We start from the raw sequence: 57,671 nt of genomic DNA on the forward strand, positions 1-57,671 counted from the left end.
GCCAAGTGTATGCAGTGGATATAGTGCCGCAAGACTTGATCACCACGATCACAGTACCTGATGACCTCAATGGTGATGGAATTTTGAACTTGTTAGAGGTTGGAGTTGATGGTGTATTCGAAGCCCAAGTTGGTTTAGGTGTAGATGCCGTTGCAGGCACAGTGGTGAATGTGAATGGTACGGATTACACCGTCACGACAACCGACTTGGCAAATGGTTTCATCACAGCAACGATTGATGCATCGACGGCAGACCCGATCACAGGTGAGATAGTGCTCCATGCAGAAGCGGTGGATAGCGAAGGCAATGTGGACATGGCTGATGCAGATGTCACTCTAACCGTATTGAATACCAGTACTATAACGGCATTTGATAATACTGATACTGCTATATTAGCGCCTGAACCATTGTTGATTGCTGATGATGCTCCATTAGGTAGTGAAACTTATTTAGCTTTGGTTTCACTTGCTGGACTTGACCTACAGTTAGGTTCAGAATCTATTGGTTTCTCTGTTGCTGCTGATCAAGAAGGTACAGCAACATTTACATATAGTGCATTACTCGGTGCAGATGTTTTATCTGACTATTCATTGGTACTACAAAAACTAGATCCAATATCTGGTCAGTGGACTTCTGTTTACGGTGGTGGTGAAGCTGATATTCTAGATTTAACACTGCTAGGTGGAACTCCGAGTGTAGTTATTGACGGATTGGAAGAAGGCACATACCGTGCGTTCATGACATACAATGGATTAGCAGGTATTGGTTTACTTGGTACTTTAACCGGAACCATGGATGTATATGACACTACCCAAATTGGCGGTTTCTATACAGAAAATGCAGATGGTAATGTCATTCTTGATATGAACACAAGTGGTGAGACTGATATTGTAACTGGAACGACAGTTGTTTCTGCAGTTAATGGACAAGCTGTAACAGGTGTAGATACAGTTATAGTTGGTACATACGGTACATTGACTATTGATCCAGATGGTACTTATACATATACACCTAATGCAGATGCTGCAGGTATAGGTCAAGAAGATGTATTTATTTATACATTATATGATCCAGCTACAGGGGATGCTGCTGAAGCAACATTAACAATTGATTTAAGCTCTGTGAAAGCAATTGATAACCTTGCCGTTGCAGAGATTAACCCAGAACCGTTACTTGTTGCCGATGATGTAGCCCTTGGAGATGCTTCTTACCTAGCTACGGTTTCTGTAGCAGGTTTAGATCTGCAATTACTGTCTGAAGATGCGATACAGTTTACTGTTGATCCAAACCGTGAAGGTACAGCAACGTTTACATTTGATGCATTATTAACAGCGAGTGTACTAAGTGATTATGCGATTGTTGTTCAGAAATTTGATGAAACAACTGGTCAATGGGTATCTGTCGGTGGTGATAATCCTGATGCTTCATTGATTAGTTTATCTCTCATAGGAGGTACTCCTACAGCTGTACTTGAGGGATTAGATTCTGGTAATTACCGTGCTTTTATTTCTTATGAAGGTTTGTTAGGTGCTGGTCTAGGTGGAACATTAACTGGAACAATGGATGTTTATAATCCATTTATCATCGACGGATATTCTGTTCAGGCGATATCTGGTAACGTTATCAATGATACTGGTATCAATGGTGGTATCGATGCTGCAAGCAGTAATGCCATTATATCAATGGTTAATGGTTCCGTTATTGACCCAGCTGGTACTACGATTGTTGGTACATACGGAACTTTAGTCATAGATCAGGATGGTAACTATACATATACACCGAATGCCGATGGTTTGAATCTTGGTCAAGTTGATCAATTTACCTATACATTGCTTGATCCTGTAACTGGTGACACTTCAGATGCAATTCTGTATGTCCACTTAGATAGTGAAAGTGTGGATATGACTTGGAATGATGCAGATCCATCACAACCAGCAATTATTACAAGTCCGCTTCCTGTAGATGCAATGGATAACGTTGATTCGGCCTCTATTGATCTTGTATATCCAGTAACTCAAGAAGTACTAGATAATGCGATTAGCTATAGTTGGCTGTTAGGTGTTGGTGGTTTGGTAATTGGTGCAAATGAAGGAACAGCAACTTTCACTGTTGATCCAGGTAATTTGACTGACGCTATCATTTCCGTAGATTTTGGTTCACTTGCAACTGTAATTGATGGTTTACATGTAGTTCTTACTCGCCTAAATCCAGATGGTACAAGTATTGTAGTTGCTGATAGTAGTGACACTGGTGTAATAGATTTACTTGGAATCTTTGGTTCTTCAGTTGAATTCCAAGTCAGTAATCTTGGTGCAGGAACGTATGAGTTGTTCATGGAAAGTGACACACTTCTTACCGCACTTGGTAGTGTAACTGCTGATATTACCTTGAATCACGGCGATATTACTCAAGCACCAACATTAGTTGCTGATACAGTCAATGGTAATGTTCTAACTGATGACGATTCAGCCGCTTATGGTACTGGTTACACACCTGACTACATCACGAGTACATCTGTTGTCACTTTTGTTGAATCTGAGAATGGAAATACAGCGACAGTTGCAGCAGGTACTCCAACAGTAATTAATGGGGCTTATGGCACATTAACTTTAAATTCGGATGGTAGTTATAGTTATCAAGCAACAGCTGATACCACAAATATTGGTAAAGTTGATAGCTTCACTTATACGGTAACTGATCCTGTGACTGGCCGAACAGATACTGCAACGTTACATGTTCAAATTGGTTCACCGGATGTTGAAATCACATGGAATACTACCGATCCATCATTAGATGCGGTTATCCCAGCACCTGTTGCAAATGCAGATACTGCAGATTCATTAGTCGATGTGCAAAATGTAGTGGATAATAATTATTTCAATGCTAACGGAACGACACTCGGTATTTTAGGTACTACCCAAACTTATACCAGCGGAACATTTAGCATTAACGATAGTATGGCTCAGTCTGGTTCGTTGACAGCAAATGCATTAGGTCTAGGTAACGCTAACGTGACCTTAGCACTGCAAATTCAAACAGGCCCAACAACATGGACAACAGTTGCTTCTGATTTACATTCAGGCATTGTTCTTGCAATAGGTGAAATCGCATCAATTGATTTATCGACACTTGATCTTGCAGCAGGTATTTATCGTGTCGTCACAACTGTTCAAACACCATTGATTGGTGGTGTGGTAATGAGCGTTGGTACAAATGCTGATGTGAACATCACTTATGTAGATCAATACACCGCGACTAGTCCAACAGCGGATTGGATCCATGGCAATATCTTGGAAGGTGATACATTAGGCGGTGTTGCAGATACAACAACTGGAACACAGCTTTATGTCATGAATCCTGTAACAGGTCAGTATGAGTTAGCCGCTGGTCAATCTATAGACACAGCAGAAGGTACGTTGTATCTATATAACGATGGTTCTTATTACTATCAACGTGACATGGTGGTTTCATCAGCAACAGATGTGATTGATTATAAATTAGTATCGTTTGATGGAACTGAGGTGACCTCAACGCTTACGATCTCTTTAGGACAGCACTTCAACTTGAGTTCTGCTGATGACATCGTAACCAGTACTGCTGGAAATGACATCATTGAAAGTGCTGCTGGAGGATCTGATACTCTCATCTTCAACGTCTTAAACAATGCTGATGATGCAGGAGGTAATGGTCACGATACATGGAATGACTTCCATGTGGGTGATACAGCAACTGATCCAAATGCTGATGTGATTGATATTTCTAATCTCTTAGTGGGTTATGCTGGAGATGGAAGCGCAGCATCATTAGCTGGATATGTGAGTGTAAGTTCTGATGGAACATCAACCACAATCAGTATTGATCGTGATGGTGCTGGTGGAACACATGACAGCGTGACATTACTTACCATTGATGTTGATACGACATTAAATGATCTCATCAATAATAACCAACTTAATCTGTTCTAATTATTGATATGAAAAAAAGAGAACCTTCGGGTTCTCTTTTTTGTTGGATTTCATTGATAAAGAATTATGCTATCTTGTCTAAAATATTTATAAATTCTAGAAACTTAAAATATGACAACAACTTTGATTTCAGGAATTGATCAGTTAAAAAGTCAATTACTCGATTACCTAGAAAAAGTACAACTCTATACGCAAGTAGAGAAAACAGTCTTGTTTTTTTCATATGGAGAAAGAGAGGAACGTTGCAAGGTTTGGAATTCAGCGTATTCGAGTTTTTCTACTGCCAAAGCACAATTATTTAGTTTTTTAGATCAGCAATATGAAGCACAACAGTCTTTACCTGAATTTTTAAAATTTGACTTTGTTTTCAACGTTCAAAAAGAGCAATGGGATGATGTTAAGCAAACAGTGAGAAACCAATTTCACAATAATCACTATAGAAAAGGCATTAGTTTCGATGAAAATTTTGAATGTTGTTTCTTAGAGCAAGAACTTTATGGCCGAGCAATCATTCGAGGGTTAAGCTATGACAAACCTAACTTTTTTGATGAAGCTAATCTCAACACCAGTATTTTACGAAAATACGATGATTCAAAAAAGCAGATCAATCTTAAAGAATTGCAACAGGTATGGACGTTTGATACCTATGCTATGTTCTATGAAAACAATCAATTGATTCAGTTGCAAAGCCAGTTCACCGAAAATGGTGTTCGATACTTGCTGGAATCGAAGAAGCAACATTTTATAAAAATGATTAAGCAAAATGCAGCATTCATCACTTCACAGATTCAAGAAGATGGCAGATTTATTTATGGATGTTTTCCTGCCTATGATCGAAGTATTCGAAATTACAATACGATTCGGCATTGCACCACGAACTACGCTCTAATCGAAACCTTAATGATCGATAATCATGAAGGGCATTTAAAGAAAATAAGGTCAGCAATTGATTATGCCTTGGCTCATTTTTATTTCGAGCAAGAACCTCAGCTTGCTTATATGTTAGATGCAAGTGAACCAGAAAAATTAGATGAAATTAAGTTAGGCGCAAATGCCGCTGCAATCTTAATGCTCACTAAATATCAAGAGCTTACAGGAGATAATCAATATCTGGATTATGCTAAAAAGTTAGCCAATGGAATTTTATCAATGGTAAATTCAGAAGGTGAAACGACTCATGTACTGCATTATCCAAATATGGAATTAAAGCAAAAGTTTCGCATTGTTTATTATGACGGTGAAGCTGCTTTGGCCTTATTGCGGCTGTATCAACTAAAACCAGAAGAAAAATTATTAAGTACAGTAAAGCTCATGTTTGAACGTTTTATTTCTGAAAGATATGAGCGCTATCATGATCATTGGCTTAGTTACTGTACCAATGAACTAACGAAAATTTGCCCAGAGGAAAAGTATTTTCTCTTTGGTATGAAAAACTACCTGAGACATATGATTTTTATTCGCAATCGAAAGACCAGTTATGCCACCTTATTAGAGTTAATGATGGCTGCGTATCAAATGATTGAAAGAATGAAGAAGCTTGGTTTAGCAGAACTATTTAAGCAATCACATTTTGATGATTTGAAAAAGCTTATCGAGTTTCGGACTGAGTTCCAACGGACAGGTTTCTTTTACCCTGAAGTTGCAATGTATATGGCGCGGCCAGATAAAATTTTACATGCATTCTATGTGAGACATGATCGTTTTCGCGTTCGAATAGATGATCAGGAACATAATTTGTCTGGATATATTGCTTATGTTCAGCATTTTGAAAATGAATAAATTGAGGTTTAAATAAATGGATTTATCTCAAGAAATTAAAATAATAACGCAGATTAAATCTGAAGACTTTCAGCATTCGATTTGGCAAACATCGCTTTCGGTGGATTGTAATAACTGGATCGTTTTGTACCTTGCGATGCAAATGATTCAAGCTGAAAAATTAAAATTGGATCAAAGGATTGAGCTAGAGGGAAGTCGCCAAAACAACCTTTTTGGAAGTTCAAAAAAACAAGCTTATACTGTTTTGGAGCTATTACAGTACATCGCATTTGCCCAACCACCAGAACTAGCTTTGCAATTATTGAGTCAGTTATTAGGTGGTCGTGAGCAGACACAGATCGCATTACAGCATGAATTAAAAAAATTTAAACTTGATACTCAAGTTCAAACCATTAGAGAACTTTATCAACTGGCAGAAGCAATTTTTTTAATGCCAATTGAGATCATTCAACAAGTCTTTCAGAAGCAGCTAAGCTTCAAAGGCAATACGCTGACACCGATCAGCTCGATATTAACGTGCTCTCAACTAGATGCCGTGTTGTATTTGGAATATGCGAATAAACAGATTTATTTTTCCTATCGAGCAGAAAATCAAACCATTGGTATCTTTTGTTTATTTGATTCAATTCAACGCATTGATCACATTATTCCTTATTATCATTATTTTACAGAGGGATTGATTCCATTAAAGTCGATCCAAGCAAAAAGTGAATGGATCAATATCATCGGTGATACTTACTTTGGTGAGTTTTACACTGAGATTCGAAAATGCAAAGGAAATGATGACGCATTACAACGCTATGGTTATCAACATTCATTTGAAAAGATAAAAGCCTTTTTTAATGAAAATGATCTGAATATTGCGAATTTTGAGGCGGTATTTAACTCTGAAAAAGATTCTCCTCTGCAAGACAAGAAAGCATTCATATTGGGTGCCGAAGCGAAAGAAACGATCCAAGAATTTAAAAGAGTGCATATCAATACAGTTTGCCTCGGAAATAATCATTTAAAGGATTATGGCGCTGCTAGTTTACGATACACCTTACAGCAGTATGATGAGGCGAATATCCATTACATTGGTGCTGGATTAGATCAACAAGAAGCACATCAGTTTTTTGAGATTCGAAACGCACAAAAAACCTTTGCGATTTTTAATGGTTATTGGCATCGGGACATTGCATATCAAGATTATGATTTTTATGCATTAGGGGAGAGTGCTGGAGTCGCTTGTCTAAATACGATTTTATTTGAACAGATTATCCATTATAAAACACGTCATCCTACCCATAAGGTCATCTTAATTTGTCATTGGGGGGTTGATTTCAAAACAACTCATCCAGAGCAAGAAAGTCTTGCTAAATTATTTACACAAATCGGTGTTGATCTGATCATTGGACATGGCGCGCATACGATTCAGCCGATTCAATATATTTATGATAAACCAGTAGTTTTTGGGATAGGAAATGGGGTGTTTAATAGCAATGGTGAATATAAAAAGCATCAGGCTTTACCTTATGGCATGATTGCTCGGATTAATCTTGATGAAGAAACTGTGCAACTGTATCCAATTTTTACAGACAATTTAGAAACTTTTTGGCAGCCATATCCTGTGAATGAAAAACAATTTAAGCAGGCAAGTGACTATCTAACGCAACATTTGGATCAAAGTCATTATCAATTTAAAAAGAATGCATTAGGTTCATTTGTTGAATTGAAAATCTAAGGGTATTTGGCATAATTTTGCAAAATAGTATTTAATTGTTCTGAGGTAAAACCTAAGTTACGTAGACCTCCGCTACCTAATTTACAGTCGTAGCTTGTCATAATATTGGTTGGTGTGCTTTTCTTTGCTCTCGGTGCGCAAACATGTCCTAAGCCAAAAGCATGTCCCATTTCATGGATACTTGCGGCTTGTGTTTGATAGTTGAGTCGTTCCCAATCGATCAAGATAAAAGGTTGTCCCTGATTTCTAAACCCCCAACTGGTAATATCGTTGTACTTGAGTTTTTGATTGTATGCGTCATAAATAATAAAAAACACTTCTTTGCTTTTACGTCTTGGGAAACAGCTTTTAACAGCGCCAGGAATGTTGTCGGGAATGAGGGCAGTGGGTTGATTCAAACGATTTGCCAATTCACATTTTCGTTTGCTGAAGTCTTGATAAGAGTAGTAATGATTGATTCTAAACTTAAAGATTTTTTGATTATCTTCATCAAGGAAGTAGCGGTTTAAAATCTCTAACTCTTTGTACATTTGCAAACGTGTATCAAATACTTTTGCTTCAGGACGATTGGTCGTGTAGACAAAGCTTACATAGACGACGGGAAGATGGCTTGCTGCGTCAATTTTGTATTTATATGGTGTAATTTTCACCGGTGGTTTTCTGGTGGTACATGAAGCTGTAAAGGTCAGACATAAGGCTGTAAGCAATATCAGTTTTGATCGCATTTTTATGTTCCTCTGTCCATCAATTTTTAATTGTTCTTTAGGAAATTCGTTCTGATTTTCAATATGCTAACAGATTTTTTGAGAGGAAATTGTGAAAGATAGTAATGAGTTGCATCGACAGATTTTAGAAGTTATTGCTTTAATTCCCTATGGGAAAGTAGCAACTTATGGACAGATTGCAAAGTTAGCGGGTATTCCTAAGCATGCGCGATTGGTTGGCTATGTTCTCAAGCATTTGGATAAAGAGAGTAGTATTCCTTGGCATCGTGTTATTAATTCACAAGGAAAAATAAGTGTGATGCGTATAAATGAAAAAGGAGGGAATATTCAACAACAATTATTGGCCGATGAGGGGATTTATCTTTTAAATAATAAAATTAATTTAAAGGTTTTTAGTTGGATTCCATAAAGCTAAAAATAAATAGACTGATTTGTATAAAAGGATATTGCCGTTATTTTATTTTTTAATTACAATAATTATACATAAAGAATACATATGTATATTTGGTAATTAAATGAAAAAATTAGCTGTTATTTGTGGGATCGCTGCGCTTAGTTTATCTGGATGTGCGAGCATTATGTCTGGTAGAACTCAGACAATGACATTTGAGAGTACGCCAGAACTCAGTAATATTACGATTTTAAATAAAGCAGGTAAAAAAGTTCATGTAGGACAAGCACCTGTGACTGTAAGTTTGAAAAGAAGCTCAGGTTTCTTTGTACCTGAAAAATATACTGTAATCTTTGAAAAAGAAGGCTACGAAACTAAAACTGTGAATGTTTCAGCACACGTAAATGGTTGGTATGTTGGAAATATTGTTTTTGGTGGCTTACTTGGTCTTTTGATTATTGACCCTGCAACAGGTGCAATGTATAGCTTGAGTACAAAAGATACGAATGTCGTATTAAATGATCTTAAGAAAGAAAACCTTCAAGCAAATACGCAGTCATTAACTATCGTTTCTACGACTGAATTACCACAAGATGTATTAGAAAAGGCAAAACCAATTCAATTAGCATCTGAATAAATATAAAAAGCCAGTATCAAGATTACTCTTATACTGGCTTTGATTTTAAATTAATAAGATTCGATGGTTAAATCTTCATAAATATAATTAACGCACGATTAAAACAGGAATATGACTTTCTCCTAATACTTTTTGGGCAACGCTACCTAATATAAATTTTTTAATTCCTGTACGACCATGTGATCCCATAATAATAAGATCAGAGCCTAAGTTCTGTGCTGCACCGATAATTTCTTCGTGTATTGAAAAGCCTTCAAGTATTTGTGTTCCAACGGTTAAGCCAAGCTCTTCAAACTTTTTCTCTGCTTTATCTAAGTTTTCTTGTACATAACTGCGTACGCGTTCGATCAGTTCATTACTTTGACCAAGCTTAAGATAGGCATCAGCTAGGTAAGGGTCTAAGGTCATCACTTCAACGACTGTGATTTCACTATTCAGTGCTTTTGCGAGTTGTGCAGCTTCTTGAATCACGTTTACTGCAATTTCTGAATCATCTATGGCAACGAGGATTTTTTGATAAGTCATGGTGATTGCTCCTTATTATTGCTGTCTAATTGCTTGTGAGTTTTTTGTTTAAAATACTGTCTATTGTTTTATATTAAACTGATTATGAGATGAATAAAACCTAGTAAATTTATAGGGATACTCTTTTAAATTGGATGTTACATAGTAAGCTTAGAATGATATTATTAGTTCATTTGATATATTATGATGCATGTATAAGTTAGATTGATATTTATAAAATTTGGGAGTGCTAAATGATCAAGAAGATGTTGAACGTAGTTTTCCTAGAACATGATTTTGAAAATGAAATAGATAACGTAATTTATACCTTAATTGTTAATGATTATTATTATGATAGTGAGAAAATATGTTTTAGAAATAGTTTATCAAAAAATATTCTACAAGAAATGAAGGATTTAAAACTCTTAATTCACAATAAAAAATTGGATTACTTGGGGATTTTAATAACTTGTAATCAAGAAGGAAAAGATCAGAGTATTGGGGATTACCTATATTTACCTTTTGATTTTTTTTATAAAGAAAATGATCTTATAATTTATAATAATAAAGAAGAATTAGAACAAGCTTATAGCGATCAAGAATATTCTGATTTTGATTGTTTTTTTAAAAGACAAGAGTTGATTTATAAATATTTAAATCATGAATGTGGTGAAAAATATTGGTTCAGTTTGAATTCATTTGAGAAAACATGTTGGCTACATATTGCTCTCTTTCTTGCTAGGTTAGAAAATGATGCGTCTGAAAAAGTCAAAGAAATTACTTTGGATGGCTCCTATATAACCTCTGAATTGGATTTGTATTGCTATATTGGTGAAGAAGTGTGTGGTGTGCTAGGTTATATGGGAGCTAACTTTTCTGCATTAAGAGATTGTTTAGATGGAAGTACAAGTAGACCTGTTCAGCCTCCTTTAAAAATTGTATGGAAAAATTTTGAATATTCAAAACATAATTTTGTAGGGCAGTATTGTGAAATTCAGGATATGGTTAACTTTATTTCAGAATCTGCTGTATTAGAATTATACTAAGTAGCTATTTTTTATCAATTTTTATAAACTGAAAAAGTTGATTAATATCATCAGCCTGCAACTGTTCACGCATTTTTAAAATCTGCTTTTCATCAAAGTCATAGAGTTTGATCGAGAGCAATTTTTCAATATCAGATTCGGAGAAACGGTATTTGATAATTTTGGCAGGAACTCCGCCGACAACAGCATAAGGCGGCACATCTTGAGTGACCACAGCACCTGTGGCGACCACAGCGCCTTCACCTAATTTAACCCCTTGCATGATCATTGCTCGACTGCCAATCCAACAACCATCAGCAATCACAGTATCACCAGCGGGTAGAAAGCTGCGTGTATCAAAAGGGAAGGTCGAAATCCAATCTGGGCGATGGAGTTGATTGCCACCCATCATAATCACGCATTCAGCACCAAAACAAACAAAGTTACCGATATGGAGTTGATCGATTGGCTTCTCAGGCAAAGATGGTTTGTCATGTAAATAACGGACAACACAACGTTCAAAACCCTGATCCCAATAGGCTGAGTAATAAGAATAATTACCTTTAATATGGATATTCGGATTTTTCACTGTTTTGGAAATAAATTCGAACTCACACCAATGTTTAACAGGAGAGTTGATCAAAGATGAGTCCATTGAATTTCCACAGTGTATCTTGAGAAGAAAAACCCCTCAGAAGAGGGGTTGATGATTTGGAATTAGAGATATTCCACACTTACGATTTCGTATTCAACTTCACCTTGTGGTGTTTGAATTTTCGCTTCGTCGCCTTCACTCTTACCTAAAAGACCACGTGCAATTGGAGAGTTCACTGAGATTTTATTGATTTTAAAATCTGCTTCGTCATCACCTACGATTTTGTAAGTTTTGCGTTCTTCAGTATCAAGGTTTTCAATAGTAACTGTTACCCCGAACACAACACGACCATTTTGCTCAAGGTCTTTTACATCGATCACTTGGCATGCGCCGAGCTTACCTTCGATATCTTGGATGCGGCCTTCACAGAAACCTTGTTGCTCACGAGCAGCATGATATTCAGCATTTTCTTTGAGGTCACCGTGTTCACGTGCCTCAGCAATTGCCTGCGTGATACGAGGGCGATCCACTGTTTTTAGCTGTTGTAATTCTTTCTCTAAGGCAACCTTGCCTTCGGGAGTCATAGGATAACGTTGCATTTTAGTCCCCTCTAAATTGGTTGGGAAAATACAGGATTAAAAAAAAGAAAAAGCCCGCCACCGATAAGGTGACGGGACTTATCGGTAGAGAATTAACCTACAGTTTGTAAATCTTGCAAGCGGTATACATCCATTGGCAATTTCACAGCAAATGCTTGGCAAACTGCTTCAGCACCGTTGATTGTCGTTGTGTAATACACTTTACCTTGGAGGGCAGCACGACGAATCATCGCTGAATCATACTGAGCTTGTTTGCCTTCAGTTGTGTTGACAATAAGATGAATTTCACCATTTTTCAAGCGGTCTACAATATGAGGGCGACCTTCAGTGACTTTATTCACTGCTTCGCACTCTAAACCAGCTGCTTGAAGTACTTGGTAAGTACCATTAGTTGCAACAAGTTTGAAGCCATAAGCAATTAACTTTTGAGCAATGTCAGTAATGTATTTCTTATCTGATTCACGAACAGACAAGAATGCATGTTTAACTTCGCCTTCAGTTGGTAAGCCAGGCAAACGTTCATTTGACCCCAACACTGCTTTATAGAATGCTTCACCAAATGTATGACCAACACCCATTACTTCACCTGTCGATTTCATCTCAGGGCCAAGCATTGGGTCAACACCAGGGAATTTAGCGAATGGGAACACCGCTTCTTTCACTGCAAAACGTGTTGGGATAATTTCTTTAGTGAAACCTTGAGATTCAAGTGATTGACCCGCCATACAACGAGCTGCAACTTTTGCTAAAGATTCACCAATACATTTAGACACGAATGGAACCGTACGTGATGCACGTGGGTTTACTTCGAGTACGTAAATGTCGTTACCTTTTACAGCAAACTGAACGTTCATTAAACCAACAACGCCAAGTTCTTTAGCCATTGCTACCGTTTGACGACGCATTTCATCCTGAACTTCTTGTGAAAGAGAGTAAGGAGGAATCGAACATGCCGAGTCACCAGAGTGAATACCTGCTTGTTCAATGTGTTGCATGATACCGCCGATCACAACGTCTTTACCGTCAGATACGCAGTCTACGTCAACTTCAGTCGCATCATCTAGGAAACGGTCAAGTAGGACAGGTGCCTCATTAGATGCTTGTACTGCTTCACGAAGGTAGCGTTTAAGCTCTTCTTCGTTATACACGATTTCCATTGCACGGCCACCTAATACATAAGATGGACGAACAACCAGTGGATAGCCCACTTTCGCTGCTTCTGAAATACCTTCTTCAGCAGATTTTACGATGCTGTTGTTTGGTTGACGAAGCTGTAAACGTTGAATCATCTGTTGGAAACGTTCACGGTCTTCAGCACGGTCAATCGCATCTGGTGATGTACCAATGATTGGCGTACCAGCTTCTTCTAAAGCACGTGCCAATTTCAATGGAGTCTGACCACCATACTGTACGATTACGCCCTTAGGCTTCTCAGTACGTACGATTTCCAGTACATCTTCCAGAGTTACAGGTTCGAAGTATAAGCGATCAGATGTGTCATAATCGGTAGAAACTGTTTCAGGGTTACAGTTCACCATAATAGTTTCGTAACCGTCATCACGCATTGCAAGCGCAGCGTGTACACAGCAGTAATCAAACTCAATACCTTGACCAATACGGTTAGGACCACCACCAATCACCATGATCTTGTCACGATTAGATGGATTTGCTTCACATTCTTCATCGTAAGTTGAATACATATATGCTGTACCTGATTCAAATTCAGCAGCACATGTATCAACACGTTTGTAAACAGGATATACACCCAAGTTCCAACGTTGTTTACGGAATTGCTTTTGTGAAATACCCATTAAGTTCGCAATGCGAAGGTCCGATAAACCTTTACGTTTGAATGAACGGATATTGTCAGCATTCAAGTCACCAAAACCTAAAGCTTTTACTTGAGCTTCAGTTTTAATGATGTCTTCGATTTGAATTAAGAACCAACGGTCAATTTTTGTTGCTTCAAATACGTCATCTAAAGAGAAACCGTGGCGGAATGCATCAGCAACGTACCAAATACGCTCTGGGCCAGGCACTTTAAGTTCTTTTAAGATGATGTCTTTGGCATTGGCTGTACCTGCTTCAACTTTTTCATCAAAGCCACATACACCAACTTCAAGACCACGAAGTGCTTTTTGTACAGATTCTTGGAAGTTACGACCAATCGCCATTACTTCACCCACAGATTTCATCTGAGTGGTTAATACTGGCTCAGCTTGTGGGAACTTTTCGAAGTTGAAACGTGGAATCTTCGTTACAACATAGTCAATCGATGGTTCGAAAGATGCTGGTGTTACGCCGCCAGTGATGTCATTTTTCAATTCATCAAGGGTGTAACCGACTGCAAGTTTCGCCGCGATTTTTGCGATTGGGAAACCTGTTGCTTTAGATGCAAGCGCAGATGAACGTGATACACGTGGGTTCATCTCAATCACGACCATGCGACCGTCTTTCGGGTTAATGCCGAACTGAACGTTTGAACCACCTGTTTCAACACCGATTTCACGAAGAACAGCAACAGATGCATTACGCATCAATTGATATTCTTTGTCTGTCAATGTTTGCGCAGGAGCTACAGTGATTGAGTCACCTGTGTGAACGCCCATTGGGTCAAAGTTTTCGATCGCACATACGATGATACAGTTGTCGTTTTTATCACGAACAACTTCCATTTCGTATTCTTTCCAACCAATCAATGATTCATCGATCAATAATTGGTGAGTAGGAGAGAGGTCAAAACCACGTTCACAGATTTCAAGGAATTCTTCGCGGTTATAAGCAATACCACCACCAGAACCACCCATTGTAAATGATGGACGAATGATGACAGGGAAACCGAAACCAGCTTGGATAGCTAAAGCTTCTTCCATTGTTTCAGCGATAGCAGCTTTTGGACATTCCAAACCGATTTTGCGCATTGCGATATCGAAAAGTTTACGGTCTTCCGCTTTTTCGATTGCATCTTTACTCGCGCCGATCAATTCAACATTGTATTTTTCTAAAATACCGTGCTCATCTAATGCAAGCGCACAGTTCAATGCAGTTTGACCACCCATAGTAGGAAGGACTGCATCTGGACGCTCTTTTTCGATGATTTGAGCAACAGTCTGCCAAGTGATTGGCTCGATATAAGTTGCATCCGCCATTGAAGGGTCAGTCATGATGGTCGCTGGGTTAGAGTTTACCAAAATAACGCGGTAACCCTCTTCACGAAGCGCTTTACATGCTTGCGCACCTGAATAGTCAAACTCACACGCCTGACCAATGACAATCGGACCAGCACCAATAATTAAGATGCTTTTAATATCCGTACGTTTAGGCATTATTCGCTCCTTAATTACTTCTTAGCTGCTTCGATAAGTTCGATGAAATGATCGAACAGTGGGGCACAGTCATGTGGACCAGGGCTTGCTTCAGGGTGACCTTGGAAGCTGAATGCTGGTTTGTCAGTGCGATGAATACCTTGGTTTGTACCATCAAACAGTGAGCGATGTGTCACTTTTAAGTTTGCAGGTAAAGTACTCTCATCGACAGCAAAGCCATGGTTTTGAGAAGTAATCATCACTGTACCATTCTCAAGGTTTTGTACAGGATGGTTAGCGCCGTGGTGACCATGATTCATTTTCATCGTCTTCGCACCAGAAGCAAGTGCTAGGATTTGATGACCTAAACAAATACCGAATACAGGTAAGTTTGTTGTATCAACCAGTGTTTTAACTGCTTCAATTGCATAGTCACATGCTGCTGGATCACCAGGGCCATTTGACAAGAACACGCCGTCTGGATTTAAAGCTAAAACTTTTTCAATTGGTGTTTGTGCAGGAACAACTGTTAATTTACAACCGCGGTCTGCAAGCATACGTAAGATGTTGGTTTTGACACCATAATCGTATGCAACCACATGATATTTTAATTCTGGTTGAGTGAAGCCATTCCCTAAAGTCCATGAACCTTCAGTCCATTCAAAGCCTTCAGGATCACAACATTCTTTCGCAAGATCTAAACCAGTTAAACCACCGAATTCACGTGCTTTCGCAATTGCTTCTTCTTCTGTGATATTTTCACCAGCAAGGATGCAACCATTTTGTGCACCTTTGTCGCGTAAAATACGAGTCAACTTACGTGTGTCGATGTCAGCGATAGCAACAACATTGTGTTGCTCTAAATATTCGCTTAATGATTGTTCAGAACGGAAGTTGCTATGTAATAAAGGAAGATCACGAATAATCAAACCATTCGCCCATACTTTATGGATGCGACCTGATTCAACGTCTTCGCTATTACAGCCTGTATTTCCAATATGAGGATAAGTCAACGTCACAATTTGTTGCGCATAACTAGGGTCAGTCAAGATTTCTTGATAACCAGTCATTGCAGTATTAAAAACGACTTCACCAGTCGTACATCCCGATGCACCGATAGACGTTCCTTTAAAGACCGTTCCATCTGCGAGGGCTAAAATGGCGGGGGTGCTCAAACCAAAGCTCCTGAACTAAAACCACAAAAATAAGGCTGTAAAAAAGCGAGAAGACATAAAAAAAGGCAGGCTGTCTATAAAAAACATGCCCCTCCTTCCAGTCTGCTCGCTTGTAACTTAACAGCGCATTATACGCATGAGAACGTGAAAAGTCTATGTGTTTTATTTATAAAATCAGGAATTGGTCGAATTCTCTTAAAAGCTTAAGTACAAATCTGTCTATTGCCAAATAACTCATTCTTTTATCGGTATCGTGAGATATTATGCAAATTGTCTAACAATTTTTTATTGGTCCAGCTAGAAAGAGCTTTATCTTATATTAAGCCAAAAAATCAACAATCAATAATGAGGGGAACCAACATGGCTGAGAATCAAAACGCTGTAGCTGCAACTGAAGAAGTGAAAGAAGCTGTTGTTGAAAAAACAACAAAGGCTAAAGAAACTGTTGCTGCGAAAACAGCTGAAGTGAAAGAAGTTGTCGCTGAAAAGACTGCTGAGGTGAAAGAAGCGGTTGCAGAAAAGACAGCAAAAGCAAAAGAAGCTGTTGCTGAGAAAACTGCTAAGGCAAAAGAAGTGATTGCTGAAACTCAAGAACAAGCAAAGGAAGTGATCACAGAAACTCAAGAGCAGGTAAAAGAAGCACTTGCTGAAACTCAAGAGAAAATTGAGGCGGAAGCTAAAGAGTTAAATCAAAATATTCAAGGTCAACTTACTCAAATCAAGCAAGACCTGTTAGAGCGTATTGAAGTGATTAAAACTCAACTTAATTCTTCACAAGGTAACTTGGTTGAATTAACCAATGCATTAAAGACTGAGTTAAATGCTTTAATCGAAGATTTAACTAAAGTAAGTAAAGAACTAAAAGATGACATCAGCCAAATCTCTGTGAAACATAAAGATACTTTGGTTGGCAGCTTTAAACGTACTAAAGAGCAAGCGGTTGAAGCTTGGAATAAAGTTCGCGCGAGCTAATTCACACTTTAGTAGTCAGTTAAAAAAAGCGAGAAATTCTTTTCTCGCTTTTTTCATTTTTAGAATTGGTGTAGCCAATCGCGCTTATTATGAAAATCAGCTTGAGGACTGCTATGTTGCATTGCAAAATAATGCATACCTTGTGTGGTATTCAATACAGCAATTAAACCAAGATAGAGATCAGCCCACTTTAATTGGTGCAGTCGCATAAATTGAGATAAATCTAAACTTACATTCAACCCATAATGGGTACGTTGTAAATGATTTAATTCAATGTCATATGCTGCGAGGGGCGGCATCTCTTCTGGAAAACGATATTCTTCAAATTGATAAACTTGCCAAGCTTGAGATGGGGAAAGATTAATTTCACGATAAAAATCTTGATCTTTCACACCAATAAAAATTTCAAAGCAAGTTTGTTCCCATAAATAGTCTTGGCGTGGATGTGCTGCAACTTGTTCTGGGTAAATTAAAAACTGATTGGGATCTCGTACCCAAAAGCCAATATTTAACGTGGCTGGGGTCTCTTGCTCAATTGCTCCAACGACAGTAATGGCACTGAAGCGATCGAAAGCGGAAAGTTCATAACTTGCCATTGATCTTACTTATTGCTTAAATGAGCAAAGCGAACTAAGTTAGAAAGATGTTGGTTTTGTTTTGCAGCTTTTTTATAAAGCAAAACAATTTTACCGATTTTCTGTACAGATTCTGCGCCAGTTGCTTCAACAATCGCATCAATGACAGCGGCGCGAGCATCACGATCTTCACCAGCAATTTTCACCTTGATTAATTCGTGATCATTAAGTGCACGATTTGTCTCTTCAATGACGCTTTCTGTAAGACCTTGGCTGCCAATCATTACAACTGGGTTAAGTGCATGACCAATTTGACGTAAACGTTTACGTTCATGGATAGATAAAGCCGCCATTAAAAATACCTGATTGGAAAAACGACTTAGTATAACTTGCATCCCGAATCTTAGATAGATTTAGCATGCCAGCATGTAGAATAAATTGTGTGAAAACACACTTGGAATCATCAATTATACTTATCGGAAAAAATCTGTAAAACTTCGTGTGAATGAAGTACATCCGTACTGTAATGAGAGTAATTTTCACGTACAATGACTTATCAGAAGTTTTTTTAATTTAGTGAGTTATGGCGACACGCATTACCAATCAAAAATTGTCTAAAAGCAGTCGTGCATGGATGAGAGAGCACTTAGATGACCCGTTTGTGAAAAAGGCACAAAAGGAGGGCTATCGTGCTCGGGCAGCGTATAAGCTACTCGAAATCCAAGAAAAATATAGAATGATCAAACCTGGTATGACGGTGGTTGACTTAGGTGCAGCACCAGGAAGTTGGTCTCAAATCGCTGGTAAATTAGTCGGTGCAAATGGCTTAGTCATTGCCTCTGATATTTTAGCAATGGATGCACTTCCAGATGTGACCTTTTTACAAGGTGACTTCCGAGAAGAAGAAGTTTTTGAAAAATTGTTAAATATTTTAAATGGGCGCCAAGTAGACATTGTAATTTCTGATATGGCCCCCAATACATCAGGTAATAGGGCTGTTGATCAACCTCGTCAAATTTACTTATGTGAATTGGCTTTGGATTTTGCTCAGAAAGTATTAGGACCAAACGGACAGTTTGTGGTTAAAGTGTTCCAAGGTTCTGGTTTTGATGAGTTCAGAAAACAAGTGGTCGATAGTTTTGATGTATTAAAAACAGCCAAACCTGCGGCTTCACGTGCGCGATCAAAAGAGGTTTTTTTGATTGGGCAAGGTCGTAAAAAGGCATTGCAATAAAAAGTGTACTTGCCAAGTTGTTAAAAATTGTGCATTTTGTACCTTTTAAGTTTTTTGCAACGCAAATTCATTGCTGTTTTTGTGAAGGTCAGCCAAGATTAGGTATGATCAAATTAGATTGATATGGGAATAAAGCCTTGAGCGATTACTTCAAGAATGCCGTATTGTGGCTCATCATACTCGGTGTTCTGATTTTGATTTTTAGCAACGTCAGTGACCGCAATAAACCTGCAGCGATGAAATACTCAGATTTCGTGGCAGCGGTGAATGCTGGGCAGATTAAACAAGTCACAATCGACGGTTTAAATATTAGTGGTGAAAAATCCAATGGTTCTTCTTTCGAAACGGTTCGTCCACAAGTAGAAGACACTGAATTGCTACCAAGCTTGAATAAACAAAATGTAGTGGTTGAGGGTACAGCGCCGCAACGTCAAGGCATTTTGATGCAACTTCTCATTGCGAGCTTCCCAGTCTTACTTATTATCCTATTATTCATGTTCTTCATGCGTAATATGGGTGGTGGTGCTGGCGGCAAAAATGGCCCTATGAGTTTTGGTAAATCAAAAGCAAAAATGTTATCTGAAGATCAAATTAAGTTAACGTTTAGTGATGTTGCTGGTTGTGATGAAGCAAAACAAGAAGTGGTTGAAATCGTTGATTTCTTAAAAGACCCTGCCAAATTTAAACGTCTTGGTGCGACCATTCCCCGTGGTGTATTGATGGTTGGTCCTCCAGGTACAGGTAAAACATTATTAGCAAAAGCAATTGCTGGTGAAGCTAAAGTACCTTTCTTTAGTATCTCTGGTTCTGACTTTGTCGAAATGTTCGTTGGTGTGGGTGCATCGCGTGTTCGTGATATGTTTGAACAAGCGAAACGCCACGCGCCTTGTATCATCTTTATTGATGAGATCGATGCTGTTGGTCGTCATCGTGGTTCAGGTACAGGTGGTGGTCATGATGAGCGTGAGCAAACCTTAAACCAAATGCTTGTTGAGATGGATGGTTTTGAAGGCAATGAAGGCGTTATCGTGATTGCTGCGACGAACCGCGTAGATGTTCTTGATAAAGCATTACTTCGTCCAGGTCGTTTTGACCGTCAAGTGATGGTTGGTTTACCTGATATTCGTGGTCGTGAGCAGATTTTAAATGTTCACCTGAAGAAGCTTCCGTCTGTAACTGGTGTTGATGTTAAAGTCCTTGCCCGTGGTACACCTGGTTTTTCTGGTGCACAACTAGCAAACTTGGTGAACGAAGCTGCATTGTTTGCTGCTCGCCGTAATAAAAACACGGTTGATATGCATGACTTTGAAGATGCTAAAGACAAAATCTACATGGGTCCAGAACGTAAGTCGATGGTCATCCGTGAAGAAGAACGTCGTGCGACGGCTTACCATGAAGCGGGACATGCGATTGTTGCTGAAATTTTACCGGGTACAGACCCTGTGCATAAAGTTACTATTATGCCACGTGGTTGGGCGCTTGGTGTGACATGGCAGCTTCCAGAACAAGATCAAACGAGCCACTATAAAGATAAGATGTTGAATGAACTTTCAATCTTGTTTGGTGGTCGTATTGCTGAAGAAGTTTTCATTAATCAAATGTCGACTGGCGCATCGAATGACTTTGAACGTGCAACGAAAATGGCGCGTGCAATGGTTACGAAATACGGTATGTCAGATAAACTTGGCGTAATGGTCTATGAAGATGAAAACCAAAATGGTTTCTTCGGTAATGTTGGTAGCCGTACGATTTCGGAAGCAACGCAACAAAAAGTTGATGAAGAAGTTCGTCGTATATTAGATGAACAATATAAGGTTGCGCGTGATATCTTGGAAAATAATAAAGATATCGCACATGCAATGGTAAAAGCCTTGATGGAATGGGAAACGATTGATCGTGACCAAATCCGAGACATCATGGAAGGTCGTGAACCACAACCACCGAAAGTGTATGTTGCTGAGAACCCTGTGGCTGAATTTGAACCGCCTAAAGATGGTCCATCTACACCACCACCATTGCCAGCAATGGGCTAATATTCGTTGTAATAAAAAGAGCGGCTTCGGTCGCTCTTTTTTTGTTTGGATTTTAGACTAAGTTGAAAATAAATCAGTCATGACAGGCATTATCTGTTGTTAAAATACCATCATTAAAGTGTGGAGAGTTTTGATGCAGTTGATGCCATTACCACAACGACAATTACAGGGTGGTCGTTTTACATTAGATTTATCGCAACCTCATGTTATGGGAATCTTGAATGTAACGCCTGATTCATTTAGTGATGGCGGGCAGCATCATCAAAAAGACCAAGCTGTTAAACATGCTTTGCAGATGATGGCTGATGGTGCAACTATTATTGATATTGGTGGAGAGTCAACACGTCCTAATGCATCAGCTGTTGAAGTTGAAGAAGAGATACGCCGTGTCATTCCTGTCGTAGAAGCACTTTCAAAATACGATGTGGTGATGTCAATTGATACCAGTCAACCAGAGGTTATCCGTGCGGCTGTTGATGCTGGTGCGCATATTTGGAATGATGTACGGGCATTAACTCGACCACTGGCTTTAGAAACAGCAGCTGACTTGAATATTCCTGTCGTGCTGATGCACATGCGTGGTGAACCCACTAATATGAATCAGTTGGATCAATATCAAGATGTGACTGAAGATGTGATTCAAGAGTTACAACAACGTCTTGATCAAGCGCTTGCAGTAGGTATTAAAGTTGAAAATATTATCCTTGATCCTGGTTTTGGCTTTGCTAAAAATGCACAGCAAAATTTTCAATTGCTGAATGAATTTTGGAAGCTTAATCGAATGGGTTACCCTATTTTATCGGGTTTGTCTCGTAAGCGATTTATTGGTGAGGCGCTAAATGGTATCCCTGCTCAGGAACGTGCTGTGGGGAGTGTGATGGGACATATATTGAGTATTCAGCAAGGTGCAAGCATTGTAAGAGCACATGATGTTAAAGCGACTGTTGATGCAATAAAAGTTTGGCAAGCGATGCTTGTTGCTAAATAAAATTAAAGAGAAATGATGTAGATAAAGATACATACGGACACGGTGTATCTTTATTTTTTTGCTTACAATGCTCTCAATATGACTATTTATTTGAAAATACAAAACAAAATTAGGGGAAATAAGAGATGCAAAAATCAACAAAAGTATTTGGGTTAACGCTCCTGAGTTATATGGTTGTGGCATGTAGTAACCCAGCTAAATATAGTGGGATTGCTACTGAGCTTGCGCCGGCACCAGTATCAACTGCAAATTTTGGAGCAGATCGCTCCCGTAAATTAATCGCTCCAACAGCTTATGTTGCTGTAATGCCAAGTATTGAGCGACCGCGATTAGAACAGAATACTGAGAAGTACCAGAAGAATGAGGTCAATCCAGTTCATCGAGTTGCTGATGATGCAATATCTACTTTCAGCATTGATGTTGATACGGGGAGTTATACCAATACTCGCCGTTATTTGAATGATAGGAGGTTACCGCCAGTTGATGCGATTCGTGCTGAAGAAATGATTAATTATTTTGATTATCAATATCCGCAACCAAATAGCGTACATCCTTTTTCTGTAACCACTGAAACAGTTGATTCGCCGTGGAAAGAGCGTGCTAAGTTGATCAAAATTGGGATTCAAGCCAAAGATTTAAGCACGAAACAATTACCACCTGCTAATTTAGTTTTTCTTGTCGATGTTTCAGGCAGTATGAGTGCTGAAGATAAGTTGCCATTGGTTAAACAAACCTTAAGAATATTGACTGAACAATTACGCCCACAGGACAAAGTGACGATTATCACTTATGCGAGTGGGGAAAAATTAGTGCTTGAGCCGACATCAGGTGAGCAAAAAGACAAGATTTTACGTGTGATTAATCAGTTGCAAGCTGGTGGTGCAACGGCTGGTGAGCAGGCGATTCAACTGGCATATAAAGAAGCAGAGAAAGCGTTTGTTAAAAATGGGATTAATCGAATTTTGTTAGCGACTGATGGTGACTTTAATGTAGGTATTACTGATTTTAATACCTTAAAAGGCATGGTCGCGGAGAAGCGAAAAAGTGGTATTTCATTGACAACGCTCGGCTATGGCACGGGTAATTACAATGAAGAGCTAATGGAACAAATCGCTGATGCTGGTGATGGTAATTACAGCTATATCGATAACAAAAATGAAGCGAAAAAAGTGGTACAACGTCAGCTGTCTTCTACGCTGGCAACGGTTGCCCAAGATGTCAAAATACAAGTAGAGTTTAATCCAGCAACTGTCAAAGAATATCGTTTAGTTGGCTATGAAAATCGTATGCTGAAGCAAGAAGACTTCAACAATGATAAAGTTGATGCTGGTGATATCGGCGCTGGGCATAATGTCACTGCGATCTATGAAATTATTCCTGTCGGTCAGCAAGGCTGGCTAAATGACTCACGTTATCAAGCACCTATAAAATCGGATACTGCTAAGAAATCTGAATATGCTTTCGTGAATTTACGTTATAAATTGCCAAATCAAGAAAAAAGTATTTTATTGAGTCAAGCGGTTAATGTGAAAAGTAAAACACTCGCCCAAGCCAATAATGACACCCGTTTTGCAATCGCCGTTGCATCATACGCTCAGCAATTAAAAGGTGGTCAGTACAATGGTGCGATGGGCTGGGATCAGATTATTCAGTTAGCCCAACAATCAGCAAAACCTGATCCTTATCAAATGCGTGAAGAGTTTATTGATCTTGCAAAAATTGCTAAGAGTCTCAGTGCCAAACAAAACTAATATTTTGGTCATACAACATGGTCGATTCCTTTTGAGACCGACCATAAATGATTTTTAATTTAATAACCGTGAAATGATATTTGATATGGAAACACCGTTGATTAAATCCAGTAAGTTAAGTGAATTAAATAACTGCAATGTTTGGTTGAAAATGGAGTCTTCACAATCAACGGGTTCATTTAAACAACGAAGCATTGGAAATGCTTGCCAAAAATATGTTGAACAGGGGGCTATAAAATTCATTAGTTCATCTGGTGGCAATGCTGGTATTTCAGTTGCTTACATGGGAAAAGTTTTAAATATTCCTGTAACGGTTGTTGTGCCTAAAACCACATCTCAAAGAGCGATTGACTTGATGTTGAGTGAGGGTGCTGAGGTTATTGTTCATGGTGATTCATGGGTAGATGCCAATGAACTTGCGCTTTCTTTTGTAAATGATCATGCAGTTTATATCCATCCTTTTGATCATCAGTATCTTTGGGATGGTGTTGCTGAAATTGTTGATGAGGTGATTGCTGAAGGCATTCGTCCTACAGCCGTTGTGTTGTCCGTTGGTGGTGGCAGTCTAATTTCTGGTATTTCACAAGGCTTGCAAAAGCATCATCTGGATATTCCAATTTACGCCATAGAAACAGTCGGAACAGCTTCATTGAACACATCCATTCAACTGGGTGAGCATGTCACACTAGATCAAGTTACAGGTATTGCAACGACACTCGCTGCAAAAAAAGTGTGTGAACAAGCTTTTCGTGTTTCTCAAAATAATGATGTGCGTGGACTTACAGTTTCAGATGGGGAAACTGTACGCGCTTGCCTAAAGTTTTTAGATGACCATCGGACACTGGTTGAACCAGCATGCGGTGCTACTTTATCAGTGCTTTATGATCAGAAAATAGCGTTCACTGAAACAGATGATGTACTGGTGATTGTTTGTGGGGGTGCTTCAATTACTTTTGATCAATTATCAAAATATACTGTTGAATTATCAGTTTAATTTTTGATTTATTTTATAAATTCATCTATCCATTTGAGCGAAAGATGTATCCATTTCATATACGATAATAAAGGTGGTCGGAAACTATCGCTTTTTTTATGCCTAAATATCGTGATTTGTACGAGATTGTGATATAAGCATGGCGTTTTATTGACATATTATTTGTTATGTTTGAAAGTTTACTTCTCCCAATGTTTGACGATGAATATTATCCCGATATTCTGGTTGCTGAAGTCAAACAACATATTCACCAGTTTTCAAAAAAAGTGAGTCGCGCTGATTTATCTGAATCAGAAATCTATCGTTTTGCCCATCAGACGATGATTGAAATCAATGAGATGAAACCACAATTTGAAGACTTAGATTCAAGCTTAGATGATACTGCTGCTGACTATATTGCTGAGGCAATGATGATGGTTGTGCAGGATTCAGGTTATCTAGAAATTGAAATGGAAGAGTTGATTGCAAATCGAGAGTGGTAAATGTCACTCTCGATTTTTTAATATAATAATTACTATGGGCTTTCTAATTTCCAAAGCTTAGGCATTATAATTTTTCCAGAAATCCATGCCTTAATTTTAGGCTGTTGAATGCTTTGATAATAAATACTTTCAGTATTGATTAACAGACCTAGAGTATCTCCTTGATTAAGCTGTCCATTGACGCTCGGCAATTCAATTTCTTGTTCTGTTGTCGTACCTAATACGATTTGATCATAAGCCTGTTTTTTTGAGGAATTAAATGGTGCTGTTTGTTCATTTAAAATGTCATATTTTCCAGATGCTTTTGATTTGATAGCAACCGAAATGAACAATGTCGGCGTACTTTGATCTGTAGTTTGCACATTTAATTTGAGTTGAGGTGAGCCAGTAAGTTGAGATGATTCAGTCGCAGTATGAATTGGAATAAACACGGCTTGAGTTGTAGTGGGTTCAATCCACGTTTTGGTTAAAGTGTATTGCTTTGTTGCAGCTAAATCAGCGAGATGTTGAATGGGGCTATCATCTACACATAGTTCAGGAAGAGTTGTATTTGTATTTTGATCTTTCAGCTTTTGATTGAACCAATCCAGCACGGTTTTTTGTAGATCGTATTTTTGCTTATTGCCACAGCTAACAGATTTCCCAATATACCAAAATGGTGTGTTACCTGAAGGAGAGCTTTGTGCGAATGGTTGTAAATGACCACCTTGTACACCAATTAAATGAACTTCATGCTGAGCTTGTTGTATACATTGCGCTGCTTTAACACCCTCATTAAAGGGGAACAACACATCTCTAAATCCTTGGATAATTAGTGCATCTGCTTGAGGTGCTTGATTATGGCTACAGAACCAACTGGCTTGATGTGTTTTTAAAAAGTCATAGGTCGAAGCTTTTAACTGACCTTGTTGGGTGTCGAGATAAGCTTGTTTTAAATCTGGGTCAAATTTATTCCAGTTCCACCAATCACCAATTAAATTAAGAAAGCTAATCCAATTACTTTTTGGAATACCATTGGGTGCAAGGCTATTGACGATGTCATACCATGTCGTAATTGGGACAATCGCTTGTAGGCGAGGGTCAAGAGCGGACGCAAGGTATTGCACGCCGCCAGCATAAGATTCGCCGATCATACCTGCACGAACGCCATTTTGATTTTTTGCTAATTGAGGAAGGTTTCTTTCCGCCCAATTCATGATACTAATAACGTCTTGAGCTTCTTTTTTAGGATCTGTTAAACGGATTTTGCCCTGACTATTACCATGTCCACGTTGATCATAGCTAATCACCCAATAGCCGTCTTTCCATGCTTTCTTGGCGATTTGTCCTGTTGGAAGTAAGAATCCATACAAGCTCATTTCTGGTCGTTTCATGCGAGATAGACCAAAACCATGCGTATGAATAATTAAAGGGGCATCTTGACCCGCTTTTAACTGAGGTTGGTATACAGTAAAGGCTAAGACTGTACCATCAGTTGTCGTTGTTTTGGCTTGATAATAGCGTTGTTTTAATTCAGTTGTTTGTTTTTGATATGCCGTTGGTTGGATCGTTGCATGAACACAACCTTGTAAAACCAAAAATAAGCTAAACCAAATCCATAAAAAATAACGACGCATAGATTCTTTCATCCTTGAGCAAATCTCGAAAAAGCCAATTTAGTTTACTGTGTCAAGGTGAGAGATACTACCAACTGATAGATCATTCTGCTGACCTACCAGTTTTAGATGAGTTAAAGATATTTTGGTCTGTTCCGATATGCATATAAGAATAATCCCAAGCAAAGCAAGACTAATCCTATAACCAGATGTGAGCTTAATCGTTCGTTATTGAAATATATGCCCCAAATGGTTGCCAAAACAGGTGTAAGAATTGTAATGAGCATCACTGTTGTTGGATTGAGCTTTTGAATTAAATGAAAATAGCAAATCATGGCTAAAACTGAGGAAAATAGAGCACTGTACAATACGGCTAAGCTTGTCTGAATACTCGGAAAATGAGTTGGTGCTTCTGAGATAAATAGAGGCAACAGACATAAATAACCTAACCACGACATTAGCGTTGAACCTGTCGTTTGAATAATGGGGTGAATCTCAGCACCAATCTTTGCCACAGCAAACATAGATAAAACATAGAGTAAAACAGCAATAATTTCATACCCAATGCCTAACATATCGAGTTGAATATCATCAGTTCCAATTCCTAATGTAAATGATAAACCTACAATTGCTAGCGTTAATCCATACCATTGACGTTGTAAAAAATGCTCACGTTTTAAAATCAATACAGAAATTAAGCCTGTCCACAAAGGCGCAGTGCCATAAATAATAGAAATCATTCCTGATGAAACTTTTGTTGCACCCAGATAGCAAAAAGACATCGAACCAAATAAGCCCAATGCACCTGCTGCATAGCTGATCATCGCTTGTTTAATTACAATCAATTTAAGTCGAAAATAAAATAGACAAATCAATGCAAGAGGGATCGCGAGACTAAATCGTAGGAATAATCCCCACGCCCAATGAAGTTCTTGCACAGTCAATACCGCTGCTAATGGTGTAAAAGACCAAATGAATACGACTGCAAGAAATTGACCGACTGTAGCAAGGCGAGGGTGAGTAGGAACTACAGTCGGTTGTCCCTGTGTTGCTTGAATAAAGTTCTTCTGCTGGAATTGTGACATGGAAATTCTCCTGTATTAACAAAGTGATTTACTATAAAAAATGGATGTTTAGGCAATAAAAAAGGTCGCTACTGAGGCGACCTTTTTGCAATTGATGTTTTATTTAAATTGTCATCATATTTATGTTTGCAAAGTCTCCTCGCATAAAAATGCAGACACGTCGCCACATTGCATGGATTGAAATGCAATTGGTGAATTGAGTCGGATATTGAGAAGAAACTTTATGGATCAACATGTGTGATATTTAAAATGAATTTAGATTTTTATAGCACAAGATTTGGTTGAAAAATAGTCGTGTTTGAGAATAAAGTTAAAAATAGAATGATTCAGAAGATAAATTTTAGGATTGCTTAATTTTTGGTTTTTTTCATAATGTGGTGATGTGATTTAGATAGAAGTTTTGTTTTGTCTCCTTTAGAAATTATTGCTGTTGTAATCAGTATCATTGGTGTCGCATTGACGGTGAGACGTAATATGTGGTGTTGGTGGTTTAACTTCGTGGCATTCGTTCTCTATGGTTATCTTTTTTATACGTATAAACTTTATGGCGAGACAATTCTGCAATTTTTCTTCATGGTGATGAATTTCTACGGTTTTTATTATTGGTTGAAAGGGAAACGTGAAGATCACGAAATTCGAATTGAAGCGATTGCTCCACAAACGGTAATCATTCAAATGCTGATCGCTGCAACTGGTGGTTTAATCTTTGGCTTGGTATTAAAACATTTTACTGATGCGGCAGTGCCGATGTTAGACTCTCAACTTGCTGCTTTTAGCTTACTCGCAACTTATTGGACGAGCCGAAAACATATTGCAACGTGGGTGTTGTGGGTCTTTGTCGATATTATTTATGTGGGCATGTTTATTTATAAGGATTTGTTTTTAACAGCGGCCTTGTATGCAGTTTTTGTTGGATTAGCTGCTTATGGTTGGTGGCAATGGGAACAAGTAAAACAAAAGCAATTCGCGGCTTCACACCAATAAGAAAAGGGCAGTTAAACTGCCCTTTTAAGTCAAGATTATTGTTTCTGAGTTGATAGATAGTTTTGAACTGCTTTACGACCAATCGCAGGATCATCCGTAAAGAAGCCATCTACACCAGCTTTAAAGTAAAGCTGCATTTCTTTGATTGAGCCTGTTTCACAACGTTCATCTGCTTTTGAACTACATTTAACTGATTCAGGTAAGAAGTTGTTTTCTGGGCGGAAAGTATAAGGGTGAACTTTTAGTCCAACATCATGTGCATCTTTAATAAATGATGTGGTTTCGGTCATCGCCGCATCTTTAAAGACATAGACTTTCCATGGCCCAACGCCATTGGCGTAGCTTGATACATCTTTTAAGCCTTGAGCCGTTGCCATATCGCCGTAAGTTGTTGGGTTTTGAGTAGCTACATAATCCGCTGGGCGCGCAGTTTGTTCATCATATAGCTGAATGAGTTGTGCATGTTTCACACTTTTATGGAGATCAAGCTGCTGTTTTAGATATTTTAAATTGCCCACTTCAAATGACTGTAAGTAAATCGGTGCAATGTCTCGAGTATATTGATACTTTGCCAGTGTTTGCAGCAACTTATCTTCCATGGCTAAATTTTGATTTTGGAAATAAGTAGGGTGTTTGGTCTCAATGTACAAACCAATAATTTTTCCAGTTTTCTTATAGTTTGTATTTGCAAGGTCAATGATTTGATCCAATGTTGGAATGTCATATAAATCATTATATTGTGTGTTTTGAGGACGGTACTGTGGGATACGCTCACGCGCTTTTAATTGTTGTAATTCTTTTAGTGAAAAGTCTTCAGTGAACCAGCCTGTTAGTGTAACACCATCAATTACCTTGGTTTTCTTACGATCAGCAAATTCAGGTACATCTGCGACATTAGTTGTTCCACTGATTTCATTTTCATGACGTGCTACTAATACGCCATCTTTAGTCGATACTAAATCTGGTTCGATGAAGTCAGCACCATCATCAATTGCTTTCTGGTAAGACTCAAGTGTATGTTCAGGTCGAAGAGCGCTTGCACCACGATGACCAACCACTAATATTTGGGGAAATTCATAAGTAGGTTGCTTTGAGTTTGAGTGATCGTTGTTATCGTCATTACAACCTACAAGGCTAATTAGGCTAAGACAAATGACTGCTTTTTTTAACATAAGTAAGCTCATGCGTTTTTATCAAAGCAACTAGTTTGCAAGTGTTTTTTATCAAACGGATGACAAAAAGATGATAGTTTTGTGAAATCTATAGGATTTCTAAGGCGAATAAATAAAAACCGAGCCAATCAGTTTTACCAAAAAATAAAGCTGATTGATGAACTAAATCTTTTAAGATTTATTTTGCCAGTAAGGCCAATTTGCTTCTGGAGTAAAATGATAATTATCATCTTGCCAATAGGATTGATGGCTAGACGATTTATCTTTTAAGCCCATAATGTGCATCAGGTTATTATCTAATTCGGCGGTGTTTAATGTTTTGGTATTATTTACACCTGCGATACGTTGTCTATCCGACCACATAATGACAGGAACTTGATAACCAGCTTTGGTGTTGGGACTATGACCTGCATAGTCGATTTCATGTCCAACCTCATTACCGTGATCGGAAACTACAGTAAATGATCTAAAGTCAGGAATATGATCAGCTTGTAATGTATCCAGAAATTTAGCTAACAAAGAATCTTCGTAGAGCACGGCATTGTCATAATCATTTCTTAATGCACGAATCCAAGGATCAATGTTTCTATTCTTCAGATCTGTTTCAACTAGATCATTACTATCACTCGTAAACTTATTAAAAGCGATTGGATAGCGTTCTTGGTAGTTAGGATGTGCACCGATTAAATGAAGAATGATGAGCTTTTTAGGTGCTGGATCGGCTAACGCTTGTTGGTAAATTGGAATGAGATTTTCATCTAATGACGTGCTGCTACGACCTGAACGTTTATTCTTATAAATTGCTTGGTCTGCATAAGAGCCAAATAGAGACGAAAGGTAACTATCATCTTGGTTGCTTAACCAATAAATTTTATAACCCGCCGCACGCGCGTATGCTAAAACACTTTCAGGTGAATATTTGTCATGTTCAGCAGCGGGGCTTTCAGTGAGTAAAACACGTAAAGCATTGATGGTTGATGGTGATGGGGAAAACGCATTACAAAATACCTTGATTTCTGATAGCCGTTTTTTTAATTCTGGAGTCGTGTCACGAGAATATCCACAAACACCGAGATTTAAACTGGTTAAGCTTTCAGAAACAACCAAGACATGGGTTTGTTTACCTTGAGATTGTCTTGTTTGTATTAGGTTTTTATGAGCACTGACATCCCATTGTTTATGAACATTTTTATGCTGTTTTATGCGACCTCTAAAATCCTGAATTTTAGTCTGATAATCACTCCAAAAGACGAATGGATGTACTTTTCGAGACGGTTTCATGATATGGCTTGTCAAGCAGAGTAAAGTTAAGAAAATAATCAGGCTACGGAATAAACGACTTTGCCAAAGCTGCTGAAAATGATCTGGTTTTACAACTTTATAAATTGCGTAACTATAGAAAGCAATCAGAAGCATTAAGCCAGTGAGCACACCGATTACGGCTACTCGATGAAGCTGTAGAAACTCCCAAATTTCCTGCTGATTAGTATTGGCAATCGCTTCGATAATGAAGTACGCTTCATTATCACTACTAAATAAAAACCAAGTGCTTGATCTTAATAGGGAATCAAGTAGAAATATGAACCACCAGATCAATGAAAAACACAACCAGTATCTTTTTTTGCGTGAAATGGCTAGATAAATAAAAATCACACCAGGTAAAGATAAAAAGCCCAGACGTAAACCGTCCGATAAATTTCCTGCAAAAATGAGCAAACCACCAGTGATGAGTGCTGGAAGTAGAATAAGTAGCAGAATATTAAAACTTTTTAAGCTGGCCTTCATAAATGCCTAGTAAAATGGGTTGGAGAGAGTTAGGCGTGCTAATATCTGTTTTAGTTGATATGGTGTCAATCTTAATTTGTGAAGTATTTGATTAGACTGTAAATTAATTTATATCGCATGATTTTGATGACTCAATATTTTGGGCATCGTGTTTTATAAATGTTGTTATTTTAAAATCCATTATTTCTCCTCATTTCCTTGTATTTTGAAATGATATGTTAAAAGAGATAGCGTTTACTTGATTGCTCGGTAATGATCACAAACGCAACTCCCAAAATGATTATCATTTGAAAAATTGACTGTTTCAGCATATGGAATGAACAGCCATGCTATCTAAGTTTTTTATTGAGCGTCCGATCTTTGCAACCGTGCTAGCGATTTTGGTGATGGCATTTGGTATTTTTTCGACACTCAATCTCCCTGTTGAACGTTATCCCGATATTGCCCCTCCTCGAATTACCGTTGCTGCGACTTATAGTGGTGCTGATGCACAAGCGGTTGAAGATAGCGTGACACAGGTGCTTGAACAGCAGATTAAAGGGATTGATCATTTACTGTATTTTAGTTCCAGTAGCGATGCGAGCGGAAATAGCAGAATCAGTTTGTACTTTAAGCAAGGTACTGATCCTGATCAAGCACAAGTTCAAGTGCAAAACGCAGTTAATGGTGCAATTAATCGTTTACCAGAAGATGTACAACGTCAAGGCGTGAATGTTAGAAAGTCATTAAGTGACTCTTTCATGGTCATCGGTCTTGGAGATAAATCTGGCCGATCAACAAATATCGATATTTCTGATTACTTAACCAATAATTTTGAGTTAAATCTCAGCCGTATTGAAGGAATTGGCGAGGTCAATGTTTTTGGTTCGCAATATGCAATGCGGATTTGGCTTAATCCTCAAAAATTACAAAGCTATCAATTACAGGTCAGTGATGTTCGCACTGCGATTGAAAATCAAAATACACAAGTTGCTGCTGGTGCGGTTGGTGATTTACCGACGATAGATAATCAATATCTCAATGCTAAAGTAACCTCAGGTTCACTATTACGTACCCCTGAACAGTTTGAAAATATTGTTATAAAAGCTAATACAGATGGCAGTTTTGTTTATCTCAAAGATGTAGCACGGGTTGAGGTCGGTGCTGAAAATTACCAAGTCTTTAACCGCTTAAATGGCCATCCTGCTTCTGGTCTATCTTTATCATTAACAGTCGGTGCAAATGTGATGCAAGTTGCCGATGCTGTATATAAAGAAGTAGCACGCTTAGAGAAAACTTTACCAGAAGGATATTTTGTTGTTTATCCACGAGATGATACACCTTTTGTAAAAGAGTCAATGTCACAAGTCGTTTCAACATTAGTTGAGGCAATAGGGCTGGTTGTGCTTGTGATGTTTATTTTCTTACAAAACTGGCGAGCTACATTAGTTCCAGCAGTGACAGTACCCGTTGTAATTTTGGGAACTTGCGCAGTTCTTGCCGTTCTTGGTATGAGCATTAACACACTGACTTTATTCGCCATGGTATTAGCGATTGGCTTATTGGTTGATGATGCGATTGTCGTGGTGGAGAATGTAGAGCGTTTAATGCATGAACAGCTGCTAACCGCGAAACAAGCTGCTATTCAATCAATGCAAGAAATCAGTGGAGCTTTGGTGGGGATCACGCTGGTATTGACGGCCGTCTTTATTCCGATGTCGTTTTTTAGTGGTGCGACGGGGATCATCTATCGACAGTTTTCGATTACGCTGGTTGTTGCGATGGGGTTGTCCCTGTTAGTGGCTTTGATTTTGACTCCTGCTTTGTGTGCAATTCTATTGCAACCACAACAAAAACAAGCACGCTGGGCTGTCTGGTTTAATAAAAGTTTAGATTATATTAAAGCATGCTATCTCAATGTTGCTAGTAAGGTGATTGGTATTAAAGCGATCGCTTTGATTGTGATGTCTTTATTAATCTGCAGTTTTATTTGGATTTATCGTGATTTGCCAACCAGTTTTTTACCTCAAGAGGACCAAGGCTTATTAGGTGTGCAGTTTAGCCTCCCGCAAGGTTCGCCGATGAGCAAGACTGAAGAGGTTGGTAAGGTTGTTTCTGACTATTTCCTTGAGAATGAAAAAGAAAATTTAAATGGTGTGATGGTCATTCACGGAAGAAATTTTTCAGGAACGGGTCAAAATTTAGGGCAAGCTTTTATATCGTTAAAACATTGGGACGATCGTAAGGGAACTGAAAACAGCGCACAGCAAATTCGTGCCAGAGCAATGAAATATTTCTCTAAAAATAATCAAGCTCGCATCATGGTGGTCATGCCTTCAGTGATTCGTGGTCTAGGTAATTCAGATAAAATTGACTTTTGGTTGCAAGATATCAAAGGCTCAGGACGTGACAGTTTGGTCGATTCTTTTAAAGAATTGCAGCAGCAAAGTAATGCAATTGATTCTGTAGAAAATCTAGATAAAAAAGGGAATGATGACCAAGCTGTTTTAAATATCAAAATTGATCATAAAGCAGCAATGATCCATGGTCTGAATGTTAGTGAAATCAATAGAACTTTATCTACTGCTTGGAGTGGTAGTTACATCAATGATTTTATTGATCGTGGGCGAATCAAACGGGTTTATTTACAAGGTGATGCTCCATATCGTTCAAAACCAGAAGATTTAAGTGTTTGGTATGTAAAAAATGCCAATGGGCAAATGGTGCCATTTAATCAGTTTAGTCAGATTGATTGGCAAGGCGCACCACCGATGCTTGAGCGTTTTATGGGTTATCCTGCAATTAGTTTAGATGCTGACGCAGCGAATGGCTTTAGTAGTGGACAAGGAATGCAGGCAATTCAAGGTTTGGTTGATCAAATGCCAGATGTTGGCTTGGCTTGGAGTGGATTGTCTTATCAAGAACAACAGTCTAGCAATCAAGCAATTTGGTTGTATCTCATCTCTGTCGCCTTTATTTTCTTATGCTTGGCTGCGCTCTATGAGAGTTGGTCAATTCCATCGGTGGTGATGGCTGCAATTCCGCTTGGTGTTGGTGGAACGATTATTTTTAGTTATTTGTTTGGTTTTGCCAACGACATCTATTTTCAGATTGCATTACTCACCACAATTGGTTTGTCATGTAAAAATGCCATTTTAATGGTGGAATTCGCTGCAAGTCTGCAACAACAAGGAAGAAGTAGCTTGGATGCTGCACTCGAGGCAGCAGGTTTGCGTCTTCGTCCAATTCTGATGACATCGATTGCTTTTGGTGCTGGTGTGATCCCACTTATGTTCTCAAGCGGTGCAGGGGCATTAAGTCGACAAGCAATTGGTTACAGCGTATTTGGTGGGGTGGTGTTCGGAACGATTTTAGTACTGATCTTTATTCCATTTATGTATGTACTAGTCACCACTTTGTTTAAACCGAAAATAAAAACTGAAACGATCTAGTCAAATGACTTGTATTACTCATCAATGAACAGTTCAAGTTGAAAGTCATTCGCCTCTTCACAATTTGAATTGTTCATTTTTGTTGTCTAAGTTGAGAATAAAAAGAAATATTTGTAGTATTGCCGTGCCGTATAAGCGGTTAAATGAGGATTAATTCCCTAAATGGACACGCAGAGTTGTAGTTTTTCTAAAATTACATATTTTTATATTGATCAAAGTCAGAATGAAGAGCGCTTAACGGCAGTACAATAATGAACTGTCTTTGAATCTTCATTACTGATGATTTGTAGTGAAGAGGCAGACATGAGCTACAACAATTTTTTATATTTATTAAGTGATGCATTAAAGAATAATCACATTGAACTTGCCCTTGAGTCAATTAAAACGTTCAAGGCCGTAGATATTGCTGATGTATTGACACAGTTATCTATTGATCAAAGTCAGTTGTTACTCAAACATTTGCCTGAACGTGCTTATGTTTTTTCCTATCTTCCCCCAAATGAGCAAGTGAAATTAGCCAAAGTTATGCCAAGAAATACCTTGGCAGAAATTATTGGTGAAATGTCTTCTGATAAACGTGCCGATGTTTTTAAGTGTTTAGACGAAGAGCAACAAAATGCATTGCTTCCAGCTTTAGCTCAAGCCGAACGTGAAGATATCCGCCAGTTGTCTTCTTACATGGAAGGTACGGCAGGGGCGATCATGAGCTCTGAATATGCAACCTTAAAACCGCAGATGATGGTGAAAGATGCGATTAAGATGTTGCGATTAGAAGCACCTGACACAGAGACCATTTACTTTGCTTATGTCTTAGATGAAGCACGAAAAATTTTAGGTGTTTTGTCATTAAAACAGCTCATTCTTGCTGCCGAAGAACAAAACATCAATGAGCTTATGGTCACTGATGTTTTAACTGCTTATGTGGATACTGATCAAGATGAGGTTGCAAAGACTATTGCTCGTTATGATTTATTGGCACTGCCAATTATTGATCGACAAGGCATGATGGTGGGAATCGTAACCTATGATGATGCAATGGATGTCGCAAGTGAGGAAGCTACAGAAGACTTCTTAAAGGTGGGAGCGGTCAATGCATCTACTAAATTAAGCATCAAATCTGCGCCGATTTTGCAGCTATACCAAAAACGTGTGTTTTGGTTGGTATTCTTAGTGTTTGGTAGCTTACTTTCTGGTATCGGGATTGCACATTATGAAGATGTCATTGCACAGAACTTAGTACTGGTCTTTTTCTTACCTTTGTTAGTTGGTAGCGGCGGAAATGCAGGTTCACAATCCTCTACACTTATGGTTAGAGCTTTAGCAACAGGTGATGTTCAATTCAAAGATTGGTTTAATCTACTCGGACGCGAGAGCCTTGTTGCATTATGTTTGGGCGGTACAATGGCAGTCGCGGTATCATTACTTGGATATTTTCGAGGGGATGAAATGGTTGCGTTGGTATTGGCTCTTAGCATGATGGGTATTGTGTTAATGGGCTGTTTAATTGGCATGAGCCTACCGTTTATTTTAAATAAGCTTGGGCTTGATCCTGCTAGTGCATCCGCACCTTTGGTGACATCGATTTGTGATGCAACAGGCGTCATCGTGTACTTATTTATTGCTTCGATGATTTTATTCTAGTAAGTAATAATAATTGTACCGACAAAACTAAAAAACTACTTTATTCTCAATACATAAACGTTGTTTAGGTTAAATGAATGTCTAATCAGACCCAACAAAAAAAATTAACTCAACAGCAAGCAATTGCTGTTGAACGGGACTTAGCTAAATTTGCAAATACGATGGATAGTTTGGTGCGTATCCCATTTACTAAGCAAGGTGTGGGCGCCGATGCTGCGTTAAGTACAGTTCCTTTTGCAGGTGATATCGCTGGATTTATTTTGACACTTTATGCTTTTAAAAAAGCACGAGAGGTTGGAGTTCCTCAACATAAATTAAATGGGGTGGTTAAATTAGCCATCATGGATATGTTGGTTGGATTCGTACCAATCGTTGGAACCTTATTTGATGTATTTATTCGCCCAAGTCGCAAGACATTAGAAATCGTACATGATCATATTCGTGAGGAATATCAGGTTGACAATGATATTCATGTGGTACATCCATTCTTACATGAGTCTTTAGAGCAAAAGCAAAAAACCTCAGCTTTTTGGCGAAATCCTATCGTAAGCTGGATTTGGTTACGTATTCCAGACTTATTAGGAATAGCCGTTGTTTTGTTATTACTGATTGCACTATGGGCTGGTTTTAGCTATGCATGGCAGCTCTATCAATCTTTCAAAGCTAGTTAACGAATTTGTGATTAAAACAATAAAGCCTCCAAATGGAGGCTTTATTTTTCATCTATTTTTGATTATTGAACATTTAATTGCTGTAACGCAGCAACACGTTGTTCAATTGTTGGGTGGGTTTGGAATAAAGCTGCTAAGCTAAAACCTTGTTCCTTACCTTCCGCAATTGCAAATGCTTTCATTTCTTTAGGCATTTGATCAGGCATTTCAGATTCTGCTTGTAAGCGAAGTAATGCAGAAATCATTGCCTGTTTACCTGCTAAGCGTGCGCCAGCTTCATCTGCGCGATATTCACGTTGACGAGAGAACCACATCACAATCGCAGACGCCAAAATACCGAATACGATATCAAGTACGATGGTAATCGCAAAATATGCAAGACCGGGTGCTTCACCATCTTCACGACCAAACACATTACGATCAATAAAGTCACCAGCAATACGTGCAAAGAACATGACGAAGGCGTTTACAACACCTTGAATCAAAGCAAGTGTCACCATATCGCCGTTAGCAACGTGACCAATCTCATGTGCAAGTACTGCACGAAGCTCATCTTTATTCATACGCTCTAATAAGCCTGTCGAAACAGCTACCAGCGCATCATTTTTATTCCAACCAGTCGCAAATGCATTTGACTGATAAGATGGGAAAATACCAACCTCAGGCATGTTAATACCTGCACGTTGAGAGAGTTGAGCAACTTCTTGTAATAACCACGCTTCAGCCTGATTACGAGGTGCATTAGGGTCGATTAATTCAGTTCCAGTGGTTTTTTTAGCCATCCACTTTGACATGAGTAGGGAAATAATCGAACCCACCATACCAAACACAAAACAGACGACTAATAGGTTGCCTAGGTTTAAGCCACCCGCGCCATGGTAACTACCGACACCGAAGAGTGACAAAATAATGCCAGCTACAACCAGTACCGCGAGGTTGGTAAGCAAGAACAAACCAATCCGCATCATTGAGAAAACCCTCTTATAGAGAAAAAGTGATCTGATTTACAAATTATAAATCATAACGTTAATATGCAGGGTGAACCCTAAAAATTCAAGCAAAAATTATGTGCAGATACATTTAGCTAATAAAATAATGAATTAGCAGAGAAACAGTTACTTAAAAGTCATTTTGATCAAAAATAGATAACAAAATCATCACATGAGAATTGGTTATAGATTCTTAATCACTCAAACGGATGTGCGCGGAAGCGACGGCATTTGCTGTGGTATAGGTTCCAGCTGGCGCATCCGTAAAAGTACCATCAGCAAGTGTGATAATTTGACGATTATATTGTTTAGGTGGCGGAGTGGCGGTTGGAGAGCTTGAATTGTTAGAACTCGTGTAGTTGGCTGATTGCGCTAATACTTGCCCTGTCTGATTATTATTACTTGATTCTGAAAGATTAGTACCTAAACCTGAAGCATAAAGATTTTGGTATCTACTGGTGACGCGACGGACGTAATCCTGTGTTTCACGGAAAGGGGGAATCCCGCCGTATTTATCAACATTGCCTTCACCTGCGTTATACGCTGCGATTGCAAGACGTGTATCACCATTAAAACGCTTGAGAAGCCAACTAAGGTATTTGGCCCCTGCAAAGATATTTTGTTGCGGATCATAAGCATTGCTGACATTAAAACGACGCGCAGTGGCAGGCATTAATTGCATCAATCCTTGAGCACCTACAGGCGAACGTGCCTTGATATTAAAACCAGACTCAGTATGCATAACGGCTTTAATGAGGCCTTCTGAAACACCATGTTGTTGTGCGGCTTGTCGAATCAGCTGATCAAAAGCATTTTTATTGCGGCTATAACTAGGCAATACAGATGCTTCACTTGCTCCCCAATTTGAATAGCTATGAATATTACTATCAGGGTAGTAAGTTGCTTTGACAACTTTTAAATGACTATATTCAGCTTTCTTCTTGTTTGTGAGTAGGGTTGTGCCATTGGTATCTTTAAATTGATAAATCGTCTGCCCAGCGTAAGCTGACACTGAACTATTTAGAAAACCGATTGTCCCCAAGCAAAGGGCAAAAAAATAAGTTGTTTTATCCATCGTTATAATATTCACAAAACATATGCTTAAGTTCTTCACAGCAGTTTAACAAAAAAAATCATAAAAAGTACTTTGACTACAATTTTTTTATTTTTCACTGTCTAACAAAAAGCAAGTCATTTTGTTCGAATGTTCAGCAAAAAAAAATTAAATATTTTTTTTGAAAAGTAACTATTGACTTATTTAAGTTATTGATTTTATTTTAATAAAAACATTGGTTAAAAAACGATCAATTTAATGCGAAGCCTTATTTTAAGATAAAAGCACTTTGTCAATAGCTAAGAAATCCACAATTTTATCCACAGCTTTTGTGGAAAACTGTGGAAAAGTTTGAAATATAAGCAATCCAGACAATTTGTATTTATTTTGATCACAATTTATCTAGTATGAAATCGAAATATGACGATTGAAAGAAATTGAAAAATTCTTTAGATGCGCAATTTTTCGGAATGAGATAAAATCTGTCGGTTATTTTGTTTATGAGTAAATCACGTCTATGTACGCGCCAGTGGAGTCCAACCAAGGATTTAATTTCAAGCCAGAACTTCCGACAAGTTCAGCGTATTATCGTTTGTTGAAAAAGCTTCGTCGTCAAGTAGGGCATGCAATTCGTGATTACAATATGATCGAAGATGGCGATAAAGTCATGGTTTGCGTATCTGGCGGGAAAGACAGTTATACCTTGCTCGATATCTTGTTGCAGTTCAAAAGAATTGCACCGATCAATTTTGACATTGTTGCGGTAAACCTTGACCAAAAGCAACCAGGTTTTCCTGAGGACGTTTTGCCACGTTATATGGAAGAGAACAAGATTCCATATTACATCCTTGAAAAAGATACCTATACCATTACTAAACGTTTAACACCTGAAGGCAAAACATATTGTGCTGTGTGCTCGCGTTTACGTCGTGGTTCGCTTTATGGCTTTGCTCAAGAGATTGGTGCAACTAAAGTTGCATTAGGTCATCACCGTGATGACATCATGGCGACTTTCTTCTTGAACCTATTCCATGGAGGAAGTTTAAAAGCGATGCCGCCAAAACTTCTTTCATCGGATAAAAAGAATATCTTAATTCGTCCTTTAGCATATGTAGAAGAAAAGGACATCATTAAATATGCTGAATTACGTCAGTTCCCAATCATTCCGTGTAACTTATGTGGTTCCCAAGAGAACTTACAGCGTGCGATTATCAATGATATGTTACGTGAATGGGATAAGCAGCATCCAAAACGTTTACACAGTATCTTCGGCGCTTTACAGAACGTTTCACCGTCACAATTAGCGGATCGTGATTTATTCGATTTTGAAGCCTTAGATGGTCAACGTGAGTTTGATATGAAAGATCCAGAAGAGATGAAAAACCGTCTTGATGTGGTAAATCTGAGTTTTGCAGCTGAGTAAAATGTAAAATTTTTTAAAAGGCACTTTATTAAGTGTCTTTTTTTTATAATTTTTTTAAAAATTGAATAGTGCGTACAAAAAATCATAGCCTAAAATAAAAATTACATGCTATAACAGGGCACGAGCAAATTGCTTCATGAGATGTCGTCTGGATAGCCGGCACAAGAAATTGAACAAATACATTTGAGGAATAATCATGGCTGCATTTTTAACTGATGATTGGTTTGCAACTGTTGAAAAACTTACTGCTGAAGCGGGTGATTTAAACTTACCACCAGCGCTTGCGAATTTAGCGATTAACTTAATTGTAACAGATGCAGCTGGTAACACCGAATTAGCTTTAGATGCAGGTAAAATCCAAAAGGGTTTGTCTTCAAATGCTAAAACTACTCTAAATATGGATGCTGAAACTTTACGTAAAGTTTTCCTTGAGTTTGATATGGCTGCTGCGATGCAAGCATTCATGACGGGTAAAATCAAAGTACAAGGCGACATGTCTCAGCTTATGGCTTTACAAACTGCTAAGCCAAGCCAAGAGCAAAAAGATTTATTCAAGAAAGTACTTGAGCAAACTGCTTAATTTATTTTCGCATAAAAAAAGCTTACCAAATGGTAAGCTTTTTTTATGCCTATTGGGTTAGACCTCAATACGATTATTGGTTTTCATGTGCTCTAAATAAGTACGGATACGCGTGACATATTGTAAAGCTTGCTTATAACGACCATTACGTGCTTTGTTACGCTCTAAATAGTCATACAGGTTAACCCATTGTTTTGGATCTTTACCTTGTGCTTTGATACGTTTCTGAATCTGGTTCACTGCACCAGGCCCCATATTATAAGCGACTAGGGCATACCAGTTACGATCCGGAAAAGGGATGTCATCGTATTGATCTAACATCAAATCATAATACTTAGCACCACCTTGGATACTCTGTACCGGATCAGTACGATTAGTCACACCCATTGCTCGAGCAGTACCGCTCGTTAGCATCATTAGGCCTCGTACACCCGTGGGAGATACCGATGTAGGTTTTAGATAAGACTCTTGATAACCAATCGCGGCTAAGAGATGCCAATCTAAATCATACTTTGCAGCACTTTGCTTAAAGCTGGCTTTATAAATCGGTAAACGCTGATTTAAATCTTTCTGAATCGTTGACCATGACTCTGGTTTTACCACATTTCGATTATAAAAAGATGCTAACTGTTGTGTAGTACCAGCTTGCTTACTTTGGCAAACAAAACTACTTGCTGTTAAAGTAAGAGGATCATCTGCTTGTTTAAAGACCCAATTCAATTGAGGATTTAAACCATTTTTACTTAAAGTACCTTGATCGCCACAACTCGCTGAAAATGAAACAAGCTGTTTAGCCTCAATCGAAGCAAGGTTCGCTGTAGTCATCGCAAGATTTGCTTTACCTTGTGCTACCCATTTTAATGCGGTGGCATTATCAGGTACGGTTTTAAAATCAAGTTTTACATTCAGGCTCTGTGCGTAGTTACGTGCTAAGTCATAACCAAAACCATGTAAGAACTGACCTTCTTTAAAAACTGTGGTTGGATTTTCAACTGCAACGACAGTTAAAACATTTGTGTTTACAACAGTGTTGTATTGATGCGATTTTTCTGCATTCAAGCTATTAAAAGGTAGAATCGCAACACCTAAGGCTAAAGCTTGAAATGGACGTTTGGAAGATAAAGAGTTAAGGCTAGGCCTAGACCCAGAACTTGAATTACTGTGCATGTTGTCTCCGCTACAGGTAATTTATGCCCTAAAAGCTCAGCAAAACACGGCTTTAGCTTTTTAAAGTTGATAAATTCAATAAGGGGTGGGCAAGTCATGAACGTCATTCAAAATGACATTGAGTTAAAGGGACGCAATGTAAATGTTTCACAACATTTACAAAAAGTATAAAAAATAAACAAAAACTAACTTAGGGGCGCATAATAAGCGTCAAAAAAGTGATTGTCAAATTTTGAACAATAAAAAAGAGAGAAATACATCACAAACATCTGATTTGAAAAAGAATAAAATTTATACACTTTAGCGATGGTTAAATAAGGAATACAATGCAAAAACTTGTAAGTAAAATGTTGTATTAGCGTATTTTTAACTATGAAATCGAATTTAATTACTCGCACTGGACATGATTTATTAGTTGCTGAGCTAAAAAAACTTTGGCATGACGAGCGACCTGAAATTACCAAAAAAGTAAATTGGGCAGCAAGTTTAGGCGATCGATCGGAAAATGCAGATTATCAGTATAATAAACAATTGCTTAGGAAAATTGATCGACGTGTTAGATATCTGGGTAAGCGCTTAGAAGAATTAAAAATTGTCGATTATGTGCCCGAACAGGACGGAAAAGTATATTTTGGGGCTTGGGTTGAAATAGAAAATGATCAGGGTGAGCAGAAAACACTCAGAATTGTTGGAGTTGATGAAATTTATGACCATCATCCACAGCATATCTCAATTGAGTCTCCAATGGCTAAAGCTTTACTCAGTAAACAAGTCGATGATGAGGTCGAAGTTCATACGCCATTAGGAAAAAAACTTTGGTATATCAATTCAATTCGATATGAAAAGCACGAAGATTCATCAAATTAGCAACTTTTGATTTTATTTTGAGCGTTCGGTGTAGTTTTTTAAATAAAAGATTTGCCAAGTTGAATTTTTATTTATATGATAGCCGCCATTGGAAGCGTGGCAGAGCGGTTTAATGCACCGGTCTTGAAAACCGACGAGGGTGTGAGTCCTCCGTGAGTTCGAATCTCACCGCTTCCGCCAAATACTTAAAAAGCCTTTGTGAAAACAAAGGCTTTTTATTTTTTGGAATCAGAAAAAATTTGCATCTTAATGATCAGAAAAATAAAAGAATATTTATCCTTCAAGTTTACATTTCAAATACTACTTAAATACATCCTATGTAAATTTGAACATAACGAATATGTAAAAATTATTTGTTTAGATGTCGTTAGGAGTTGCTTGTGCGGAAATTGTTTTTATCCAGTGTTTTATTAATGACTTTAGCTGGATGTACTTCTATAACTACAACGACACCTACACAATTTAATAATCTCGCTACGACCCAATTGCCATTTTCAGGGAGTTGGTCTGGAAAAGTTGGTGAGAGTTGGTCTGTACTAAAGCTCGACCCACAAGGTAAAGGCTTATTATGTATGGATGATCGCAAAGATCTGATTTCATATAAGGTAAAGCTTGTGGATGATGTACTTTATACGGATCAAGGTGCTAAGTTTAAAGTTAAAGAGCTTAACTATCAGCAAGCAAACCTATATATGAGCTTGTTAGGCGTAGGAGCGACTTTAAGTTTAGATAAAGATGATCAGCTTCAGAATGCAACTAATAAATGCAGACAATTGATAAAATCTTAAAGGTGAATCGTTGGGCATCATTTCAATCGAGATGATCAAAAAGTTGAACAAATAATAGGATGTTTATGTTTTCTACATATATTCATGCATTTGCACTATTTTTCTCATTACTGAATCCCTTTCTAATGAGTGTTTACATGATTGGGATGATTCGAAATACTGACGCAAAGGTATTTAGTAAAGCCTTAATACAAGGCTGTTTCATTGCCTTTGCAGTATTCGTCTTATTTGCATGGGGTGGGGAAAGTATTTTTAGTCGCTATCTAAATGTTAGATTTGAGTCTTTTCAAATTTTTGGTGGGTTGATTTTCTTGGTGATTGGCTATCGTTATGTTTTTCAGGGCGCAGAAACCATTGGTGAAATGCGCGGTGCTCCCGAACATTTAGCTGGGACAATTGCCATGCCATTTATGATTGGACCAGGCACAATTAGTGCTGCTGTTGTAACAGGTATAAGTGTACCCTTTACTGGGGCAATGGCTGTGATCGCAGTGACTTTGATACTAACTTGTAGCATTCTTATTTTAATGAAATTTGCTCATGACCATTTACGTTATAAACATGCCAAATATATCGACCGTTATTTTGATATTGTTGGGCGTTTATCTGCTTTGCTAATTGGTACGATTGCGATTGATATGATTGTGAATGGTATAACTGGCTTGATACAGACAACGAATTAATGTTCAAGTTTCTGTATAATAGGTATTTTTATCTGAAATGTGATTTTTATAATGAATGACAAATCAGATAAAAATGACCTTGATGTAATCATTTTGAAATACTAAATAAGAAGAGTATAAAAATAATTGATGGTAATTTGATCATTTTTGCATATGTTTACATGAATTAATACATCATAATAATGGGGTTGCGTATTTTACGAGTTTTACTCATGTCTCCTTTAGACCAATTAAATCAAGCACCTGATGATCAGTCGGAATTGACGATGTCAGTTTTAATGACACCAGATATGGCAAATTTCTCAGGTAATGTTCATGGTGGAGCAATTTTAAAATTACTCGATCAGGTTGCATATGCTTGCGCGAGTCGTTATTCAGGTAGTTATGTAGTAACTTTATCCGTTGATAAAGTAAATTTTAAAGAGCCAATTTATGTTGGTGAATTGGTCACTTTTTTAGCGAGTGTAAATCATGTCGGTCGTACTTCTATGGAAGTCGGAATTCGAGTTGAAGCGCAGAATATTCAAAAGCGAACGATTCGTCATACCAACACGTGCTATTTCACTATGGTTGCTGTTGATGAGGAGCGTCAACCTAAACAAGTTCCAGCATTAAATTTAGATACGGATTGGAAGCGTTGTCGCTTTGAAGCGGCAGAGCAGCGTAAAGTTCATCGTTTAGAAGAAGTACAGCAACCTTCGTGTAGTATTTTCAAAAAATCAACGCAATGTTGATTTAAGCACTTTGTCACTTGAAAATAAAAAGATCGAACCGCAGCATGGTTCGATCTTTAACATTAATCATGCGATAAACATAATTAATGGCGCTTAAAAGTTCTGGAGGAACCTTTTAGTCTAATTTAGTTTGTTGCAGTTGGTGCTGAAGCAGGTGCTTCGCTTGCAGTCGCATCAGTAGCAGCTTGACCTTGAGTTTCTGGTTGCTCTTGAGTAGACACTACAACTTTGTCTTCAGTTTCCGGAGCTTGTTGAGGTGCAGCAAAAGTTGATGCAGCAGCAAGAGTTAATGAAGCAGCTAATAATGATTTAATAAGTTTCATGTTTGGCATCCTTAATTTCATTTAAAATAACAGCTGAAGTTTGATTCATTTGCGGTATGCAAAATCTCGCATTTCGGCATGAGGTCAATGCTAAGTGCCAATATTTTTTACATCAATATCCTTAACAATCTTTTACGACTAGCTTAACAATATGAAATAATAATTAACTTTATGTTGCTGCATTGTAAGTAAATGAGCATATCAAGCATGATAAAATGTATGAAAATATGTAATTTAGATTAAAAAATAGGCTCTAATTTTACGTGTTTAGAACATTCGATGATTAATATCCGCTTTTTCTGAATTGTATAAAACTATTGTTTTATCAATATTGATAATAATATTAGATTATAAGTGATAACTATTTATCATAATGTGATAAAAATGAGTTTTGTGTTTTATTATGCTGGAAAGTTAAATTAGCTGCATTTTTATAAACTTTATCTATAAAATATTTAAAAAATTCATTTTGAGAACTATGTGAAACTGATTGCTTCTCGTGCTGTGCCTACACATATTATTTCTGGTTTTCTTGGTGCAGGAAAAACAACGCTGCTTCAACATTTATTAAGTCAAAAGCCAGAAAATGAAGTTTGGGCAGTATTAATGAATGAGTTTGGTCAAATAGGGGTAGATCAACAGTTAATTTCTCAACAGCAAGGCTATGCAGTCAAAGAACTATTAGGTGGCTGTCTTTGTTGCAGTAGTCAACTTCCAATGCAAATTGCACTGTCTCGATTATTAAGTGAAAGTAAACCTGATCGCTTATTTATAGAGCCGACGGGATTGGGGCATCCAGCACAATTGTTAGAACAGTTAACTGAGCCGCATTGGCAAAAGACACTGGATATGCGTGCTTTAGTCATCGTTGTTGACGGTAGTCGTTTACATGATCAAGCGTGGGTTGAACAAAATTTATATACCGACCAGCTCAAAGCCGCACAAATTGTCGTGATTTCTCATGTAGATTGTATGAATGATGAGGATAGAGTAGCCTATTTAGAGTTGAAACAAGAATATCAAACCTATGTGCGGCATTGGATTGAGGCTGATCATGGTATTGTAAATATTCAGCAGCTCGATATGATTCAGCAACCCTTACAGCGGAAAATACAACCTTTATTAAAACAACAAACTATGCAGGCAAATAGTGAAGATGTACCTGCCATAAAACAACTTCCATACCATTATGTTGAAACGTCACAGGGCTATACGGTGGCAGGTTGGAAATTACCCAAACGTTGGCAATTCAAGTTTTATGATTTATTAGATTTGTTCTGTGCGCAGCAAGATTGGGTACGTATCAAAGGGATTTTTAATACAGACCAAGGTTGGAAAAGTTTTAACTTCAATCCGCAGCAGTTTAATTATAAATCTGTAGAAGAGAGCATTGATAATCGAGTAGAGATTATTTGCCAATCAAATCAAGATTGGTTGTTGTTTGAAACGGAATTATTGGCTTGTCGTTTAAATGAAGCAGAATAAAACAACCAGATCGAATCATCTCATTCTTCTGCTAAAAATAGAGTATGCTTAGCGCCAAATTTTATGTTCCCCTGATTTGGAAAGTTGTAATGGCATTAAAAGCAACGATATATAAAGCAGATATTAACATCGCCAATATGGATGATCATATCTATGCAGATTACCAGTTAACACTTGCCTTGCATCCATCTGAAACAATTGAGCGTTTGATGGTGCGTATTCTTGCTTATGCACGTTATGCTGATGAAGGTCTAGAATTCACTAAGGACTTATTCGAGACTGATGAACCAGCACTTTGGCAAAAAGATTTAACGGGCTTGCTTGAGAAATGGATTGAGGTAGGGTGTCCATCTGAAGATAAAGTTAAAAAAGCCAGTGCACGTTGTAAGCAAGTCGCTATTGTCACCTATGGATCACAGGCAAATGATTGGTGGCAGAAAAATACCAAGATCAAGACGTTAAGTAATGTTGAAGTTTGGCAGCTTACACCTGAAACAACAGAAGCACTTGAACAATTATGTGAGCGAACGATGCAACTCCAACTCAATATTATGGATGGTGAGTGGACGCTGCTTAGTGATAAAGGCCAAGTTGATATACAGTGGCAAAAGTTACAGTAACACATTAAGGTTAGTTGGAGAGAGAAATGAGTGCAGAACTAGAAATTATTGATTTAAAAGTCGGTGAAGGAAAAGAAGCTGTTAAAGGTGCTTTGATTACGACTCACTATACAGGATGGTTAGAGGATGGCACAAAGTTTGATTCCTCTCTTGATCGCGGCAACTATTTTGAAACTGTAATTGGAACAGGGCGGGTTATTAAAGGCTGGGATCAAGGCATCATGGGAATGCGTGTAGGTGGAAAACGTAAACTCATCGTTCCAGCGCATTTGGCTTATGGTGAACGGAAGATGGGTAAAATTATTCCCGCCAATTCAAATCTAATTTTTGAAATTGAATTATTTGATGTAAAAACCCGAGATCAATAATAAAAATTTAAGATCAAACACTCGTAAAAAAGCCTGTTTTTTCGGTTTAATTACGAGTGTTTTAATCGGGTACAAAAAATATACAAACCATTTTTTCTAACAAATTCTATTATTTTGAATTATAAAGATTTTTTTATTTTAAAAATTTGCAACATTCTGCACAAAATTGTTGATTCTATAGACAGTTCTGTATATCTTTGAGTAAAAGAGCAATGTTTTCTGAATCAAACTTTTCTTGAAAAATGTGATTTAAATTTACCTTTTGGAAAAAATTGCTTTAAAGTGATGGTTGATAGAGGGGTTAATCTATTGATCTCATAAGGTAAATTACAAAAATATGATGCTTTATTAAAGCAAATGATAAAAATTGAGTGAGTAGAGGTAGATATGAATGATTATTTGGATATTACCGCGTCAGAGCTTTTGAAAGAGCTAAATAATTTTTTTATGATCGATACTTATGATGGTGCAGAAACAGGGTTCTGGGTCAACTCAAAAGCTCTGACAGATAAGCACTATTGGATGGATGGTGATAACAAAGTAGAAATTATAAAAGAATTAAGTCCTTCGCATCCGCACGCTGAGTATAGTTATAAAATTACATTGCTTTCACCAGAAGATGGTAATGTTTTGCTACTCGAATATGATGGAGTAAACAAACGTATCCAAACTTTTCGTCGAGGAGATTGGGTAAATCGATTGTATCGTTACTTCTATCGTAAAGAGCGTTGTTATCTACAAGATCGCGCAGAAGACCCCAATTTTCAGCTCATTGAATACTAATTTTAAATACCCCTAATATTTTGAATATTGGGGGTATTTTTTATAATAAAAAATCATATCAATATATAAAATTTCATATTAAATTTTAAGATTGTTTTCAGCTTTCAAAATTATAAATACCTTCCTAAATGACAGCTAACGTACTATAAATTTTACCTGCCAATAAAATGTAAAATTCAAAGGCATGTTTTGCGGTCAATCATTTTCTAATTTTGAGAAAATATCCATATGCCAACAGGTATCGTATCGTCGACCTATAAATTGATTATAGGCCTAGTCGTCGGTGTTGCTGCAAATACAACTCTTTTAGCAGCAACGCCTAAAATTGATGCGACAGCATTAACTATTATTGGATACCATGAAATTACTGATCGAAAAGATGCTTTGATTCCAAGTTATGCGGTCACATCTCAACAGTTTAGTGAACATCTTGATTGGTTAAAAAATAATGGTTATCACTTTATCAATGTTGATCAACTTATAAAGGCGCATGAAGGTAAATATAGCTTGCCGAGTAAACCTGTTTTACTGACTGTAGATGATGGTTATCAATCATTTTATCAAAATGCATATCCTATTATCCGCGCAAAGAAAGTTCCTGTTGTTCTTGCTGTTGTTGGTTCTTGGTTGGAGCCTAAAGAAAGCCAAAAAGTTGACTTTGGTGGTGAAGCAATTTCACGAGCTAAAATTTTAAGTTGGAAAGAACTTAAAGAGATGCAAAATAGTGGGCTAGTTGAAATCGCTAGCCATAGTTATCATCTACATCAAGGAATTGTTGGAAATCCACAAGGTAATTTAGAACCTGCCGCGATTACACGTATTTATGATTCTGCTAGTAAAACCTATGAAAGTGACGAGCACTATCAGTCTCGTATATTCCAAGATTTAAAAAAGAACAATGATTTATTGAAATCACATGGACTTCGTTCTCCGCGTGTCATGGTTTGGCCATATGGTCGCTATAATATGCAACTGGTACAAACTGCCAAACAGTTGGGAATGCCGATTACGATTACGCTGGATGATGGTGCGGATCATGCAAAACAATCGTTGCAGAATATGAGTCGTATTCTTGTACAAGGAAATATGTCGACGAGTGCATTGGCACAAGAAATTAAAAACCGTGAACTCAATTTAAATGACAATAATCGTCCGCAGAAGATTATGCATGTTGATTTGGATTACATTTATGATCCAGATCCTCAACAACAAGAACGTAATCTAGGAAATTTGCTCGATCGAATTAACGCGATGGGTGTAAATACTGTTTATTTACAAGCTTTTTCTGATCCTGATGCCAATGGTTCTGCGGATATGGTGTATTTCCCAAATCGACATATTCCAATGCGTGCTGATTTGTTCAATCGTGTTGCATGGCAAATTCAGACCCGTACACCAGTGCAACGTTTATATGCGTGGATGCCGTTATTGGCTTGGGAATTACCGAAAACAGATCCTGTCTCAAAGGATTTAGTGGAAACCCAACAAGCCAAAACTGGCGAACATTTAAATATGGGATATATCCGTCTTAGTCCATTCTCTCCTGACGCGCGTCAAACGATCAAAGAGATTTACCAAGATTTAGCTAAATCAACACCGTTTGATGGTCTGTTGTTTCATGATGATGTGACTTTGTCAGATTATGAAGATGCAAGTCCTAATGCTTTGGCTGCCTACGCAAAGCAGGGTTTACCAACCGACTTAGCAGAAATACGAAGTAATGATGCAGAATTGCAAAAATGGACTGCCTATAAAACAAATTACTTAGATGATTTTGCGATGCAGTTAGCCGCTGAAGTTCGTCAATATCAACCTTATTTATTGACTGCTCGTAATCTATATGCACAAGTTGCACTTAATCCTTATGCAGAAAACTGGTATGCACAATCTTTGGAACAGTCATTAAATCGTTATGATTTTACTGCGATTATGGCAATGCCTTATATGGAGCAGTCAAAAAATCCAAATCAGTTCTATACCGATATTTTAAATCGCGTCAAAAAATATCCTAATGGGATTAAGAAAACGGTGATGGAGTTACAAGCCATGAATTGGCGTAACGATCAAAAAGTTCCTTCTGAAGAAATGGCTGAAACCATCAAGTCCCTTTATCAGCAAGGAGCTATGCATGTTGCTTATTATCCAGATGATCCAATTAAAGGACATCCTGATGTAGAGATTATGCATAAGGCTTTTGCATTAAAATCACCACAGCTTGTGCCTTAATGGAGTCAACTTAATGACTATTATTGCATCATTGTGGGCGCATGCCATCAAGTTCGTATTTTATTACCCATTATTCATGTCTTATCTATGGATGATGGGGGCAATTATTTTTTACTGGAAGGAGCGTCAGGAACCACCATATCAGCAACCTGCGGCCTTGGCTGAGTATCCAAAAGTTGCCGTATTAGTTCCTTGCTTTAATGAAGGCGACAATGCAGAAGAAACCATTAGTCATGCTTTGCAATTGGATTATCCTAACTTCGAAGTCATTGCGATCAATGATGGTAGTTCTGACAATACTGGTGAGGTCCTAGATCGGCTTGCAGCACGATATGAAAAACTACGAGTTGTTCATTTAGCACAAAACCAAGGCAAGGCGATGGGCTTACAGGCGGGTAGTTTGATGACGGATGCTGAGTTTCTAATTGGGATTGATGGTGATGCTTTATTGGATCCGCATGCTGCCAAATGGATGATCCGTCATTTCTTGGAAGATCCAACGGTTGCTGCAGTCACTGGTAATCCACGTATACGTACCCGATCAACTTTATTAGGACGGATTCAGGTTGGGGAGTTTTCTTCGATTGTCGGTATGATCAAGCGTGCACAACGAACTTTTGGGCGTTTATTTACCGTATCAGGTGTGATAACAGCATTCCGTAAAAGTGCAGTGCATCAAGTCGATTATTGGTCTCCAAATATGTTGACGGAAGATATTGATATCACATGGAAATTACAGCGTGCAGGTTGGGACGTGCGATTTGAACCGAATGCATTAGTTTGGATACTCATGCCAGAAACCTTAAATGGCTTATGGAAACAGCGTCTACGCTGGGCAATGGGGGGAGCACAAGTCCTCGTAAAAAATATTGATGTTTTTTTTATTCCTAAATTAAATTTTTTATGGCCTTTGATGTTTGAACTTTGTTTGACACTCATTTGGTCATATTTGATGCTTATTATGGCTGTAATTTGGCTGCTGCATTTTGTCTTGGCAATACCTGCATTAGCGGTTGTGAGTTCACCTTTTTTACCATACGGTAGCGGCATTTTGTTAGGGGCGACCTGTTTAATTCAGTTTGCCTTAAGCAAATGGATGGATAGTCGTTATGAACCGAACTTGGGGAAAAACTACTATTGGATGATCTGGTATCCCTTTGTATTTTGGTTAATTACGATAACGGCAACGATTGTCGCCTTTCCTAAGGTGTTAGTACGTGGTGAAGAGAAGCGAGCGCGTTGGATTAGCCCAGATCGTGGAATTCGTTGAGTCGAAAGACTTATTTTGCTGAGTAAAGAGCAATGAAAGCAAATAGTTTGATTATTGATTTACGTCGTCAGCTTCCTTGGCATAAGCGTTATGCTTCTACCACGACGACTGCAATGATGTGGGGTGGGTGGTTATTATTATGGCGCCCATTTATTTTAATTTGGTTGCTGGTCGAATTTCAGAAAACGCATTTGGCGCAACGTCTCATGGCGGCTTTCAGTAATGGTGTTGAGCATGGTGCAACGGCTTTATTTGCATGTGCAGTAGCATTGCTGTTGTGGGGCTTTTTACCAGCCAAGCGTGTGCATAAAACGCATGTTGTTCAAAAAGGACTGGTCGATTACGCACGTTATTTCGAAATGCCAGAGCAACAGATTCAGAGTGGTCGCCAACAGAAGATAACAGTCATTCATCATGATGCGAATGGTAAAATTATTGGTATTGAATGATGTAGTCTATTGATAAATATACAGCACCTTAGTTTATTTTGAATTAAGGTGTTTTTTATTCTCTTAAATTTTAGGCATAAAAAAACCAGCTTACGCTGTATTTTTATTTGCACCATCAAACATTAGTTGAAAGATGGTGCCCGAGGCCAGACTCGAACTGGCACGCTTTGTGGGCGGGGGATTTTAAATCCCCTGTGTCTACCGATTTCACCACTCGGGCATGTGCGCAATAATAGAGGACACTTTAAAACTTGGCAAGAGTTAAACTTGTTATTTGCTTTCTTTTCAATCAATTCATGCATTTATCTGATGAAAAGTGAGCGATATGAGGGTGTTTTCATGATTCTTTCATCAAACTGAGATCAAAAGTTCATCTAAGCAGCGTAATTTCAATCATTTATAGTTATAAAACGAAGGTAGCTATCAAATGACAGCAAAAATTTCGAGACGGGCACTCATTCAAAACAGCTTATTTGGTTTTGGGGCATTATCTTTATCGGTTGGGATTACAGGATGTAATGATAGTTCAGATAAGGAATCATCGACATTACAGGTGAATTTTGAACATGGAGTAGCAAGTGGTGATCCACTGCAAGATCGCGTAATTTTATGGACTCGTTTAACCCCGAATGAGGCGAGCGCACGTTTGCAAGTGACATGGCAAATCGCAAAAGATCAAGAATTTAAACAAATCATTAAAACAGATAAAGTGACAACATCCGCATCACAAGATTTTACCGTAAAGGTGGATGCAACAGGCCTCATTCCTGATCAAAGTTATTTTTACCGTTTTATTTTTGGAGATAAGATTTCTCCAGTAGGACAGACCAAAACTTTGCCAACAACAACAACTAAAGTGAGTTTTGCTGTTTGTTCATGTTCCAATTATCCTGCGGGTTATTTTTACGTTTATCGTGAAATGGCAAAGCAAAATGTAGATGTGGTTATTCATTTGGGTGACTACATTTATGAATATGGCGCTGATGGTTATGCAACTGAAGATGCCGAAAAACTTGGTCGTACTTTACCAGTGGATAACAATAAAGAAATTATTAAATTAGATGACTACCGCAAACGTTATGCACTGTATCGTAAAGATAAAGACTTACAAGCTGCTCATCATCGTCATCCATTTATTGTGATTTGGGATGACCATGAGTTAGCGAATGATACGTGGAAAGATGGGGCGGAGAATCATCAAGAAAATGAAGGTTCTTTCTTGGATCGTAAACTGGCTGCTCTACAAGCCTATTTTGAGTGGATGCCAATTCGTCCTGTTGATGACCAGCATGTAAAAATCTATCGCCAATTCGATTTCGGTAATCTTGTTCAACTCACTATGCTAGATACACGTATTATTGCACGCGATGAACAGTTGGATTATGCAAATTATTTAACAGCTACAGGCTTAAATATTGCTAAATTCCAAGCGGATCTCACCAACCCAGCGCGTACTTTAATGGGGTTCGAACAACGTGATTGGTTGCTTGGAAAATTACAACAGTCAACTGCAACATGGAATGTGCTAGGTCAGCAGATTTTAATGGCGAAAATGTTTATTCCAGCTGAGTTGTTACTTTCTTTGGCTGAAATTACGTCTGGTAATCCAAGTGCTGACACGCTTACAAAAATGAATACGCAAATCACTGAGCTGGTAACACTAAAAGTTCGTTTGCAAAATAATGATCCAACACTTACAGAACAAGAAAAAGCACGAGTCCTTACCACTGCACCTTATAATTTAGATGCTTGGGATGGCTATTTCACTGAACGTGAAATTTTGTACGGTACATTAGCGCAGTTGAAAAAGAAAATGGTTGTTTTGGCAGGAGATACGCACAATGCTTGGTCTTCAAATTTATATAGTAAAGATGGGGCATATGTTGGTGTCGAGTTGGCAACGAGTTCGGTGTCTTCACCGGGACTTGAAAAATACCTCAATATTCCTTTGGCGCAATTGCAGCAGTTTGAATTTGCATTTAAAACATTAATTGATGAACTAAATTATTGTAATTTAAATCAAAGAGGTTACTTGGTCGTACAATTTGATAATGCACAAGTACAATCTCAATGGAATTTTGTAGATTCTATTAAGCAAGCAACTTATATTGTTGATGAAAGCAGACAGCATCAACTTAGTCTAGATGCGAATCTTATGCCAGTGAATACAGCACAGCAAGTGGCTTAGTTATGTAATGCAAAAAGCCAAGTTTCAATACTTGGCTTTTTATTTCTTTAAATTTTAGACATAAAAAAACCAGCTTACGCTGGATTTTTATTTGCACCATCAAACACTAGTTGAAAGATGGTGCCCGAGGCCAGACTCGAACTGGCACGCTTTGTGGGCGGGGGATTTTAAATCCCCTGTGTCTACCGATTTCACCACTCGGGCTTTACCAATGGAGGCGGAGGTCGGAATCGAACCGGCGTACACGGAGTTGCAGTCCGCTGCATGACCACTCTGCCACCCCGCCATCTCTTGGTGATGCACATATTAGCAATCTTTAGAAAAAAAACAATAGTGTTTATAGCGAATATGCACATAAAAACAACATCTAAAAGAATATTGGCGAAATTATCATGTATTATTTACACAATTGATTCATACCCACTTTGGAGATGCGCTGTGGCATTGGTTTTAGACGGTCGTGCATTGGCAAAACAAATTGAAACGGATTTGTTGGTACGTGTAGAAGCATTAAAAGCAAAATCGGGTCGTACCCCAATTTTAGCAACAATCTTAGTTGGTGATGATGGTGCATCTGCAACTTATGTGCGTATGAAGGGGAATGCTTGTCGTCGTGTGGGCATGGATTCTTTGAAAGTAGAGCTTCCAAAAGAAACCACAACAGAACAATTACTTGCTGAAATTGAAAAATTAAATGCCAATCCAGATGTTCATGGCATTTTGCTTCAACATCCAGTACCTGAACAAATTGATGAAAGAGCGTGTTTCGATGCGATTTCTTTAGAAAAAGATGTAGATGGTGTAACTTGCCTTGGTTATGGTCGCATGGCAATGGGTGAGGCAGCCTATGGTTCTGCTACACCAGCAGGTATCATGACGATTTTAAAAGAAAACAATATCGAAATCGCGGGTAAACATGCTGTTGTTGTTGGTCGTTCAGCTATTTTAGGTAAACCAATGGCTGCTATGTTATTGGAAGCGAACGCAACGGTAACGATTTGCCATTCACGTACACAGAACCTTGCTGAGTTTGTTAAACAAGCCGATATTATCGTGGGTGCTGTAGGTAAAGCAGAATTGATCCAAAAAGATTGGATTAAACAAGGTGCAGTTGTTGTTGATGCTGGATTCCATCCTCGTGATGGCGGTGGTGTTGGTGATATTCAACTGGTAGGTATTGAAGAAATTGCTTCTGCATATACGCCTGTACCTGGCGGTGTTGGCCCGATGACAATTACCACTTTGATTCGTCAAACGGTAGAAGCCGCAGAAAAAGCTTTAGGTTAATATTTTAGCCCCTCTGAATAGAGGGGCTTTTTTCAAGAATGAAAGAAATATGAGTTGTACTTTTCAATTTGCGAAAGCACCTGAGCAATTGCTTAAAGCTTTGCATGAAGTTATTCCAAACACTGATTTATTGGCACAGCAGTTACCTGAAACACCGATTTCATTGTGGTTAATTCCTCCAGTATTTCCCACAGATCGTTTGGATGATGAAGTCATCCGCCGTATTTGGAATGAAACACCGTATTGGATCTTTTGTTGGGCATCAGGGCTGGCGATGGCGCAATGGTTACTTGCTGAACCACATCATGTGAAAGATAAAGTTGTGCTTGATTTTGGGGCTGGCTCAGGTGTGGTTGCGATTGCTGCAAAAATGGCAGGAGCAAAGCGCGTAATTTGCTGTGATATTGATCAAATTAGTTTGGAATCATGTCGCGAAAATGCATTATTGAATAATGTTGAACTTGAATACCTTGATGATTTGTACAAGTCAGAACAAGTCGATGTACTGCTTGCTGCTGATGTGCTTTATGATCAATGTAATCGTTTCTTTTTAGACGAGTTTTTAAAATTC

Annotated in this window: 49 protein-coding genes and 4 tRNA genes (1 of these 53 running past the window's edge); 34 read left to right on the forward strand and 19 right to left on the reverse strand. The window is 38.1% G+C overall.

The genetic code is table 11. The features are described 5' to 3' along the window. From IO68_RS22120 to IO68_RS22130, 3 genes are all read left to right on the forward strand, one after another. On the forward strand, positions 1-3,965 hold a 3,965-nt coding region (locus IO68_RS22120; protein ID WP_023012966.1), incomplete at its 5' end, for a beta strand repeat-containing protein. A gap of 111 nt (positions 3,966-4,076) precedes the next feature. Further along, positions 4,077-5,744, forward strand: a complete 1,668-nt coding sequence (locus tag IO68_RS22125; protein ID WP_023012967.1) for a poly alpha-glucosyltransferase — start codon at positions 4,077-4,079, stop codon at positions 5,742-5,744. Between the two features lie 16 nt (positions 5,745-5,760). Further along, complete coding sequence (locus tag IO68_RS22130) at positions 5,761-7,467, forward strand: CapA family protein (RefSeq protein WP_023012968.1); 1,707 nt, start codon at positions 5,761-5,763, stop codon at positions 7,465-7,467. Here the strand turns inward: IO68_RS22130 and IO68_RS22135 are convergent. After that, entirely contained in the window at positions 7,464-8,192 is a 729-nt protein-coding gene (locus IO68_RS22135) for a metalloprotease (protein ID WP_023012969.1), read from the reverse strand. The two genes, IO68_RS22130 and IO68_RS22135, sit on opposite strands and share 4 nt — an antisense overlap. Positions 8,193-8,283: 91 nt before the next feature. Between IO68_RS22135 and IO68_RS22140 the strand changes: the two genes are divergently transcribed. Further along, the gene (locus tag IO68_RS22140; protein ID WP_023012970.1) at positions 8,284-8,601 is read left to right on the forward strand and encodes an MGMT family protein; all 318 of its coding nucleotides are present in this window, start codon (positions 8,284-8,286) and stop codon (positions 8,599-8,601) included. Between the two features lie 106 nt (positions 8,602-8,707). Then, on the forward strand, positions 8,708-9,220 hold the full coding sequence (locus IO68_RS22145) for a hypothetical protein (protein ID WP_023012971.1): 513 nt from the start codon (positions 8,708-8,710) through the stop codon (positions 9,218-9,220). Positions 9,221-9,307: 87 nt separating this feature from the next. On the opposite strand, the gene IO68_RS22150 is transcribed toward IO68_RS22145, so the two are convergent. Beyond that, positions 9,308-9,745 carry a universal stress protein gene (locus IO68_RS22150; RefSeq protein WP_004878276.1) on the reverse strand — a complete coding sequence of 146 codons (438 nt, stop codon included), beginning with the start codon at positions 9,743-9,745 and terminating at the stop codon, positions 9,308-9,310. Between the two features lie 233 nt (positions 9,746-9,978). On the opposite strand from IO68_RS22150, the gene IO68_RS22155 reads away from it, so the two are divergent. Then, positions 9,979-10,770 carry a barstar family protein gene (locus tag IO68_RS22155; RefSeq protein WP_227502880.1) on the forward strand — a complete coding sequence of 264 codons (792 nt, stop codon included), beginning with the start codon at positions 9,979-9,981 and terminating at the stop codon, positions 10,768-10,770. A 4-nt stretch (positions 10,771-10,774) separates the two neighbouring features. On the opposite strand, the gene IO68_RS22160 is transcribed toward IO68_RS22155, so the two are convergent. The 4 genes from IO68_RS22160 to carA form a co-directional block, all read right to left on the reverse strand. Then, positions 10,775-11,404, reverse strand: coding sequence for a CatB-related O-acetyltransferase (locus tag IO68_RS22160; protein ID WP_023012973.1), 630 nt, complete (start codon positions 11,402-11,404; stop codon positions 10,775-10,777). Positions 11,405-11,466: 62 nt separating this feature from the next. Continuing rightward, positions 11,467-11,943, reverse strand: coding sequence for a transcription elongation factor GreA (gene greA, locus IO68_RS22165; RefSeq protein WP_004878279.1), 477 nt, complete (start codon positions 11,941-11,943; stop codon positions 11,467-11,469). Between the two features lie 92 nt (positions 11,944-12,035). Further along, a complete protein-coding gene (gene carB, locus IO68_RS22170; protein ID WP_004878281.1) occupies positions 12,036-15,269 on the reverse strand; it encodes a carbamoyl-phosphate synthase large subunit in 3,234 nt (1,077 codons plus the stop codon). A 14-nt stretch (positions 15,270-15,283) separates the two neighbouring features. After that, a complete protein-coding gene (carA, locus tag IO68_RS22175) occupies positions 15,284-16,423 on the reverse strand; it encodes a glutamine-hydrolyzing carbamoyl-phosphate synthase small subunit (RefSeq protein ID WP_004878282.1) in 1,140 nt (379 codons plus the stop codon). Positions 16,424-16,783: 360 nt separating this feature from the next. On the opposite strand from carA, the gene IO68_RS22180 reads away from it, so the two are divergent. Continuing rightward, positions 16,784-17,395, forward strand: coding sequence for a hypothetical protein (locus IO68_RS22180; RefSeq protein WP_023012974.1), 612 nt, complete (start codon positions 16,784-16,786; stop codon positions 17,393-17,395). Positions 17,396-17,454: 59 nt separating this feature from the next. On the opposite strand, the gene IO68_RS22185 is transcribed toward IO68_RS22180, so the two are convergent. Next, the gene (locus tag IO68_RS22185; RefSeq protein ID WP_023012975.1) at positions 17,455-17,991 is read right to left on the reverse strand and encodes a DOMON-like domain-containing protein; all 537 of its coding nucleotides are present in this window, start codon (positions 17,989-17,991) and stop codon (positions 17,455-17,457) included. A gap of 5 nt (positions 17,992-17,996) precedes the next feature. Then, positions 17,997-18,323, reverse strand: a complete 327-nt coding sequence (gene yhbY / locus IO68_RS22190) for a ribosome assembly RNA-binding protein YhbY (RefSeq protein WP_004878285.1) — start codon at positions 18,321-18,323, stop codon at positions 17,997-17,999. Positions 18,324-18,553: 230 nt separating this feature from the next. Between yhbY and rlmE the strand changes: the two genes are divergently transcribed. The 6 genes from rlmE (at position 18,554) to IO68_RS22220 (ending at position 25,452) form a co-directional block, all read left to right on the forward strand. After that, positions 18,554-19,204 carry a 23S rRNA (uridine(2552)-2'-O)-methyltransferase RlmE gene (gene rlmE / locus IO68_RS22195; RefSeq protein ID WP_004878286.1) on the forward strand — a complete coding sequence of 217 codons (651 nt, stop codon included), beginning with the start codon at positions 18,554-18,556 and terminating at the stop codon, positions 19,202-19,204. A gap of 137 nt (positions 19,205-19,341) precedes the next feature. Next, complete coding sequence (ftsH, locus tag IO68_RS22200) at positions 19,342-21,237, forward strand: ATP-dependent zinc metalloprotease FtsH (protein WP_004878287.1); 1,896 nt, start codon at positions 19,342-19,344, stop codon at positions 21,235-21,237. A gap of 133 nt (positions 21,238-21,370) precedes the next feature. After that, the gene (gene folP / locus IO68_RS22205; RefSeq protein ID WP_007483049.1) at positions 21,371-22,225 is read left to right on the forward strand and encodes a dihydropteroate synthase; all 855 of its coding nucleotides are present in this window, start codon (positions 21,371-21,373) and stop codon (positions 22,223-22,225) included. 125 nt (positions 22,226-22,350) lie between these two features. Further along, a complete protein-coding gene (locus tag IO68_RS22210) occupies positions 22,351-23,976 on the forward strand; it encodes a vWA domain-containing protein (protein ID WP_023012976.1) in 1,626 nt (541 codons plus the stop codon). A gap of 85 nt (positions 23,977-24,061) precedes the next feature. Continuing rightward, the gene (locus tag IO68_RS22215) at positions 24,062-24,970 is read left to right on the forward strand and encodes a pyridoxal-phosphate dependent enzyme (RefSeq protein ID WP_023012977.1); all 909 of its coding nucleotides are present in this window, start codon (positions 24,062-24,064) and stop codon (positions 24,968-24,970) included. Between the two features lie 167 nt (positions 24,971-25,137). Further along, the gene (locus tag IO68_RS22220) at positions 25,138-25,452 is read left to right on the forward strand and encodes a DUF5713 family protein (RefSeq protein WP_007483054.1); all 315 of its coding nucleotides are present in this window, start codon (positions 25,138-25,140) and stop codon (positions 25,450-25,452) included. Positions 25,453-25,484: 32 nt separating this feature from the next. Here the strand turns inward: IO68_RS22220 and IO68_RS22225 are convergent, their stop codons facing one another. Beyond that, positions 25,485-27,068: an alpha/beta hydrolase family protein gene (locus IO68_RS22225; protein WP_023012978.1), complete on the reverse strand. Its 1,584-nt coding sequence runs from the start codon at positions 27,066-27,068 to the stop codon at positions 25,485-25,487. Between the two features lie 113 nt (positions 27,069-27,181). Further along, positions 27,182-28,132 (reverse strand): DMT family transporter, encoded by a 951-nt coding sequence (locus tag IO68_RS22230; RefSeq protein WP_023012979.1) that lies wholly within the window; start codon positions 28,130-28,132, stop codon positions 27,182-27,184. A gap of 405 nt (positions 28,133-28,537) precedes the next feature. Here IO68_RS22230 and pnuC point away from each other — a divergent pair, with 405 nt between their 5' ends. Further along, positions 28,538-29,116 (forward strand): nicotinamide riboside transporter PnuC, encoded by a 579-nt coding sequence (gene pnuC, locus IO68_RS22235; protein WP_023012980.1) that lies wholly within the window; start codon positions 28,538-28,540, stop codon positions 29,114-29,116. 35 nt (positions 29,117-29,151) lie between these two features. Here pnuC and IO68_RS22240 read toward each other — a convergent pair whose 3' ends face one another. Further along, positions 29,152-30,288 carry a glycerophosphodiester phosphodiesterase gene (locus tag IO68_RS22240; protein ID WP_023012981.1) on the reverse strand — a complete coding sequence of 379 codons (1,137 nt, stop codon included), beginning with the start codon at positions 30,286-30,288 and terminating at the stop codon, positions 29,152-29,154. A 171-nt stretch (positions 30,289-30,459) separates the two neighbouring features. Further along, a complete protein-coding gene (locus IO68_RS22245) occupies positions 30,460-32,073 on the reverse strand; it encodes a phosphoethanolamine transferase (RefSeq protein WP_023012982.1) in 1,614 nt (537 codons plus the stop codon). 326 nt (positions 32,074-32,399) lie between these two features. On the opposite strand from IO68_RS22245, the gene IO68_RS22250 reads away from it, so the two are divergent. The 3 genes from IO68_RS22250 to IO68_RS22260 all read left to right on the forward strand — a co-directional run bounded on the left by IO68_RS22250 (position 32,400) and on the right by IO68_RS22260 (position 37,816). Continuing rightward, positions 32,400-35,504 (forward strand): efflux RND transporter permease subunit, encoded by a 3,105-nt coding sequence (locus IO68_RS22250; protein ID WP_023012983.1) that lies wholly within the window; start codon positions 32,400-32,402, stop codon positions 35,502-35,504. Between the two features lie 303 nt (positions 35,505-35,807). Further along, positions 35,808-37,145 (forward strand): magnesium transporter, encoded by a 1,338-nt coding sequence (gene mgtE / locus IO68_RS22255; protein WP_031234739.1) that lies wholly within the window; start codon positions 35,808-35,810, stop codon positions 37,143-37,145. A 77-nt stretch (positions 37,146-37,222) separates the two neighbouring features. Then, a complete protein-coding gene (locus IO68_RS22260; protein WP_023012985.1) occupies positions 37,223-37,816 on the forward strand; it encodes a DUF4112 domain-containing protein in 594 nt (197 codons plus the stop codon). Between the two features lie 62 nt (positions 37,817-37,878). On the opposite strand, the gene htpX is transcribed toward IO68_RS22260, so the two are convergent. Both htpX and IO68_RS22270 read right to left on the reverse strand, forming a co-directional pair. Continuing rightward, positions 37,879-38,784 carry a protease HtpX gene (htpX, locus tag IO68_RS22265; RefSeq protein WP_004878303.1) on the reverse strand — a complete coding sequence of 302 codons (906 nt, stop codon included), beginning with the start codon at positions 38,782-38,784 and terminating at the stop codon, positions 37,879-37,881. A gap of 214 nt (positions 38,785-38,998) precedes the next feature. Beyond that, positions 38,999-39,880, reverse strand: a complete 882-nt coding sequence (locus IO68_RS22270; RefSeq protein WP_023012986.1) for a lytic transglycosylase domain-containing protein — start codon at positions 39,878-39,880, stop codon at positions 38,999-39,001. A 496-nt stretch (positions 39,881-40,376) separates the two neighbouring features. On the opposite strand from IO68_RS22270, the gene ttcA reads away from it, so the two are divergent. Continuing rightward, a complete protein-coding gene (ttcA, locus tag IO68_RS22275; RefSeq protein ID WP_004878305.1) occupies positions 40,377-41,282 on the forward strand; it encodes a tRNA 2-thiocytidine(32) synthetase TtcA in 906 nt (301 codons plus the stop codon). 196 nt (positions 41,283-41,478) lie between these two features. Beyond that, positions 41,479-41,862, forward strand: a complete 384-nt coding sequence (locus IO68_RS22280) for an SCP2 sterol-binding domain-containing protein (protein ID WP_023012987.1) — start codon at positions 41,479-41,481, stop codon at positions 41,860-41,862. Positions 41,863-41,919: 57 nt separating this feature from the next. Here IO68_RS22280 and IO68_RS22285 read toward each other — a convergent pair whose 3' ends face one another. Next, a complete protein-coding gene (locus IO68_RS22285) occupies positions 41,920-43,029 on the reverse strand; it encodes a transglycosylase SLT domain-containing protein (protein WP_023012988.1) in 1,110 nt (369 codons plus the stop codon). Positions 43,030-43,401: 372 nt separating this feature from the next. Here IO68_RS22285 and greB point away from each other — a divergent pair, with 372 nt between their 5' ends. From greB to IO68_RS22310, 5 genes are all read left to right on the forward strand, one after another. After that, positions 43,402-43,896: a transcription elongation factor GreB gene (gene greB, locus IO68_RS22290; RefSeq protein ID WP_007481766.1), complete on the forward strand. Its 495-nt coding sequence runs from the start codon at positions 43,402-43,404 to the stop codon at positions 43,894-43,896. Between the two features lie 90 nt (positions 43,897-43,986). Further along, positions 43,987-44,076: transfer RNA gene (locus IO68_RS22295), tRNA-Ser, on the forward strand. Between the two features lie 200 nt (positions 44,077-44,276). Further along, positions 44,277-44,684, forward strand: a complete 408-nt coding sequence (locus IO68_RS22300) for a J517_1871 family lipoprotein (protein ID WP_023012989.1) — start codon at positions 44,277-44,279, stop codon at positions 44,682-44,684. 65 nt (positions 44,685-44,749) lie between these two features. Next, positions 44,750-45,367 carry a MarC family protein gene (locus IO68_RS22305; RefSeq protein ID WP_004878328.1) on the forward strand — a complete coding sequence of 206 codons (618 nt, stop codon included), beginning with the start codon at positions 44,750-44,752 and terminating at the stop codon, positions 45,365-45,367. Between the two features lie 212 nt (positions 45,368-45,579). Beyond that, a complete protein-coding gene (locus IO68_RS22310; protein WP_004878330.1) occupies positions 45,580-46,101 on the forward strand; it encodes an acyl-CoA thioesterase in 522 nt (173 codons plus the stop codon). 125 nt (positions 46,102-46,226) lie between these two features. Here the strand turns inward: IO68_RS22310 and IO68_RS22315 are convergent, their stop codons facing one another. Beyond that, on the reverse strand, positions 46,227-46,424 hold the full coding sequence (locus tag IO68_RS22315) for a hypothetical protein (RefSeq protein WP_004878331.1): 198 nt from the start codon (positions 46,422-46,424) through the stop codon (positions 46,227-46,229). Positions 46,425-46,904: 480 nt separating this feature from the next. Between IO68_RS22315 and IO68_RS22320 the strand changes: the two genes are divergently transcribed. The 7 genes from IO68_RS22320 (at position 46,905) to pgaD (ending at position 53,625) form a co-directional block, all read left to right on the forward strand. After that, positions 46,905-47,909 carry a CobW family GTP-binding protein gene (locus IO68_RS22320; RefSeq protein WP_023012991.1) on the forward strand — a complete coding sequence of 335 codons (1,005 nt, stop codon included), beginning with the start codon at positions 46,905-46,907 and terminating at the stop codon, positions 47,907-47,909. Positions 47,910-47,998: 89 nt separating this feature from the next. Then, the gene (locus IO68_RS22325; protein WP_004878333.1) at positions 47,999-48,529 is read left to right on the forward strand and encodes a YaeQ family protein; all 531 of its coding nucleotides are present in this window, start codon (positions 47,999-48,001) and stop codon (positions 48,527-48,529) included. A 26-nt stretch (positions 48,530-48,555) separates the two neighbouring features. After that, positions 48,556-48,897: an FKBP-type peptidyl-prolyl cis-trans isomerase gene (locus tag IO68_RS22330; protein WP_004878334.1), complete on the forward strand. Its 342-nt coding sequence runs from the start codon at positions 48,556-48,558 to the stop codon at positions 48,895-48,897. A 387-nt stretch (positions 48,898-49,284) separates the two neighbouring features. After that, positions 49,285-49,680: a hypothetical protein gene (locus IO68_RS22335; RefSeq protein WP_004878335.1), complete on the forward strand. Its 396-nt coding sequence runs from the start codon at positions 49,285-49,287 to the stop codon at positions 49,678-49,680. A gap of 228 nt (positions 49,681-49,908) precedes the next feature. Then, positions 49,909-51,906 carry a poly-beta-1,6-N-acetyl-D-glucosamine N-deacetylase PgaB gene (gene pgaB, locus IO68_RS22340; protein WP_023012992.1) on the forward strand — a complete coding sequence of 666 codons (1,998 nt, stop codon included), beginning with the start codon at positions 49,909-49,911 and terminating at the stop codon, positions 51,904-51,906. A 13-nt stretch (positions 51,907-51,919) separates the two neighbouring features. Next, the gene (gene pgaC / locus IO68_RS22345; protein WP_023012993.1) at positions 51,920-53,176 is read left to right on the forward strand and encodes a poly-beta-1,6-N-acetyl-D-glucosamine synthase; all 1,257 of its coding nucleotides are present in this window, start codon (positions 51,920-51,922) and stop codon (positions 53,174-53,176) included. Between the two features lie 32 nt (positions 53,177-53,208). Further along, the gene (gene pgaD / locus IO68_RS22350; RefSeq protein WP_023012994.1) at positions 53,209-53,625 is read left to right on the forward strand and encodes a poly-beta-1,6-N-acetyl-D-glucosamine biosynthesis protein PgaD; all 417 of its coding nucleotides are present in this window, start codon (positions 53,209-53,211) and stop codon (positions 53,623-53,625) included. Positions 53,626-53,759: 134 nt separating this feature from the next. Here pgaD and IO68_RS22355 read toward each other — a convergent pair. Continuing rightward, positions 53,760-53,845, reverse strand: a tRNA-Leu gene (locus tag IO68_RS22355). A gap of 207 nt (positions 53,846-54,052) precedes the next feature. On the opposite strand from IO68_RS22355, the gene IO68_RS22360 reads away from it, so the two are divergent. Beyond that, entirely contained in the window at positions 54,053-55,813 is a 1,761-nt protein-coding gene (locus IO68_RS22360) for an alkaline phosphatase D family protein (RefSeq protein WP_023012995.1), read from the forward strand. Between the two features lie 118 nt (positions 55,814-55,931). Here the strand turns inward: IO68_RS22360 and IO68_RS22365 are convergent. Both IO68_RS22365 and IO68_RS22370 read right to left on the reverse strand, forming a co-directional pair. Beyond that, positions 55,932-56,017: transfer RNA gene (locus IO68_RS22365), tRNA-Leu, on the reverse strand. A gap of 8 nt (positions 56,018-56,025) precedes the next feature. Next, positions 56,026-56,099 (reverse strand) — tRNA-Cys (locus IO68_RS22370). Between the two features lie 152 nt (positions 56,100-56,251). On the opposite strand from IO68_RS22370, the gene folD reads away from it, so the two are divergent. Next, positions 56,252-57,100, forward strand: coding sequence for a bifunctional methylenetetrahydrofolate dehydrogenase/methenyltetrahydrofolate cyclohydrolase FolD (gene folD, locus IO68_RS22375; RefSeq protein WP_004878340.1), 849 nt, complete (start codon positions 56,252-56,254; stop codon positions 57,098-57,100). A 49-nt stretch (positions 57,101-57,149) separates the two neighbouring features. Next, a protein-coding gene (locus tag IO68_RS22380) for a class I SAM-dependent methyltransferase (protein ID WP_007481747.1) crosses the window boundary here: on the forward strand, positions 57,150-57,671 show its 5' portion. Its footprint extends 147 nt past the window's final position; 522 of the gene's 669 nt are visible here — the first part of the coding sequence; its start codon is at positions 57,150-57,152; its stop codon lies beyond the right edge, outside the window.

Origin of the sequence: Acinetobacter sp. COS3 (assembly GCF_000475335.1) — a bacterium.
GTDB classification, from domain to species: Bacteria; Pseudomonadota; Gammaproteobacteria; order Pseudomonadales; family Moraxellaceae; genus Acinetobacter; species Acinetobacter venetianus.

What these genes read in the sequence shown, in the direction of transcription:
- rlmE (WP_004878286.1), top strand. Translation starts at nt 18,554, where the DNA reads ATGGCGACACGCATTACCAATCAAAAATTGTCTAAAAGCAGTCGTGCA.
- IO68_RS22155 (WP_227502880.1), top strand. Translation starts at nt 9,979, where the DNA reads ATGATCAAGAAGATGTTGAACGTAGTTTTCCTAGAACATGATTTTGAA.
- pgaD (WP_023012994.1), top strand. Translation starts at nt 53,209, where the DNA reads ATGAAAGCAAATAGTTTGATTATTGATTTACGTCGTCAGCTTCCTTGG.
- IO68_RS22325 (WP_004878333.1), top strand. Translation starts at nt 47,999, where the DNA reads ATGGCATTAAAAGCAACGATATATAAAGCAGATATTAACATCGCCAAT.
- IO68_RS22305 (WP_004878328.1), top strand. Translation starts at nt 44,750, where the DNA reads ATGTTTTCTACATATATTCATGCATTTGCACTATTTTTCTCATTACTG.
- IO68_RS22260 (WP_023012985.1), top strand. Translation starts at nt 37,223, where the DNA reads ATGTCTAATCAGACCCAACAAAAAAAATTAACTCAACAGCAAGCAATT.
- IO68_RS22245 (WP_023012982.1), bottom strand. Translation starts at nt 32,073, where the DNA reads ATGAAGGCCAGCTTAAAAAGTTTTAATATTCTGCTACTTATTCTACTT.
- IO68_RS22315 (WP_004878331.1), bottom strand. Translation starts at nt 46,424, where the DNA reads ATGAAACTTATTAAATCATTATTAGCTGCTTCATTAACTCTTGCTGCT.
- IO68_RS22270 (WP_023012986.1), bottom strand. Translation starts at nt 39,880, where the DNA reads ATGGATAAAACAACTTATTTTTTTGCCCTTTGCTTGGGGACAATCGGT.
- greA (WP_004878279.1), bottom strand. Translation starts at nt 11,943, where the DNA reads ATGCAACGTTATCCTATGACTCCCGAAGGCAAGGTTGCCTTAGAGAAA.
- IO68_RS22250 (WP_023012983.1), top strand. Translation starts at nt 32,400, where the DNA reads ATGCTATCTAAGTTTTTTATTGAGCGTCCGATCTTTGCAACCGTGCTA.
- IO68_RS22210 (WP_023012976.1), top strand. Translation starts at nt 22,351, where the DNA reads ATGCAAAAATCAACAAAAGTATTTGGGTTAACGCTCCTGAGTTATATG.
- IO68_RS22280 (WP_023012987.1), top strand. Translation starts at nt 41,479, where the DNA reads ATGGCTGCATTTTTAACTGATGATTGGTTTGCAACTGTTGAAAAACTT.
- carB (WP_004878281.1), bottom strand. Translation starts at nt 15,269, where the DNA reads ATGCCTAAACGTACGGATATTAAAAGCATCTTAATTATTGGTGCTGGT.
- IO68_RS22145 (WP_023012971.1), top strand. Translation starts at nt 8,708, where the DNA reads ATGAAAAAATTAGCTGTTATTTGTGGGATCGCTGCGCTTAGTTTATCT.
- mgtE (WP_031234739.1), top strand. Translation starts at nt 35,808, where the DNA reads ATGAGCTACAACAATTTTTTATATTTATTAAGTGATGCATTAAAGAAT.
- IO68_RS22220 (WP_007483054.1), top strand. Translation starts at nt 25,138, where the DNA reads ATGTTTGAAAGTTTACTTCTCCCAATGTTTGACGATGAATATTATCCC.
- ttcA (WP_004878305.1), top strand. Translation starts at nt 40,377, where the DNA reads ATGTACGCGCCAGTGGAGTCCAACCAAGGATTTAATTTCAAGCCAGAA.
- IO68_RS22330 (WP_004878334.1), top strand. Translation starts at nt 48,556, where the DNA reads ATGAGTGCAGAACTAGAAATTATTGATTTAAAAGTCGGTGAAGGAAAA.
- IO68_RS22240 (WP_023012981.1), bottom strand. Translation starts at nt 30,288, where the DNA reads ATGTTAAAAAAAGCAGTCATTTGTCTTAGCCTAATTAGCCTTGTAGGT.
- pgaB (WP_023012992.1), top strand. Translation starts at nt 49,909, where the DNA reads ATGCCAACAGGTATCGTATCGTCGACCTATAAATTGATTATAGGCCTA.
- IO68_RS22150 (WP_004878276.1), bottom strand. Translation starts at nt 9,745, where the DNA reads ATGACTTATCAAAAAATCCTCGTTGCCATAGATGATTCAGAAATTGCA.
- IO68_RS22185 (WP_023012975.1), bottom strand. Translation starts at nt 17,991, where the DNA reads ATGGCAAGTTATGAACTTTCCGCTTTCGATCGCTTCAGTGCCATTACT.
- IO68_RS22230 (WP_023012979.1), bottom strand. Translation starts at nt 28,132, where the DNA reads ATGTCACAATTCCAGCAGAAGAACTTTATTCAAGCAACACAGGGACAA.
- IO68_RS22180 (WP_023012974.1), top strand. Translation starts at nt 16,784, where the DNA reads ATGGCTGAGAATCAAAACGCTGTAGCTGCAACTGAAGAAGTGAAAGAA.
- IO68_RS22160 (WP_023012973.1), bottom strand. Translation starts at nt 11,404, where the DNA reads ATGGACTCATCTTTGATCAACTCTCCTGTTAAACATTGGTGTGAGTTC.
- IO68_RS22285 (WP_023012988.1), bottom strand. Translation starts at nt 43,029, where the DNA reads ATGCACAGTAATTCAAGTTCTGGGTCTAGGCCTAGCCTTAACTCTTTA.
- IO68_RS22130 (WP_023012968.1), top strand. Translation starts at nt 5,761, where the DNA reads ATGGATTTATCTCAAGAAATTAAAATAATAACGCAGATTAAATCTGAA.
- greB (WP_007481766.1), top strand. Translation starts at nt 43,402, where the DNA reads ATGAAATCGAATTTAATTACTCGCACTGGACATGATTTATTAGTTGCT.
- IO68_RS22225 (WP_023012978.1), bottom strand. Translation starts at nt 27,068, where the DNA reads ATGCGTCGTTATTTTTTATGGATTTGGTTTAGCTTATTTTTGGTTTTA.
- IO68_RS22310 (WP_004878330.1), top strand. Translation starts at nt 45,580, where the DNA reads ATGTCTCCTTTAGACCAATTAAATCAAGCACCTGATGATCAGTCGGAA.
- IO68_RS22335 (WP_004878335.1), top strand. Translation starts at nt 49,285, where the DNA reads ATGAATGATTATTTGGATATTACCGCGTCAGAGCTTTTGAAAGAGCTA.
- htpX (WP_004878303.1), bottom strand. Translation starts at nt 38,784, where the DNA reads ATGATGCGGATTGGTTTGTTCTTGCTTACCAACCTCGCGGTACTGGTT.
- yhbY (WP_004878285.1), bottom strand. Translation starts at nt 18,323, where the DNA reads ATGGCGGCTTTATCTATCCATGAACGTAAACGTTTACGTCAAATTGGT.
- pgaC (WP_023012993.1), top strand. Translation starts at nt 51,920, where the DNA reads ATGACTATTATTGCATCATTGTGGGCGCATGCCATCAAGTTCGTATTT.
- IO68_RS22215 (WP_023012977.1), top strand. Translation starts at nt 24,062, where the DNA reads ATGGAAACACCGTTGATTAAATCCAGTAAGTTAAGTGAATTAAATAAC.
- IO68_RS22360 (WP_023012995.1), top strand. Translation starts at nt 54,053, where the DNA reads ATGACAGCAAAAATTTCGAGACGGGCACTCATTCAAAACAGCTTATTT.
- IO68_RS22125 (WP_023012967.1), top strand. Translation starts at nt 4,077, where the DNA reads ATGACAACAACTTTGATTTCAGGAATTGATCAGTTAAAAAGTCAATTA.
- IO68_RS22135 (WP_023012969.1), bottom strand. Translation starts at nt 8,192, where the DNA reads ATGCGATCAAAACTGATATTGCTTACAGCCTTATGTCTGACCTTTACA.
- folP (WP_007483049.1), top strand. Translation starts at nt 21,371, where the DNA reads ATGCAGTTGATGCCATTACCACAACGACAATTACAGGGTGGTCGTTTT.